The organism is Frankia sp. ACN1ag (assembly GCF_001414035.1).
GTDB lineage: Bacteria > Actinomycetota > Actinomycetes > Frankiales > Frankiaceae > Frankia > Frankia torreyi.
The window spans coordinates 1-57,671 of sequence record NZ_LJPA01000023.1; the positions used below are offsets into that span (position 1 = coordinate 1).

48 protein-coding genes and 14 pseudogenes (1 of these 62 running past the window's edge) are annotated in these 57,671 nt (G+C 69.1%); 35 read left to right on the forward strand and 27 right to left on the reverse strand.

The window, feature by feature from the left end; translation table 11 throughout:
- The coding region (locus UK82_RS38885; RefSeq protein WP_236706177.1) for an IS66 family transposase at positions 1 to 187 on the forward strand (187 nt) is incomplete at both ends.
- Positions 188 to 446: 259 nt separating this feature from the next.
- On the opposite strand, the gene UK82_RS38895 is transcribed toward UK82_RS38885, so the two are convergent.
- Both UK82_RS38895 and UK82_RS34400 read right to left on the reverse strand, forming a co-directional pair.
- Positions 447 to 632, reverse strand: a complete 186-nt coding sequence (locus tag UK82_RS38895; protein WP_236706178.1) for a hypothetical protein — start codon at positions 630 to 632, stop codon at positions 447 to 449.
- 677 nt (positions 633 to 1,309) lie between these two features.
- A complete protein-coding gene (locus UK82_RS34400) occupies positions 1,310 to 1,639 on the reverse strand; it encodes a TetR/AcrR family transcriptional regulator (RefSeq protein ID WP_052681223.1) in 330 nt (109 codons plus the stop codon).
- Between the two features lie 43 nt (positions 1,640 to 1,682).
- On the opposite strand from UK82_RS34400, the gene UK82_RS20020 reads away from it, so the two are divergent.
- The gene (locus UK82_RS20020) at positions 1,683 to 1,928 is read left to right on the forward strand and encodes a DUF86 domain-containing protein (RefSeq protein WP_044886494.1); all 246 of its coding nucleotides are present in this window, start codon (positions 1,683 to 1,685) and stop codon (positions 1,926 to 1,928) included.
- 164 nt (positions 1,929 to 2,092) lie between these two features.
- Here UK82_RS20020 and UK82_RS20025 read toward each other — a convergent pair whose 3' ends face one another.
- Entirely contained in the window at positions 2,093 to 2,971 is an 879-nt protein-coding gene (locus UK82_RS20025; protein WP_044886495.1) for a ZIP family metal transporter, read from the reverse strand.
- A 181-nt stretch (positions 2,972 to 3,152) separates the two neighbouring features.
- Positions 3,153 to 3,423 (reverse strand): annotated as a pseudogene (locus UK82_RS38900) (IS6 family transposase); the annotation flags it as partial.
- Positions 3,424 to 3,710: 287 nt separating this feature from the next.
- On the opposite strand from UK82_RS38900, the pseudogene UK82_RS42965 reads away from it, so the two are divergent.
- Both UK82_RS42965 and UK82_RS42970 read left to right on the forward strand, forming a co-directional pair.
- Positions 3,711 to 4,053: pseudogene (locus UK82_RS42965) on the forward strand (hypothetical protein); the annotation flags it as partial.
- Between the two features lies 1 nt (position 4,054).
- Positions 4,055 to 4,556, forward strand: a pseudogene (locus tag UK82_RS42970) (hypothetical protein); the annotation flags it as partial.
- Between the two features lie 179 nt (positions 4,557 to 4,735).
- Here the strand turns inward: UK82_RS42970 and UK82_RS20035 are convergent.
- Both UK82_RS20035 and UK82_RS20040 read right to left on the reverse strand, forming a co-directional pair.
- Positions 4,736 to 5,068, reverse strand: a complete 333-nt coding sequence (locus UK82_RS20035; RefSeq protein ID WP_152989956.1) for a hypothetical protein — start codon at positions 5,066 to 5,068, stop codon at positions 4,736 to 4,738.
- Between the two features lie 64 nt (positions 5,069 to 5,132).
- Positions 5,133 to 5,327, reverse strand: coding sequence for a helix-turn-helix domain-containing protein (locus UK82_RS20040; protein WP_044886498.1), 195 nt, complete (start codon positions 5,325 to 5,327; stop codon positions 5,133 to 5,135).
- 681 nt (positions 5,328 to 6,008) lie between these two features.
- Here UK82_RS20040 and UK82_RS20050 point away from each other — a divergent pair.
- Positions 6,009 to 6,605 (forward strand): TetR/AcrR family transcriptional regulator, encoded by a 597-nt coding sequence (locus UK82_RS20050; RefSeq protein ID WP_052681224.1) that lies wholly within the window; start codon positions 6,009 to 6,011, stop codon positions 6,603 to 6,605.
- 10 nt (positions 6,606 to 6,615) lie between these two features.
- Here UK82_RS20050 and UK82_RS38910 read toward each other — a convergent pair whose 3' ends face one another.
- From UK82_RS38910 to UK82_RS38920, 5 genes and pseudogenes are all read right to left on the reverse strand, one after another.
- Positions 6,616 to 6,738 (reverse strand): hypothetical protein, encoded by a 123-nt coding sequence (locus tag UK82_RS38910; protein WP_236706203.1) that lies wholly within the window; start codon positions 6,736 to 6,738, stop codon positions 6,616 to 6,618.
- 1 nt (position 6,739) lies between these two features.
- Positions 6,740 to 7,386: pseudogene (locus tag UK82_RS20055) on the reverse strand (enoyl-CoA hydratase/isomerase family protein); the annotation flags it as partial.
- A 48-nt stretch (positions 7,387 to 7,434) separates the two neighbouring features.
- Positions 7,435 to 7,914, reverse strand: a complete 480-nt coding sequence (locus tag UK82_RS20060; RefSeq protein WP_044886501.1) for a nuclear transport factor 2 family protein — start codon at positions 7,912 to 7,914, stop codon at positions 7,435 to 7,437.
- Positions 7,911 to 8,437 (reverse strand): annotated as a pseudogene (locus tag UK82_RS38915) (NADH:flavin oxidoreductase/NADH oxidase); the annotation flags it as partial. The gene UK82_RS20060 and the pseudogene UK82_RS38915, both read right to left, overlap by 4 nt.
- A 1-nt stretch (position 8,438) precedes the next feature.
- Positions 8,439 to 9,062: pseudogene (locus UK82_RS38920) on the reverse strand (NADH:flavin oxidoreductase/NADH oxidase); the annotation flags it as partial.
- A gap of 256 nt (positions 9,063 to 9,318) precedes the next feature.
- Between UK82_RS38920 and UK82_RS42975 the strand changes: the two are divergent.
- On the forward strand, positions 9,319 to 9,855 hold the full coding sequence (locus UK82_RS42975) for a hotdog domain-containing protein (RefSeq protein WP_044886539.1): 537 nt from the start codon (positions 9,319 to 9,321) through the stop codon (positions 9,853 to 9,855).
- 6 nt (positions 9,856 to 9,861) lie between these two features.
- Here UK82_RS42975 and UK82_RS20075 read toward each other — a convergent pair.
- The 11 genes and pseudogenes from UK82_RS20075 to UK82_RS20120 all read right to left on the reverse strand — a co-directional run.
- Positions 9,862 to 10,836 (reverse strand): acyl-CoA dehydrogenase family protein (locus UK82_RS20075; protein ID WP_236706179.1); only part of this gene is annotated, 975 nt, incomplete at its 5' end.
- 1 nt (position 10,837) lies between these two features.
- Positions 10,838 to 11,052, reverse strand: a pseudogene (locus tag UK82_RS41590) (acyl-CoA dehydrogenase family protein); the annotation flags it as partial.
- Positions 11,049 to 12,230 carry an acyl-CoA dehydrogenase family protein gene (locus UK82_RS20080; RefSeq protein ID WP_044886503.1) on the reverse strand — a complete coding sequence of 394 codons (1,182 nt, stop codon included), beginning with the start codon at positions 12,228 to 12,230 and terminating at the stop codon, positions 11,049 to 11,051. The pseudogene UK82_RS41590 and the gene UK82_RS20080, both read right to left, overlap by 4 nt.
- Before the next feature lie 82 nt (positions 12,231 to 12,312).
- A complete protein-coding gene (locus UK82_RS20085) occupies positions 12,313 to 13,092 on the reverse strand; it encodes an aspartate/glutamate racemase family protein (protein WP_044886504.1) in 780 nt (259 codons plus the stop codon).
- 73 nt (positions 13,093 to 13,165) lie between these two features.
- Entirely contained in the window at positions 13,166 to 13,984 is an 819-nt protein-coding gene (locus UK82_RS20090) for an SDR family NAD(P)-dependent oxidoreductase (RefSeq protein WP_236706180.1), read from the reverse strand.
- A complete protein-coding gene (locus UK82_RS20095) occupies positions 13,981 to 14,742 on the reverse strand; it encodes an enoyl-CoA hydratase/isomerase family protein (protein ID WP_236706181.1) in 762 nt (253 codons plus the stop codon). Before UK82_RS20095 ends, UK82_RS20090 begins: the two co-directional genes overlap by 4 nt.
- A 140-nt stretch (positions 14,743 to 14,882) precedes the next feature.
- Positions 14,883 to 15,638 carry an SDR family oxidoreductase gene (locus tag UK82_RS20100; protein ID WP_044886540.1) on the reverse strand — a complete coding sequence of 252 codons (756 nt, stop codon included), beginning with the start codon at positions 15,636 to 15,638 and terminating at the stop codon, positions 14,883 to 14,885.
- 11 nt (positions 15,639 to 15,649) lie between these two features.
- On the reverse strand, positions 15,650 to 16,036 hold the full coding sequence (locus tag UK82_RS20105; protein WP_236706182.1) for a Zn-ribbon domain-containing OB-fold protein: 387 nt from the start codon (positions 16,034 to 16,036) through the stop codon (positions 15,650 to 15,652).
- A 17-nt stretch (positions 16,037 to 16,053) separates the two neighbouring features.
- The gene (locus UK82_RS20110) at positions 16,054 to 17,223 is read right to left on the reverse strand and encodes a thiolase family protein (protein ID WP_236706183.1); all 1,170 of its coding nucleotides are present in this window, start codon (positions 17,221 to 17,223) and stop codon (positions 16,054 to 16,056) included.
- Positions 17,213 to 18,148: a TIGR03620 family F420-dependent LLM class oxidoreductase gene (locus UK82_RS20115; protein WP_044886509.1), complete on the reverse strand. Its 936-nt coding sequence runs from the start codon at positions 18,146 to 18,148 to the stop codon at positions 17,213 to 17,215. The genes UK82_RS20110 and UK82_RS20115 overlap by 11 nt, the downstream gene beginning before the upstream one ends.
- On the reverse strand, positions 18,145 to 19,863 hold the full coding sequence (locus UK82_RS20120; RefSeq protein WP_055408709.1) for an AMP-binding protein: 1,719 nt from the start codon (positions 19,861 to 19,863) through the stop codon (positions 18,145 to 18,147). The genes UK82_RS20115 and UK82_RS20120 overlap by 4 nt, the downstream gene beginning before the upstream one ends.
- Positions 19,864 to 20,530: 667 nt before the next feature.
- On the opposite strand from UK82_RS20120, the gene UK82_RS20125 reads away from it, so the two are divergent.
- On the forward strand, positions 20,531 to 22,864 hold the full coding sequence (locus UK82_RS20125; RefSeq protein ID WP_055408711.1) for a LuxR C-terminal-related transcriptional regulator: 2,334 nt from the start codon (positions 20,531 to 20,533) through the stop codon (positions 22,862 to 22,864).
- A gap of 144 nt (positions 22,865 to 23,008) precedes the next feature.
- Here the strand turns inward: UK82_RS20125 and UK82_RS20130 are convergent, their stop codons facing one another.
- From UK82_RS20130 to UK82_RS20140, 3 genes are read right to left on the reverse strand one after another with little or no spacing between them, the layout of a single operon-like run.
- Complete coding sequence (locus tag UK82_RS20130) at positions 23,009 to 24,121, reverse strand: Zn-dependent alcohol dehydrogenase (RefSeq protein WP_055408713.1); 1,113 nt, start codon at positions 24,119 to 24,121, stop codon at positions 23,009 to 23,011.
- 46 nt (positions 24,122 to 24,167) lie between these two features.
- Positions 24,168 to 25,727 carry an aldehyde dehydrogenase gene (locus UK82_RS20135; RefSeq protein ID WP_055408715.1) on the reverse strand — a complete coding sequence of 520 codons (1,560 nt, stop codon included), beginning with the start codon at positions 25,725 to 25,727 and terminating at the stop codon, positions 24,168 to 24,170.
- Positions 25,728 to 25,780: 53 nt separating this feature from the next.
- Positions 25,781 to 26,926, reverse strand: a complete 1,146-nt coding sequence (locus UK82_RS20140) for a cytochrome P450 (RefSeq protein WP_083507282.1) — start codon at positions 26,924 to 26,926, stop codon at positions 25,781 to 25,783.
- Between the two features lie 590 nt (positions 26,927 to 27,516).
- Here UK82_RS20140 and UK82_RS42980 point away from each other — a divergent pair.
- The 4 genes and pseudogenes from UK82_RS42980 to UK82_RS20150 all read left to right on the forward strand — a co-directional run.
- Positions 27,517 to 27,997: porin PorA family protein (locus tag UK82_RS42980; RefSeq protein WP_396230603.1), on the forward strand; the 481-nt coding region annotated here is incomplete at its 3' end.
- Positions 27,998 to 28,017: 20 nt separating this feature from the next.
- Positions 28,018 to 28,332, forward strand: a pseudogene (locus UK82_RS42985) (hypothetical protein); the annotation flags it as partial.
- 1 nt (position 28,333) lies between these two features.
- Positions 28,334 to 28,695: pseudogene (locus UK82_RS42990) on the forward strand (hypothetical protein); the annotation flags it as partial.
- A gap of 56 nt (positions 28,696 to 28,751) precedes the next feature.
- On the forward strand, positions 28,752 to 29,576 hold the full coding sequence (locus UK82_RS20150) for an enoyl-CoA hydratase/isomerase family protein (RefSeq protein ID WP_055408721.1): 825 nt from the start codon (positions 28,752 to 28,754) through the stop codon (positions 29,574 to 29,576).
- Positions 29,577 to 29,661: 85 nt separating this feature from the next.
- Here UK82_RS20150 and UK82_RS20155 read toward each other — a convergent pair whose 3' ends face one another.
- Positions 29,662 to 30,696 (reverse strand): TIGR03617 family F420-dependent LLM class oxidoreductase, encoded by a 1,035-nt coding sequence (locus UK82_RS20155; RefSeq protein ID WP_044886514.1) that lies wholly within the window; start codon positions 30,694 to 30,696, stop codon positions 29,662 to 29,664.
- A 155-nt stretch (positions 30,697 to 30,851) separates the two neighbouring features.
- On the opposite strand from UK82_RS20155, the gene UK82_RS20160 reads away from it, so the two are divergent.
- From UK82_RS20160 to UK82_RS20170, 3 genes are all read left to right on the forward strand, one after another.
- On the forward strand, positions 30,852 to 32,042 hold the full coding sequence (locus tag UK82_RS20160; protein ID WP_044886515.1) for a TetR/AcrR family transcriptional regulator: 1,191 nt from the start codon (positions 30,852 to 30,854) through the stop codon (positions 32,040 to 32,042).
- 227 nt (positions 32,043 to 32,269) lie between these two features.
- Positions 32,270 to 33,427: a LuxR C-terminal-related transcriptional regulator gene (locus tag UK82_RS38935; protein WP_236706187.1), complete on the forward strand. Its 1,158-nt coding sequence runs from the start codon at positions 32,270 to 32,272 to the stop codon at positions 33,425 to 33,427.
- Positions 33,424 to 34,632 carry a LuxR C-terminal-related transcriptional regulator gene (locus UK82_RS20170; protein ID WP_055408725.1) on the forward strand — a complete coding sequence of 403 codons (1,209 nt, stop codon included), beginning with the start codon at positions 33,424 to 33,426 and terminating at the stop codon, positions 34,630 to 34,632. Before UK82_RS38935 ends, UK82_RS20170 begins: the two co-directional genes overlap by 4 nt.
- Before the next feature lie 90 nt (positions 34,633 to 34,722).
- Here UK82_RS20170 and UK82_RS20175 read toward each other — a convergent pair whose 3' ends face one another.
- Positions 34,723 to 35,940, reverse strand: coding sequence for an acyl-CoA dehydrogenase family protein (locus UK82_RS20175; protein WP_044886518.1), 1,218 nt, complete (start codon positions 35,938 to 35,940; stop codon positions 34,723 to 34,725).
- Between the two features lie 399 nt (positions 35,941 to 36,339).
- Between UK82_RS20175 and UK82_RS20180 the strand changes: the two genes are divergently transcribed.
- The 21 genes and pseudogenes from UK82_RS20180 to UK82_RS20260 all read left to right on the forward strand — a co-directional run.
- Positions 36,340 to 36,843, forward strand: coding sequence for a ketosteroid isomerase-related protein (locus tag UK82_RS20180; RefSeq protein WP_044886519.1), 504 nt, complete (start codon positions 36,340 to 36,342; stop codon positions 36,841 to 36,843).
- Positions 36,844 to 36,877: 34 nt separating this feature from the next.
- Positions 36,878 to 37,371: ketosteroid isomerase-related protein (locus UK82_RS20185; protein ID WP_236706188.1), on the forward strand; the 494-nt coding region annotated here is incomplete at its 3' end.
- Between the two features lie 52 nt (positions 37,372 to 37,423).
- Positions 37,424 to 37,637: AMP-binding protein (locus tag UK82_RS38940; protein WP_236706189.1), on the forward strand; the 214-nt coding region annotated here is incomplete at its 3' end.
- 1 nt (position 37,638) lies between these two features.
- Positions 37,639 to 39,037: pseudogene (locus UK82_RS20190) on the forward strand (AMP-binding protein); the annotation flags it as partial.
- Entirely contained in the window at positions 39,034 to 39,621 is a 588-nt protein-coding gene (locus UK82_RS20195; RefSeq protein WP_083507277.1) for a flavin reductase family protein, read from the forward strand. The pseudogene UK82_RS20190 and the gene UK82_RS20195, both read left to right, overlap by 4 nt.
- A 31-nt stretch (positions 39,622 to 39,652) precedes the next feature.
- A complete protein-coding gene (locus UK82_RS20200; RefSeq protein ID WP_055408732.1) occupies positions 39,653 to 41,167 on the forward strand; it encodes an aldehyde dehydrogenase in 1,515 nt (504 codons plus the stop codon).
- 53 nt (positions 41,168 to 41,220) lie between these two features.
- Positions 41,221 to 42,600 (forward strand): annotated as a pseudogene (locus UK82_RS20205) (3-hydroxyacyl-CoA dehydrogenase family protein); the annotation flags it as partial.
- Positions 42,601 to 42,669: 69 nt separating this feature from the next.
- A complete protein-coding gene (locus UK82_RS20210; protein ID WP_044886523.1) occupies positions 42,670 to 43,824 on the forward strand; it encodes an acyl-CoA dehydrogenase family protein in 1,155 nt (384 codons plus the stop codon).
- Between the two features lie 105 nt (positions 43,825 to 43,929).
- A partial coding sequence (locus tag UK82_RS38945; protein WP_304438064.1) for a carboxyl transferase domain-containing protein occupies positions 43,930 to 44,327 on the forward strand: 398 nt, incomplete at its 3' end.
- Position 44,328: 1 nt separating this feature from the next.
- A pseudogene (locus UK82_RS38950) lies at positions 44,329 to 45,233 on the forward strand (acyl-CoA carboxylase subunit beta); the annotation flags it as partial.
- A 1-nt stretch (position 45,234) separates the two neighbouring features.
- Positions 45,235 to 45,597 (forward strand): annotated as a pseudogene (locus tag UK82_RS38955) (carboxyl transferase domain-containing protein); the annotation flags it as partial.
- Between the two features lie 86 nt (positions 45,598 to 45,683).
- Complete coding sequence (locus UK82_RS20220; RefSeq protein WP_055408734.1) at positions 45,684 to 47,699, forward strand: biotin carboxylase N-terminal domain-containing protein; 2,016 nt, start codon at positions 45,684 to 45,686, stop codon at positions 47,697 to 47,699.
- On the forward strand, positions 47,696 to 48,463 hold the full coding sequence (locus UK82_RS20225) for an enoyl-CoA hydratase/isomerase family protein (protein WP_044886525.1): 768 nt from the start codon (positions 47,696 to 47,698) through the stop codon (positions 48,461 to 48,463). Before UK82_RS20220 ends, UK82_RS20225 begins: the two co-directional genes overlap by 4 nt.
- A complete protein-coding gene (locus UK82_RS20230; protein WP_236706191.1) occupies positions 48,463 to 50,451 on the forward strand; it encodes an acyclic terpene utilization AtuA family protein in 1,989 nt (662 codons plus the stop codon). Before UK82_RS20225 ends, UK82_RS20230 begins: the two co-directional genes overlap by 1 nt.
- Position 50,452: 1 nt before the next feature.
- Complete coding sequence (locus UK82_RS20235) at positions 50,453 to 51,952, forward strand: CoA-acylating methylmalonate-semialdehyde dehydrogenase (RefSeq protein WP_044886548.1); 1,500 nt, start codon at positions 50,453 to 50,455, stop codon at positions 51,950 to 51,952.
- An 11-nt stretch (positions 51,953 to 51,963) separates the two neighbouring features.
- Positions 51,964 to 53,103, forward strand: a complete 1,140-nt coding sequence (locus tag UK82_RS20240) for an acyl-CoA dehydrogenase family protein (protein WP_044886526.1) — start codon at positions 51,964 to 51,966, stop codon at positions 53,101 to 53,103.
- Positions 53,100 to 53,229 (forward strand): enoyl-CoA hydratase/isomerase family protein (locus UK82_RS38960; protein WP_236706204.1); only part of this gene is annotated, 130 nt, incomplete at its 3' end. The genes UK82_RS20240 and UK82_RS38960, both read left to right, overlap by 4 nt.
- Before the next feature lies 1 nt (position 53,230).
- A pseudogene (locus UK82_RS20245) lies at positions 53,231 to 54,182 on the forward strand (enoyl-CoA hydratase/isomerase family protein); the annotation flags it as partial.
- Positions 54,179 to 55,144 (forward strand): 3-hydroxyisobutyrate dehydrogenase, encoded by a 966-nt coding sequence (mmsB, locus tag UK82_RS20250; protein ID WP_161849146.1) that lies wholly within the window; start codon positions 54,179 to 54,181, stop codon positions 55,142 to 55,144. The pseudogene UK82_RS20245 and the gene mmsB, both read left to right, overlap by 4 nt.
- Positions 55,137 to 56,033 carry an enoyl-CoA hydratase gene (locus UK82_RS20255; protein ID WP_236706193.1) on the forward strand — a complete coding sequence of 299 codons (897 nt, stop codon included), beginning with the start codon at positions 55,137 to 55,139 and terminating at the stop codon, positions 56,031 to 56,033. The genes mmsB and UK82_RS20255 overlap by 8 nt, the downstream gene beginning before the upstream one ends.
- An 844-nt stretch (positions 56,034 to 56,877) precedes the next feature.
- Positions 56,878 to 57,671, forward strand: partial view of a polysaccharide deacetylase family protein gene (locus UK82_RS20260; protein ID WP_236706194.1) — the 5' portion only. Its footprint extends 85 nt past the window's final position; 794 of the gene's 879 nt are visible here — the first part of the coding sequence; the start codon lies at positions 56,878 to 56,880; its stop codon lies beyond the right edge, outside the window.

Sequence of the window (57,671 nt, forward strand, 5' to 3'; positions counted from 1 at the left end):
CACCCAGACCTCACCGCGCGGCACGAAACTCATGGCCGCCCGCCACGCACTCGCCTGCCGGCTCGTCGACCGCGAAGCCGACTACCTGCGTTTCACCCGCGACCTGAGGGTTCCCGCAGATAACAACGGCTGCGAACGCGACATCCGCATGATCAAACTGCGGCAGAAAGTCTCCGGCTGCCTACGTNCCCTCNCCGGCGCCCGCCAGTTCTGCGCGATCCGCAGCTACCTGTCCACCGCCACCAAACACGGCATCCCCCAGTTCCCCGCCCTCGTCCAACTCGCCGAGGGCCGCCCCTGGATGCCCACAACCACCTAACCAAAGATCAAAGCGGTACCTGACCAGTTACAGCAGCCGTAGCCAAGGCCATGGCCTGGATCGTGGCGACACTGCGCGCCGCGTGACGCTCGGAGGTCACACGACAAGCTGCGGGGGTGGGTGAACGTCAGCCATAGCTGGGATCGAGCGGGGTGGTGGGGTGCGCGGCCACGGCGTCGAGCGTGGGATCGGCGAGGACCGCGTCGATCGCGGCGTGGCTGGCACCGAGGTAGGTGGCGTAGCCGTCGATCTCGGTGGCGACGAGCCAGGTCCGATCGTAGGGCCACCACAGACTCGCGCACCTCCACTCCACCGGTAGCCGGCAGCACCGGGGCGGCGCTCACCGGCCCGGTGAGCAGGTGGTACGCCCGGTGCGTGGTCCGCACGCGCACCGGCCGGTCCTCCCAGGCTCGCGTCTCAGGGAGGCCGAAACCCTCCCAGAGGCAGAAGTACGCCTGGTCCGGCGTATGGGTGAAGCTGGACAGGACCCTCGCGAGAGTCTCCGTCTCCCGCGCGTCCAGGCCTCCATCGGAGGGCCGCCCCCAGCGGTCGGANCCGGCGACGAGGTCGTCGAACCGGGTCTCGGCGGTCAGCGCCACGCCTCGGCATGCGGCGATCTCGGACCATCGGTGTCGCCGTCCCTCATCCTCACGGTCGTACGTCGGCGGCAGCACCCTGGCATAGGCCGAGAAGACGGGCGGCACCATCGCCGCTACCGTCGCGGCTGACGTGGTGGCGGTCAGAGCAGCCGCTGCCCACGCCGCCGGACTGACGTCGGACAGCAGCGACATCCCCGGCGCCCAGGCGACCGGCTCCCCTATGTCCATCACTCCACTCTGTCAGGCAATCCCCACTCCGCGCTGCGGGTCGCCGAGCTCGCGTACACCCTGCGCCTGCCCCTGCGCGATCAGGTCGTGCATCAGCCCGAAGGGCGCGGCGGCGGCCGCGGTGAGCCGGTCGGCGCCCTCGCGGTGCTTGCCGGTGTGAACATCAGTTCCAGCAGCGCGGCGTCCTCGGTGGCGAACCGCGGTCGGCCGCAGCTATGGCGTGCAGGCGCGGCCGGAACTCCTGCCCCGCGGCGGCGGATGCTGCGCATAGTTCGTCGTCCAGCCGGGCGAACCCGGCCTCGGCGAGGGCGTCCAGCAGGGCCTGACGGTCCGGGAAGTGCCGGCGGGGCGTGGAATGGCTGGGTCCGCCTCGGCTCGCTTTTACACCCTTGCGCCGGGTCGGCGTCTGGGCTGGGACATCGAGCAGCTCGCCGATGACCTCGCCGATCTGTTTGGCCGGCCCGTCGATCTGGTCTCCGTCCGCGGGCTCCACCCGTTGCTACGCTCGTCGGTCCTGGCTGAAGCACGGCCCGTGGATGCGGCGTGACGTCCTCCTGCTCGGCGAGATGATCGAGGCAGCCGATCAGGCGCAGAGACTCACCGAGGGGATCACCATCGGCGATCTGGAGGCGGACCGCCAGCGCCGCGACGCACTCCTGTGGAACTTCACCGTGCTCGGCGAGGCCGCCAGCCAGCTCTCCGACGAGGGCTGGAGCGCAGCGGCCTGGACATCTGTGATGACCGGCGCGCGGTCGCGGCCAAGGATGCCGGAATCACAGTGATCGACCCGCGCGACTGATCACGCCGCCGGTCGTCGGAACGCGCGGCCGTCGGCGTTGGTGGTACAGACATCCGCCCTCGGTTCACACCGCGTGACCTGAGCGGCCACACGCCACGCCGCATCCGCGACGAGAGACCACGCGGCGATCGCTGGGGCTGTAGTGCTCTAGGCGCCGCCGGCGGTGACGACGGCGTCGGTGATGAATCCGGCGGCGAGGCCGGCCAGGACTCCGAGATAGAGCAGCTCACGGCGGCCAGCGCGGGACGCGATGCCGATGAGCTGGATGACGACGTAGAGGATGGAACCGGCGGCGAGGGACAGGAAGATCACGCTGAGCGGGTCGCTGGTGAACTGCCGGCCGATCGCGGTGCCGATGAGAGTGGGTCCGCCGCCGATGAGCCCGGTAAGCAGGAGGAATCCCCAACTTGGCCGGTCGGCGTCGGCGGCGAGCGGGGCGACGATCCCGAATCCTTCGGTGGCGTTGTGCAACGCGAAGCCGATCACGAGGAGGGTCGCCAACGTGATCTCGCCGCGGCCGGCACTGCCTCCGATGGCCAGTCCTTCGCCGAAGTTGTGCAGGCCGATCCCGACCGCGATGGTCAGCGCGAGCCGCCGGGCGGCTGACAGGCCCGTGGTAGTGGGTGGCTGAAGTGCGGCGAGTTCGTCGGCGGCCATTGCCCCGGGCCCGAAGCGCGCCCCGGCGCCCGGCTCCGGCTGTGGCGGGGTGGGCCGGCGCATGAGGACGCGTTCGTAGCCGAGGAGGCTGAGCAGCCCGACGGACAGGCCGCCGAGGAACAGCGCGCCGTAGCCGAAGACGGGGCCGAGTCCGCCACTGTGGTCATGGACCTTGCTCAACGCGGCGTCGAGAGGTTCCCAGGCATGCGCGAGCACATCCCACACGAGGAAGATCAGGATGCCGATGGCGGTCGCGTTCAGGAACTGCCGCACTCCTGGCATCGGGCGACGTAGCCGCCCCACGGGAAGCCCGATCAGGATCGTGACCCCCGCGATGAACCCCAGTACCAGCGTCCGTGTCTCGCTCACGTTGCCTCCCCGTCAAACCAGCCGAATCCGGTTGAGCTTAGGTAAGGCTTAGCTATGAAGCAAGGAGAAGGTTGGGAGTGTTTCGGCCGTCCTGGGTCGAGTGATGATGTGACCACGCTGCCGAGGTTGGCGGGAGGACGGTGCGAAGGCTGGGCCGCCGCGACGGCGAACGCCTCGTCGTCCTGTCCCCGGGATGATGCCTGCACGGCCCGGGCCGCCTCGGCCAGCAGGGGGGTGCAGCGCTGCACCCGCCGGTACCTGGTCACCTGATCGCCCTCGGGGCCACGCTCGGCGAGCAGACCTTCGATGTCCCGGTACGACAATGGGTACCGGAGGCATCAGCGAACCGCCAGAATGATCACCTCTGCCGGGAGCCGGGAGCCGGGAGCCGGGAGCCGGGACTCGGCGAACTCCGATACCAGCACCGGCGGCGTGACCGCACCTCGACCCATCACCTGATCAGGTCCCACCGTCGGCACGAAAGTCCGGCCCCGACCGGATGCAACAGAGCCGGCCTGGTTAACCGCCCTGATGCCGACGCGGAGAGGATCGCGGTGAGCGGCAGGTCGTTTCCTCGCGGAGGGGCCTTGGATGTCCGTCGGTGGTGCTCCCGCCCCTTCCTCCCTCGCCCGGAGGAGGGATATTCCCCCTGCGGGGGAGGTTTCGCTCCTGTGACGCCACCTAACCTCCGGAGTGACGGTCGTCATAGGTGCGATGACTCCGGCCAAGGAGGCTCTCGTTGGGACGCATGCCGCAGGACGTGATGTCGCACGAGCTCAATCTGCTCTGGCAGTCGATCTTCACCTGGGTGAGCTGGGCCATCGCGCTCGCGATGATCCTGATCGCGATCTACTTATGGCGCAAGGAGCGGACGCCGTTCTATCTCTGCGCGGTGCTCGCGGCGGGCGTCGCGGCGTTCGCCGAGCCACTGTACGATGTTGCCTTCGACCTGTGGTTCTTCAACGCGGACAGTTCCGGTACCCCTGGTGCGATGTGGTCGCACTTCAGTGCCTTCGGTGTTGTGCAGCCCAACTGGACGCACAGTGGCTACATCATCCTGTACGCCGCCGTCGCACTATATGNGGGGCGGAAGATGTACGAAGGCCGTCTGACCCGCAAGGGACTGTTCGCAATCTGGGGTCTGGAGATTCTCACCTCGTGCGCCTTCGAGGCGATCGGTACCGGCGTCGACGTCTACACCTATTACGGCCCCTACGAGTTGCGGATCTGGCACTACCCAGCCGTGATCGGCGTGCTCGAGGGCACCCAGACAGTCCTGTTCACGGTTCTGGCCGTGCAGATCTGGCAGCGCGTCTCCCGTCCTTGGGGCCTGACCTCGCTGTTCGCTGCCTTCCCAATGACGATGTTCGGAGCGAATTTCGGCATCGGCAGCCCCATCATCATCGCGTTGCACCTGGACGGTGCGGACTTCTCCCGCGGGCTCGTGTGGGCAGCGACCTTTCTCACGATGGCCCTCTGTGTCCTGGCCATCCACGGCGCATCGAAGTTCCTTCCTCGGCCCCGCACGGTCGTCGAGCCCGCTGGCCTGCCCGTCCCGTCGAGCGACGACGCACTACTGGTGTGACTGCGCCCCCCCGGTTGGTCGAGTCGCCCGAGTGGACTGGTTCGCCGGCCAGGTTCCTGCCTCACGCGGCGGACCCCGGCCGGGAACTCCTGCGAGATGGCCCCTTTGGTAGAAGCCTGCCGGTCGCCGCGCCATCCACGAAGAAACGCAGGTCACCCACAAGCTTCCGCATGACTTCTTCATGGCCGGCACCGAAGAGCAGATCCATGGTAGGCGCGTAGCAGACGAAGAATCCTGGCGGGAACGCCGATACCAAGGCGGTCCGGCAGTCCCGCGCCACCCTCGCGCCCGACGAAGAAGACCTCGATGCCCGTGTCGGCGGTCAGCCGGGCGTGCCGGGCCATTTCCTTGCCGCGCTCCCAGGTGAGGGTCCGGCGTAGGCGGCCGGGCAGCGTGGCCGGCGACAGCGTGATCGCGTCCCGGACGGTTTCGGCACCGCGGCCGGCCGGCGGCGGGCCGTTGGGCACCCGGGACCCACGGCCGTAGCCGCCCAGGCACGGCAGATGCGGCAAGATCGTGATCCGGGTGGAGCGCCAAACCAGGGTGCCGATCGCGGGGGCCTGGTCCACCCGATGATCAGATCTCCTTCCCGGTCCCGCCACGAGCGCCAGCGTTACGTCGCAGCTCCCGGGAGACCGTCGACGGCGACCCCTCCAGACGCCGCGCGATCTCCCTGACGCTGTCCCCGCCGGCGTGGCCGAGGGCGACCTCATCCCGCTCGGCGAACGACAGATACCGAGGCGAGTACGCGGAGAAGCCCGGAGGAGGCATTCCGCCACCATGCCGGAATCACCGGGTCCCGACCGTCGGCGACACACCGGCATCGACGCCGGTGTCCTCGCTGGCCAGCCCACGAGCGATCGCGTCCCGGAATCGGTGGCGATGCTTTCGTCCCGCCACCGGCGGCCGTCCCGGCGCCCGCATACCCCGCCGGACCTGTCGCCGCCGCCGTCCAACCCGGCCGTCGCCCCACTCCCACACCTCCAGATCGAGGTGTTGCGACGACCAGTTGAACGCGCCCAACACGCATCCGGCACTTACCATCGAACCCCAAAAAGCGCAGCGTACGACCCTTCGTCGGCGCCACCGGAGTGTGCTGGGATAATGTCGCCGCCGAGTCCTTTTCCGGCACATTCAAAAAGTAATTCGCCCACCGGGAAACTTACCCTATCCGCCGCGCCGCCCGTAGCGTGACCGTCGAGTACATCGTAGCCGTCTTCCGCTGGCGGCGACTCCACTCCACCCTCGACTACCACACCCCGGAACACATCGAGAGCCTCTATCGGGCGGGCGAGGCATCAATGTTCAGGGGTGGCGCGGGGCTGATATAGTCCACTGAAGTCATGTCCGTGAAACGGGTGACAGTGCACGTTCACATCGCGGTCCCGGGTGCCCCGGGCAAGATCTCGGAATGCAGCATTATCGGGCTGTGGCACGGTAGTGAGGAGAAGCGTGAGAGTCGCAGGTTCCAACAAGGCCGATACCTGGAGCCGCCTCAAGGCGGCGGGGATCGATCTTCTGTTCAAGCATGGGTACGAGGCCATGAACACCCGCCAGCTCGCGGAGGCGGCCGGCCTGAAGCCCGGCTCGATCTACTACTACTTCAAGAGCAAGGAAGAGTTTCTCCATCGGCTGTTGATCGATCTGCTCCAGGAGGTGGTCGCCGACCTGGAGGGCGGGCTGGAAGACGTGGGCGACGTCGAACAGCGTCTGGAGACGTACGTACGCATCCTCGTCAGGTGGCACGTCGATCGCCGTGAGGAGACGTTCATCGCCTCGATTGAGATTCGCTCGCTTTCTGGGCAGCGCCACGAGAGATACATGCTGCTCAGGCGTCGTTTCGACGCCCTTCTCGCCGAGATCCTGCAGCAGGGAATCGACGAGGAACGCTTCGCCGTGCCCAACGAGCCGGTCCTGAGGAACGCCATCCTGTCGATGATCACTGGGATCTGCGGGTGGTACGATCCGGCCGGCCCGCTTGGGCTTTCCTCCATTTCCGATGAGTTTGTGAGACTGACGCGTAACATGGTCGGGCTGCCGAGCAGGTGACCCGCTCGATTCACTCGGTGTAACGAGCCGCGCGCTGTTCGAGCGTGGCACGACGGGCTTCGAGTGAGTCGGGGTGCCTGGACAGCTCTCGTGTCAGACCTTGCTCGAAAATGTATCCCTCCTGCAGGTCCATNGTCTCGATGCCGGTCAACGAGCGCTTCGCCATGCGGATCGAGGCGCTGCTGTGGCGTACGATGCGACGTGCCTGCTCATGGGCCCTTTTGATTAGTTCTGTCGGTGGGACCACGGCGACGATGCCACCGAGTTCCGCCAGGCGACCGGCCTCGATCGGGTCGCCGGTGAGGTACATCCAGCGGACGATCGGCTCAGGCACCAGGCGGGCGAGATGGCGTGCTCCTCCCATGATTCCAACGCCTACTTCCGGCGTCCCGAATCTGGCGTTCTCCGCGGCGATGACGAAGTCACAGGACGCGGCTATCGCCAGCCCGGTCCCCAGCGCTACGCCGTGGACCGCGCCGATCACCGGAACGGGGCACTCCTGGATCGCGAAGAACGCCGCGCGCACCTCTGCCATCCGTTCGTCCGAGTTATCCGGCGTGAGAGTGCCGAACTCGTGCAGATCGTTGCCCGCGCAGAAGTGCCTACCTTCGCCGGCCAGCACAATGGCCTTCACCCCCGGAAGATGCCGGTCCGGTCGTGAGAAGAGGTCCTCGAGTTCGCGGTACATCGCCTGGGAGACGGAATTGACTGGCGGGCGGGCCAGCCACACGGTGCTGAGCGGGCCTTCGGACTCGAGACGGAGAAACTCGAATGTGCTCATGCAGGACTGCTCCTTACTTCCCGGCACGTGGCTGTGGGGGAGATTGACCTATTCCGCCCGAATCCGGGCGGGCCTGAGCAGGGCGAGATTCATCGGCTCGGAGACGAACCAACGCCTGACGATGCGCGTGCGGATCCGCCACTCGCCGTCGAGACGCAGGTACAGATCGTCGTACGAGGCCGCGACCAGGCTCGGAAGGCCGTCGTGCCCCACGCAGATGGCGAAGGAATCACTGGAGCCCTCGGCGCGCTCCCCGTCCAGTAGTCGGACGATGTGGTTTGTCGCCCAGTGGTGGGTACTCTGGTAGCTCTGCTGGACGAACGTGATCGCCTGGGGCAGCTCCGCGAGACCGCGGAACCGGCCTGTCCTGGTTCCGATGATGTACTCGCCGTCGGGATGCCAGATGGACAGGAACGTCGTCTGGTCCCCCCGGTCGATGCCGACGCAGTACTTCGCGCCGAGCTCGATGATCTGAGCCCTGCTCAGCAGCTCCTCGACACCGACGGTCACGTCCCGGTCCGCGCTCATGCTCGCCGTTCCCGCTGGGTGGCCATCCTGTCCAGTTGCCGCCTTCGTTTCGCGATCCACGACCGGCTCTGCACGGGCAGGAGGGCGAAACGGTCCCGGTCGCTGTACTGGCCCAGGTCCTCCCGCGCGCGGATCGGCCACGCGGGATCCACCAGCGCCTCGCGGCCGATCGCGACGAGGTCGGCCGCGCCGGCCCGAATGACCTTGTCGGCCTGCCCGGCGTCGACGATGTGGCCCACGGCCATCGTGCGGATCTCGGCGCGGCGACGGACCTCGGCCGCCCAGTCGACCTGGTAGCCCGGACCAATGCTGTGGACATAGACGCCGCCGATGCCGCCGGACGAACAGTCGATCACGTCGACGCCGACGGCCTTCAGCCGACCCGCGAACTCGATGGTCTGCTCCAGGTCGATGCCGTCGTGACCGTTGTCGACGACGGACAGTCGGACGAACAGTGGCCGGTCCTCTGGCCACTGCCTCCGGACCGCCTCGGCGACCAGCAGCGGGAATCGCATGCGGGCGTNGCGGTCGCCGCCGAACTCGTCGTCGCGCGTGTTGCTGATCGGGGACAGGAAGCTGTGCAACAGGTATCCGTGCGCCATGTGCAGCTCCAGGACGTCCGCCCCCGCCTCGGCCGCCCGGCACGCCGCCGTGCGCCAGTCCCGCAGCTGCTCCGCCAGCTCCGTGGTGGTCAGAGCCCTGGGGCGTTGCCAGCCCGGCGCGTAGGGCTGATCGGTGACCGAAAAGATCTCCCACCGTCCGTCCGCGGGCCGATCGGCCTCGGTCACCCACGGCGGCAACGTGGCGGCCTTGGAGCCGGCGTGGCCGAGTTGAATGCCGAATCGTGCCCCCTGACCATGCGCGAAGTCGGCGATGCGCCGTAGCGCGTCGCCCTGGTCATCTCGCCACAGGCCGACGTCGCCGTAGGTGAGCCGACCCTCGGGAGAGATCGACGTCGCCTCCGTCATGACCAGCCCGAAACCACCCATCGCGAATCGTCCGAGATGCACCAGGTGATAGTCGCTCGCGAGGCCGTCGACGGCCGAGTACTGACACATGGGGGATACCGCGATGCGATTACGGAAAGTTACTTCCCCCACCGTCAGTTCCTCGAAGAGCCCACGAGATTGCTGCTGGGTGTTCACCACGATACCGTCCTTGCCGGTGTGCTCGCCGTGATATCGGCCGTGATATGGGCCGGGCGTTTGTCAATCAACGTGGGTCATGCGTGTGGATGCGGCTCTTCTCGCGAGCGATGACAACTGTCGGGCGTACGTTTGATACGATTCTCTTCTCTCGCGAAGGAAGGACTTCGACGTGATCCCTGACGCCCCGAGCGAATTCGGCCGGCAAAGCTATACGGGCCTCGCCGCGGAGATCATCCGTCTGCTCGACGCTCTCTCGATGGCGCAGCCGGATCCGGTCGTTCTCGACGACGGCCGCCGGGTCGTGCGCGATCTGGCCACCCGGGTCGAGGCTCTGCCCATCATCCCCGAGGATCCCCGGGTTCCCGCGCACTCGCCCGAGAACCCGCGATTCCAGCCGGCCGAGCGGGGCCTGGTGCCGCCGGTTTCCATCGATCTGGAGGATGGCAAGCAGCTCGTCGGTCGCGTGCGCTTCAGCCCTCATTTCGCGGGGACAGCCGCCGTACATGGGGGCTCCCTTGGACTGCTCTTCGACGACCTCCTGGGTAGGCTCGCCAACTCGGGACTGGTCGGGAGAGTCGCCCGCACGGCCTATCTTCACATCGACTACCGCCGGCTGGTCCCGGTGGCGACCGAGCTTTCCTGTCGAGCCTGGATCGCGGCGGTCGACGGTCGGAAGCGGACCGTCCGGGGCGTGCTCTCCTACGCCGGGGAGGTCGTCACGGAGGCCGAAGGACTGTGGATCGAGCCGCGGCCGGACAATACTGGCGATCATCGGTTTCATGATTCCGCCTGACTCGCGCTAGCGTGGCCGTGACCATTTGTGAATGTTGTTCCGCTGAATTGCGGAGGATCCGCCGATGATTGGCATCAACAATACGTCGCGCACATATCTCTCCATGTCGAAGTCCTTGACGTAGCCATAGGCACCCAGGACCGTCTGCGCGTCGAGCACGATCTGCTTGCACGTCTCCGTCACGAACAGCTTGGCCATCGAGGTCTCGACGCCGCAGCGGACGCCGCGGTTCGCCAGCTCCGCGGCATCGTCGAGCACGAGGCGGGATGCATACAGCTTGACTCGCATGTCCGCGAGTGAGTGCGCTATGGACTGGTGCCTGACGATCGGGACGCCGAACTGCCGGCGTTCCTGAGCATAGGCATGCGCATCCGCGCAGGCGGCCGCGCCGAGGCCCAGGGCCATGGCGGCCACCTCGAGTTTCTCGATGTCGAGGCCGGCGCCGGTGATGAGCGACCAGCCACGGTTCCAGGCTTCCTCACCCCCCATCAGGTTGGCGAGGGGCACCCGGACGTCGTCGAAGACGACGTCGGTCGTCCCGCTGCCCTTGAGCCCCATCGCGTCGATCGTCGTGATCGTCACGCCCTCGGCCCGGCTGGGCACGAGGACCGTGCTGAGGTTGTGGTAGCGCGGAGCGTCGGGATCGGAGGTGGCCAGCGTGTAGATGTAGTCACTGATCTCAGCCCCGGTGCAGAACCGTTTGGACCCGTTGACGATCAGCTCGTTCCCGTCCCGACGTACGGTGGTCCGCACATCCGCCAGGTCCGCGCCCACGTCCGGTTCGGTCCAGCCGTAGGCGAACAGCAGGCGACCCTGGGCGATCTCGGGAAGCCAGCGCTTCTTCTGCTCCTCGCTGGCGCACTCCACCACGGTCATTCCCGCGTAACAGCTCGCCATGATGTACGGGATCGCGACCGCCGAGCTGCGTCGGGAGAGCTCTTCGATCACCATGAGTGTGGCGTGTATGTCGCGACCCAGGCCNCCGTACTCCTCGGGGATGGCCAGCCCGGCCACTCCGATCCCCACGAGCTGGTCGAAGACGTCGCGAGGGAACTCGTTCGCCTTGTCCCACTCGGCGGCGGCGCTGCGCGGCATCTGCTCGTCGATGAAACGGCGCAGAACCGCACGGAGCTCGAGCGCCTCGTCGGACAGGTACCGGTTGGTGGTTTCCAGCGACATGGTTCCCGACAACGTCATCCCCTGCCCCTGCCCGCGGCCTTGTAGGTCTCCCGCGCGATGATCAGCTTTTGGATCTCGCTGGTTCCGGCACCGATCTCGTGGTGCTTCGCGTCGCGGTAGAGCCGTGCCGCGGGGTATTCCTCCATCAGGCCATAGCCCCCCAGGATCTGGACGACCTCGCGCGAGGCCTCGACCGCCACCTCCGAGCTGTAGAGCTTGAGGACCGCCGCTGCCCGCGTCACTTCCTCGCCGCGTTCGATGGCACGGATGAGGTGATAGAACATCACCCGCGACATCTCCACACCGGTCGCCATCCGAGCGATCTTGTCCTGCGTCAGCTGGAAGGTCGACAGCGGCTGACCGAAGACCTCTCGCTCGCTGGAGTACTCGACAGCGAGGTCAAGACAGGCCTGGGTGATACCCGTGTTGGACGCCCCCTCGAAGACCCTTTCCAGGTCCAGCCCCTCGAGCATGTAGTAGAAACCGTTGTCGACCTCCCCGAGGACCTGGTCCGCCGAGACCCTGACGGAGTCGAAGAACACCTCCGCGGTCGGTGAGCTCCGCAGGGACAGCTTGTCGAAAGGCTTGCCGACGGTGAGGCCCGGCGTATCCCGATCGACGAGAAAGCAGGTACCGCCGCGGGCGCGCCGATCCTCGCCGCTGGTCCTGGCGAAGACCATGAACATCGTCGCGATGGGTGCGTTCGTGATGAAGGTCTTCGAGCCGTCGATGACCCACTCGTCGCCCACCCTGCGTGCGGTCGTCCGAGGGCTCAGGGCGTTGGAGCCGCCATGGGACTCGGTCAGGCAGATCGACATGGACGCCTCGCCGGCGATCAGCGGGGCAAGGTACTTCTTCTTCTGCTCCTCCGTGCCACGCTTGATGAGGTGACGGGCGACCAGACTGAGATTCACGAACAGAGTCGCGTCGAGGCCGGCGTCGACGCGAGCGGTCTCCTCGGCCACGATCGCGCGAGTCATGAGGCTGCCCCCGCCGCCGCCGTACTCCTCCGGGGCGAAGCAGCCGAGGATTCCCTGCTCACCCATGAGCCTGAGCAGCTCCTGCGGTGGCTGACCGGCACGCTCCATCTCCGCGACGATGGGACGCACGTGGCTGTTCATGAACTGCTGCACGACCTGTTGGAACTCGCGCTCCTCCTCGGTGAGGATGGACAGCGCCACGGAGCTGGTGGACATCGGGGATCCCTTCGACGATGGTGACCGCGGGTTGACGACCGGACGGGCTCAGAAATCGGCTGCACCCGGAACCCTGACGGGCTCAGAGCCCGAACAGTCCTCGAACCCGGTCGGTGTCCGCGTCGGCAAGACGCTGGGTGTAGCCGGTACGACTGGTGGGCGGCAGGCCGCCCTTGACGGTGAGGTCGACGCGCATCTCGAGGGTCTTGAGCCCCACGCTCAAGGTCTCGAACACCGGGATGTCACCCTTGAGCCTGGTCAGTCCCGCGGCGGCGGTCATGGTGCTGAGCCCGGCGCTGCCGATCACGATCGCGCCGGCGCCGCGGTCGACAAGCCTGCGCGCCTGGCGCTCGACGTCGGCGACGACGAAGTCGGGATTCGCGAAGCCCTCGGTGAAGGCCCGCGCAGACGGGGTCTCGATGCGCTCGACTCCTACGCAGCGATCGAGAAGCCCGTTCTTGGCGATCAGACTGTGGCACGTCTCGGCCCAGGCGAGGTCCTCGACCGTCACGACACCGAAGCGGTAGGCATAGGAGCTGGCGAGATGCAGCGTGGCCTCCCAGGGTCCGACGACCGGGATGTCGACCAGGGTCCGGGCCTCGGTGATACCGGGATCACCGCTGCACGCGACCATCGCGCCGTGCGCCCCTTGCCGACTCGCGTCCAGGATGTTGTGGATCACGTCCACCGAGTTCAGCAGGTACGGGTATCCGAACACCGTGTCCGACGCGCGCTTCAACTTCGCCCAGCGGTGCCTGATCTCCGTGTCGTCCCGCTTCACCTTGTCGAACACCGCCGTGACCATCTCCGTGTAGGGCTCGGATCCACGCTGGGCGTTGATGTGCACGACAGCCAGTTCCACTGCGTCTCCTATTGAATCGAGCGTACGATTGATATTAGGACACCGTAGATCCACCGTCAACGAATCTGTCGGCTTACCTGAGTGCGCCGACGGACAGCCCGCCGCACACGGTCAGCGTCTGGCCAGTCACATAACTGGCGTCACGTGAGGCCAGGAACGCGATGCAGGCGGCGATCTCCTCCGGTCTGCCCGGCCGCCCGGCCGGGATCTGAGCTATCTGGCTGCGTTGGAACTCGCCCGGCGTGCTCAGGAACATGCCGGTGGCGACCACGCCCGGCTCGACGCAGTTGACCGTGACTCCGTGCTTCGCGAGCTCGATCGCGGCCGACCGGGTCAGTGCCTCGATACCTCCCTTGGCAGCGCCGTAGCTGATCCCGGCGACCACGCCCCTGGCGGCGACGGAGCTGGTGTTGACGATCCGTCCGTAGCCGCGCTCCTTCATCGCGGGCGCGAAGGCGCGCACCGTGTGCAGCGTCGCCACCAGATGCGTGCCGAGAACCAGCTCGAAGTCCGCATCGGTGATCTTCGCCAGCACCGCGTTGCGGACCGCGCCCGCGAGGTTGACCAGGACACGCGGTGCCCCGAACCGCTCGGCCACGCCGGCGGCCAGCAGGTCGACGGCGGCGGAGGAGGTCACGTCGCAGACATGGCTCGATGCGCTGAACCCGTCCGCCACCAGTCCGGCCGCCACCCGCTGCGCGGGATCCGCGGCGATGTCCACGACGCACACGTGCGTGCCTGCCTGCGCGAGCCGGTGCGACGTGGCGGCGCCCAGGCCGCCCCCGCCCCCGATGACGACCGCTACCTCGCGTTGCTCCTCCACGGCTGTCCTCTCGCCGTCGCCGGTCACCATCGCCGGTCCGCACCATCGCCGGTCCGCAACGTCACTCACCGTCGCCGGTAGTGCGGCGCGCGACCCTCCAGGAAGGCCGTGATGCCCTCACGGTGGTCCTCGGTGTCGAACAGGGCGGCGAAGATCTCCACCTCGCGCCGATGCCCTTCGTCGAGCGAGTGCCGCAGTCGGTAGTTGGCCGAGCGCTTCGCGGCCTCCACGGCGAGCGGTCCAGCCCGGTTGATCCGCTCGGCGATGGCCAGGGCGGCCTCCAACGAGCCCCCCGGGGGGCAGACCTGATCGACGAGACCGATCGCGTGCGCCTCCCCGGCCGGCAGCCGGTCGCCGGTGAACAGCAGCCGTTTGGCGGTGCCGACCGGAAGCGCGGAGAACAGCATCTGCGTCCCACCGGCCCCCGGAATCAGACCGAGCTGCACCTCGGTGACGCCGATCCTCGCCTGTTCCTCGGCGATCGCGATGTCGCAGGAGAGCAGCAGCTCAAGACCACCGCCGAGCGCATGTCCGTTGATGGCCGCGATGACCGGAACCCGAAGGTCGAACAGCGCCTGCTGCATCCTCTGGACCCGCAGCGCCATGGCGGCGGCGCCCTCGCGGTCGATCTCGGTGAAGTACCGGATGTCACCACCGGCGACGAAGCATCGGCCGGTGCCGATCAGGATCATGCTTCGCAGGTCGAGGTCCTTCTCGATCGCCCGAGCCGCGTGTTCGATCTCAACCGCCACATCAGGATGCAGGGCGTTCACCGGCGGGTTGTCGATGGACACGACACCCGTCGCACCGATGTGTCTGACAGTCACGAAGTCGTAGGACATACCGCGGCAGATCCCCTTCCTTGTTCTCGACCGGTCCTTGTTCTCGCTGTGGCGTCGGTTCTCGCTGTGGCGCCGCCGCACGCGGCATGGCGATCAGACGGCATGGCGATCAGACGGCATGGCGGTCAGACGATCCGGCGGGTGACGGCCAGGGGCGCGTGGCGCAGGCCCCAGGCGAACGCGGTCCACGGCCACCGCGGCACATACACGTTGCTGCCTCCGCGCTCGATGGCATCGACCAACGCACGGTGGCCCACCTCGGCGTCGACCATGAGCGGATGGCGACGGCCGGTGTGGGCGTGCATGTCCGAGTCGATGTAGCCCGGCCGGATGGTGGTCACGGAGATGGGCATCCCCTTCGCCTCGACATCGCTACGGATGCCCTCGGCCAGATGCGCCAGGGCGACTTTGGACGCGGCGTACACGTTCATCGGGCCGGGCATACCGCGGGCCGCGACGACCGAGGAGACGACCACGAGGTGGCCGTGTCCCTGCGCGTAGAACACGCGCATGGCCGCTTCGCACTGCGCGATTCCACCGACGAAGTTCGTCAGGGCGGTGTCCCGGTTTCCGTCGAAACGGCCCGCCCCGATCCGTGCTCCCTTGCCCAGCCCGGCGTTCACGACAACCCGGTCCAGGCGTCCGGTCGCCGCGACCGCCTGCTCGAACGCCTCGAAGACGCGGTCGTGGTCCGTGACGTCCATCCGCAGCGGGACCACCCGGCGACCGGGATGGCGGACCTCGATCTCGGCCTGAAGCGCCTCGAGCCGCTCCAGGCGGCGGGCGGTGACCACCAGATCCGCGCCGCGTGAGGCGAAGACCCGCGCCATACCCTCGCCTATGCCCGCACTCGCGCCGGTGATCATTACTGTCTCGTTCATCACCGGCCCCGTCATACCTTTCGGAACACGGGCAGTACGCGATCACCACGGCGGGCGAAGTCGAGCTGGACCTCAAGGCCGATCTCGACCTTGTCAGGATCGACGTCGACGATGTTCGTCATCATCGTCGGCCCCTCGGCGAGCCTGACGAGAGCAACCGTGTACGGCGTCAGATCGGCGAAGGCGCCGCTGCCACGGTGGACGACGCTGAAGGTCTCGACGACGGCCAGACCGGACGGTCGCCTCCACGTGAGCTTTCGGGACCAGCAATGTGAACAGAGATGACGCGGGTAGTACTGCCACTTCGCGCACCCGTCGCAGTGCTGTAACCAGAAGACGCCGTGACCGCACTCGCGCCAGAAGAACGCGGCCGGGTCCTCCAGCGGATCGACGTCCACTTCCGCGGGGGTCGTTGTCATCGGGCACTTCCCAGGACCAGGAAACCGTTGTTGGCCAACCAGCTGCCTTGACCGTGCACGAGGCCGAGCTCGGCGCCCTCGACCTGCCTGGCGCCCGCCTCTCCGCGTAGCTGGACGACCGCCTCGACGACGGAGTCCAGGGCCGCGCCCATGCCGGGATGGCGAAATGCCAGCGTGCCGCCGTGCGTGTTCACGGGCAGTCGCCCGCCAAGGTCGACGGCACCGCTCTCGACGAACGCCCCGCCCTCACCCTTCTCGCAGAAACCGATCTCCTCGAGGAGGATCAGGGGGACGATGGTGGCCGGATCGTAGAGCTCGACGAAGTCGAGGTCGTCGAGCGTGATACCGGCCTGGGCGACGGCCAGGTCCGCGGCGACGCGGATGTGGGCGAACCGCGCCAGGCTCGGCGCCTGCGTCAGGCTCATGAAACCGCAGGACTCGCCGTAGCCCCTGACGGCGACGGCGCGGTTGCCCGTGGGCCTGTTGGTGACGACGAAGCCCTGTGCCCCGCCGGTCGAGATCAGGGCGACCATCGACCGGGTCAGCGGGCTGCTGATGACGACATCGTCCAGAACCGCCTGGATGGTCAGCTCGCCGGCGACCTCCGTATCGGGATTCAGCAGGCCATGCCGGCGGATGGTGACCGCGAGCGAGGCCAGTTGTTCCATGGTGGTGCCGTAGTCGTGGAGGTGCCGTGCGGCCATCAGGGCGAACGCGGTAGGGATGAGGGGACCGAACGGCCGCTCATAGGTCTGATCGAAACTTTTCATGTAGAGCTCGATCGCTCCCTCGAGCCCGAGGGTCGTCGCGAAGTTGTCGGCTGACAGCACCAGCACGTTGCTGGCCAGGCCGGCGTTCACGGCCGATCGAGCCATGCCGATCACGTCTGTCGCGGGACGACCGCCGTAGGGCGCCATCGCGACGTAGGCCGGTCCGATGCCGAGGTACTCGGCAAGCTCGGCGGGGTTGCACGCGAACGGCTGCGGGATGGACGAGGACAGGACCAGCCCGTCGATGGCGTGCGGATCCAGTCCCGCGTCGGTCACGGCGTCCGCGGCGGCGTCCGCCAGGAGCTTCAGGTAGGGCGGAGCAGGCTTTCCGCGGCCCACGATCCGCTGGGAGACGCCGGAGATGTAGACGGGGTTCATCGTTGGCTCAGCCGACACGACCTGGCCTTTCGTCTATGTGCAACCAGTCGCTCAGGACAGTGGTCAAAGATCGCCATCCCTCGAGCGGCGGGTGATCGCGGTCCGCGGCGAGCACATTGAGCGCCACATGGTCGGCGCCGCGGGCCAGATGCGCCCGGACACGCTCGTAGATCGCGTCCGCACGCCACACGAACAGCTCGTCGATCAGCCGGTCACCGCCACGACCCGAGAAGTCGTCGGCGGTGAACCCCAGCCGCTCGAAGTGCCGCACGTAGTTGGGCAGTCTCAGGTAGAAATCAAGGTAGCGGCGGCCGATCTCGCGCGCCTCGGCGTCGTTGTCGGCCCAGATCACCACCTGCGTCACCCCCAGGAAGGCGTCCGGGCCCACGTCGCGGCGGGCCGCCTCGGTGTGCGCGAGCGTCGCGTTGTAGGTGAGTGCACCGCCGGTGCAGCGGCCGGCCAGCTGGAGCATCTTCGGACCGAGCGCACCGATGAGGGTGAGCGCGGAATCTGGCGTCCGCTGACGAACGGATGCGTCGCGCATCTGCTGCAGGTACTCGGTCATCGCCGCGAGCGGGGCGCGGAACTCGTGCCCCCGCCTGTCGGCGAAGGACGCATGGCTGACGCCCAGGCCCAATGCGTAGCGGTCACCGTGGACCTCCCAGAGCACTCGCCGCCCGCTCACCAGTGCCTGGGCGTCGCGGGCATACATGCTCGCGACGCCCGTGCCGATACGGAGTCGGGTGGTGGCGGCGAGATACTGGGCGGCTGTGGTCAGGGCCTCGCGTCCCGCGTCCCCCGGCGTCCACAAGGTACCGAACCCCAGGCCCTCCACCTCGCGGGCCAGCTCGACGGCCCGGGGTATGGGCAGCGGATCCAGCGTGGCGGTCCAGATCCCGACGGGACCGGCGTCGAAGCCGTGACCGCGGCTGCGTGTCCTCACCCTGACTGCTCGGATCCGACGGTGCCGGACTTGGCAAGAGACTCGCGCAGCACGAACTTCTGCACCTTTCCGGAGGGGGTACGCGGCAGGGACTTCACAACGGCCACCTTCTGCGGCCAGAACGGCTTCGCCATGCCGCCCTTGTCGAGGTAGGTCACCACTTCCGCCAGCGTGGGCTCCCTGCCGTCGGCCACGATGACCGCACAGACCCGTTCACCAAGCCGCTCGTCGGGATAGGAGACCACCGCGACGTCCTGGATGTTCGGATGCGTGTAAAGGGCGTTCTCGATCTCGACGGCGGAGATGTTCTGACCGCCGCGAATAATGATGTCCTTGCTACGCCCCTCGATACGGATGGCGCCGTCGTCGGTCACCCGACCAAGATCTCCCGTGTCGTACCAGCCGTCCGCGGTGAAGGCATCGGCGGTCAGGTCGTTGCGGCCGAAGTATCCCGCGAAGAGGCCCGGGCCACGGACCTGTAAGTTCCCGATCACGCCCGGTGGAACGGGCTTCTGGCCAGCGTCGACCACGCGGATCGTCTGCCACGGAACCGGGAACCCGTCGCTGGAGTTGAGGGTTTCGACGCTGGCGCCGAGCTGGTGGATGCTGGCGATCCCCGTCTCCGAACAACCCCACAGCGGAACGAGGCTGGTCGAGAACTCCTCATGCATGGCGACGGCCACGCCGGGAGGAATCGAGGCGCCGCCGCAGGCGAAGGCGCGCATCGTGTCGCTCGGGGCCTGCGCGCGGTTCTTCCGGGCCTCGATCATGTCGAGCGCGAAGGCCGTGGCGGACAGCGTCCAGGTGATGCCCTCGGTCCCCATCATGTCGAGCAGTCCGTCGACGTCCCACCGATCCTGGTAGACCACCTTCTGGCCCATGGACAGCGGAACCAGCATGCCATGAATGAACCCGGTCAGGTGGCCCAGCGTCGACGCCATGAACGCCACGTCGTCCGCGGTGAGGGACAGCGCGTCGGCGATGACGTTCCGGTATCCCGACCACGCGGTGTTGTAGGTGTGCAGTGCGCCCTTCGGCGTACCCGTGGTGCCGGAGGTGTACACCAGCATCGCGATGTCATCGGCACCGGGACGCAGCGGTTCGAGCGTCTCCGCGAGGCCGGGGGCGAGCTCTCGCCTGACGTCGACCAACGAGCGCATGAAGTTCGTCTCGGGATCGATCGTGTCGTCCGCGTCGAAGAAGTAGAGCTGCTGGAGGGTGTCGATCTCGGACTGGAGCCGCTGCGCCGCCGCCGCGAAGTCATAGCCGCGGAACCGCTGCGGCGCGAGATACACTTTGCTCCCGGAATCTTCCAGCATGAACCGCAGTTCACGCTCGCGGTAGATAATCGGAATCGGGTTCGGTACGGCACCTATGCGCATGGTCGCCAGGGCGATGGCCGGACCTTCCCAACCATTGGCAGCCTGGATCGAGACCACGTCTGCGGGCTTGACGCCGATGGCGAGCAGTCCACCGGCGAGCCGATCGACAAGAGCGCCGAGCTGACCATAGGTCACCGTCTCGGGTAAGGGGACCCCGCTGCGGTACGAGACGATGGCCGCCTTCTGCGATAACCGCCGGACGTTGTCCAGGAAGTCGTCCAGGAACGTGCGGTCACGCCACTGTCCGCTGTCGCGGAATCGCTCCACGTCGGCCGGATCGAACGCGCGGATCCAGGACGCCAGCCGTGTCCCCTGATGCTTGCGTACATTCATCCCGCTGACTCCTTGTTCGCACGTCACGGCCCCACGGCGCGTTCTTCGTCGTTGCGAGGGTCGTGCTGTTCGTGGACATGACGCATAAGCCGGCTGGTGCGTGTGGCCGGCCTCGTCGGTGGGGGAGTATCGGCCCCGGGTGAGGCTGTGCTTCCACCGCCACTGCCACCGCCACCGCTACCGCCGCCGCGATCGCGGGCTCCCCGGTCCCGGGTGGCCTGGGTCAAGATTCGAGCAAGCGACCGGTTCTTGTCAATCGTTCGACCGCTTGATTCTTTGGGTTGTGGTGCGACCCGCCTGACCGGCGCCTGTCGTGGGGCGGGCGCCGCCGTCGCGGGCTGCTCGGCCCGCGGGGCCGAGCGGGCTGTCGGGGCTGGACAGGCTCCGAATGTCGCGGGCACCATGCCTTGACGGCGTGGTTGACGTGACGTACGCTACAAATCGAGCGTACGATTGATTATCGATGAGGTGACTGTCGACCATGGATCCCTGAGTCTGCGGCGTGTCCGGCGGATCTCGGTNGCCGGGTCTGCCATCGGGGCCGCGACCATGGGTTCGCCGAGCACGACCCGGCCCGGGCCGGTTCACGTCGCGTACGTTCCGTGCACAGCTGATCGCACTCGGGGAGAGCCCTCTTGCGCGAACCTCACGCGAACCATCTCCTGAGATGAAGCTCAACACCCTGCCTCCGGACCTGACGAACTTCGTCGGCCGCCGCCGCGAAGTCATGCACGTCAAGGACGCCATACGGACGTCGCGCCTGGTCACTCTGACGGGCCCAGGAGGAGTCGGCAAGACCCGGCTGGGAACCGAGGCCGCTCGTCGGCTCGCCGGCGAGTTCAGCGGGGGAGTCGCCTTCGTCGAGTTGGCCGAGGTGACCAATCCGGATCACATCGCACTGGCCATTGCGGAGACGATGCGACTACGCATCGAATCGGGTATCTCGCCGCTCGATGCGCTCTGCGGGTATCTCAGTACCCATCGGCTGCTCCTCCTGCTGGACAACTGCGAGCATCTGGCGCCCGCCTGCGGGCGGCTGGTCCGCCTCATCATGCGTCGTGCGCCGCATGTGGGCGTCCTGGCGACCAGTCGCGAACCACTGGGCATCCTTGGCGAACTCACCTGGAACGTGCCACCGCTCAAGCTGCCGCGGGATTCGGCCGAGACGCTTCCGGAGGGCGACGCGGTCGACCTCTTCCTGGCCAGAGCAAGATCGGCCATGTCCGACTTCACTCCCGGCGCCGACGAACTCCACTCGATAGGCCGGCTCTGTCGCCATCTGGATGGAATGCCGTTGGCCATCGAACTGGCTGCCGTCCGTATCAGGTCCTTCTCGGTCGATCAGATCCTTTCGCAGAAGATGGCACTGTTCGACGTGCTGAAGGTCGGAAACCGAGCCGGCCCGGCGCGGCACCAGACGCTGTGGGCCGCGATCCACTGGAGCTACGAGCTCTCCTCGCCGGACGAGCGCGCGTTGTGGGAACGACTCGCGGTCTTCTCGGGCTCCTTCGATCTTCAGGCCGTTGAGCAGGTCTGTGCGGGCGACGGCATCACCGCCAGCGACGTGGTCAGCTTGCTGGGCGACCTGGTCGAGAAGTCGGTGGTGACCCGGACCGAGGGCCGGGCCGGCGGGCGACGGTACCGGCTGTTGGAGAGCATCCGCATGTTCGGCCTGGAGCTGTGCGGATCGGTGGAGGTGTGGCGTCGCCGGCATCGCGACTACTACCTTCAACTCGCGGAACAAAGCGAGCGGAGCTCTCTCTGGGACCGTCAGTTGGAGACGGTGCAGAGGCTGGAAGGCTCGCTGGGCAACATCCGCGCGGCCCTCGAGTACTCGTTCACTCATCCCGCCGAACGGCTCCTCGGTCTGCGGATGACCGCGGCCCTGTGGTTCTACTGGAATGCCTGTGGGCATTTACAGGACGGGTGTCACTGGCTGCGTCGAGCCCTCGTGGAGAATCCCGATCCGTCCGCTGACCGGGCGAAGGCGCTGTGGGTGCTGGGGTGGTTTGAGATGCTGCGGGGCAACAACGCTGCGGCCAGGGAGAACCTCGACGAGTGTCGATCGGTCGCCGACGAGATCGAAGATGAGACCGCCAGCATCTGCGCCATCCAGTTTCGCGGAACCGTCGAGCAGATCGACGGCGACTTCGCGCACGCGCTCGATCTGCTCGAAGCCGCCAGGAAGGGTCACGAGAGGTCGGGGCAGCCCAGCGCGCTCAGTATCCTGTGCGGAGCGCAGCTTGCGTTCGTGCACTGCCTCACCGGCGAGGTTGACAAGGCACGGCAGGCCTGTGATCTGGCGCTGGCTCAGGGGGCGCTGCACGCCGAGCGGTGGGCCACCTCATGGGTGCTGTGGGCACGTGGCCTGACCGAGCATCTCCGCGGCGACCTGGCGAGTTCCGCGAGTCTGTTACGGGACTCGATCGACCTGAAGCGATCGCTCGGCGACTGGCTCGGCGTCACCATGTGCGTGGAGATCCTGGCCTGGAACGCCGTCGATACCGGTTGGTCCGCTCGGGCCGCTCGATTACTCGGCATCGGACGCATGCTGCACGGCTCGATGGGCGGGATGACCCCGTTGTTCGGCGCTTCGGCGCTGGTGGAGAAACGCGACGTCTGCGAGGCACGGGCCCGACTCGAGCTCGGCGACGAGATCTTCGACGCCGAGTACGCTGCCGGGCACCACCTGGAACTCCCCGCCGCGCTCCACTTCGCGCTGGAGGAACCCTCCGGTGAGCCCGAGCCCACGGAGCCCGAGCCCACGCGGCCCGCGCCGACGGCGGACCGGGAGGAGGTTCTCACCGCCCGGGAACTCCAGATCAGCCGGCTGATCGCCGCGGGGCTACGCAACAGCGATATCGCGGAATCCCTTACCATCTCCCGGCGCACGGTCGAGGGCCACGTCAACCGGATCCTGGCGAAGCTGAACTTCCGTTCACGCGCACAGGTGGCGGCGTGGATGACCCGTCGCCAGTTCGACCTCCAAAGAACCCGATAACTGGTCGACGACGCGGCCGCTCGGTCCACCGCGCTCGGCTTGCTTTCTCACTCATCCCTCGTCGCGCCGAGGTCGCGCCCTTCCCGGACGGCCCGGGTGCTGGGCCGTCCGGGCGTCGACGCGGGCGTCGCTACCTCCTGGTTCTCAGTGCTCGTGAGCGATCACACCACGGATGTTCTTGTGTGCCATGAGATCGTCATAGCCCTGGTTCACCCGGTCGAGGGTGTACACGTTGGTGATCAGTTCGTCCAGCTTCACATGACCGGTGCGGTACAGGGACAGGATCTTGGGAATGTCGTACATCGGATTGCAGCCGCCGTACAGGGAGCCCTGGATCCGCTTGCCCCACAGGGCCAGCTGCACTCCGGACAGGCTGATCGTGTCGGTCTCGTACTGACCCATCGACGTCACCACGATCGTGCCGCCCTTGGACGTGGCCGCGGCCGCGTCGGAGACCACCTGGGCCGTCAGCTCATCAACCGTGATGATGGTGCTGTCGGCCCCGACCCCCCGGGTGAGCTCGATGACCAGGTCCTGGGCTTCCGCTGCGGAACCGGCGGTGTGGGTGGCACCGAACTTCTTCGCGGCCTCCAGTTTGGCTGGTTCCGGGTCGACGGCGATCAGGTGCTGAGCTCCGGCGTAGGCAGCGCCCTGGACCGCATTCACGCCGATGCCGCCGATGCCGTAGATGACGACGGTGTCCCCGGGGCGAACGCCGGCGGAGTTCACGGCGGACCCCCATCCCGTCGGGACGCCACAGCCGACCAGGGCAGCCTTGTCCAACGGCAGATCGTCGTCGATCCTGACGACGGAGTTCTCGTGCACGGTGGCGTACTGGCTGAACGTGCCCAGGGTCATCATCGAACCGTAGTCACCGTTCTTTCCCTGGAACGGGAACCGGCCCCCGGGCAGAAAACCGTCGAGCCCGTTCGCACCCATGTCGCACAGCCGGGAGTTGCCGGTAACGCACCAGCGGCAACGACCACAGACGGGGAAGAACGAGGCCACGAAATGGTCCCCCGGCGCTAATCGGGAGACTTTCGACCCGACCTCGAGGATCTCGCCGGCCGCCTCGTGCCCAAAGACCATCGGCGGCCTGAACGGTAGGTGGCCCTTCACCATGTGCAGGTCGGAGTGGCACAGGCCCGAGTAGTCGTATCGTACCAGAACCTCGTTCGCGTCGGGCTTGACGACCTCAAGCTCTTCGATCTCGAAGGGCTTTCCGGCCTCGTAGAGAACCGCGGCTATCGTCTTCATCTGCTCTCCCTCGATTCGCTGAATGTGGTCTCGGCTGCTCGCGGCATCAGTCCTCCCAGCTGGGCGCCGGTGTCGAAAGCACGAGTCCGAAGGCATGGTTGGAAATGTTGGGCTCGAGGCTGATCTGGACGGACTTCACCTCGGTGTACTCATCGAGGGCGTGAGCGCCGAGCTCCCGCCCGAGACCGCTCTGCTTGTAGCCGCCGAACGGGTACTCCTCGTGGACCATGTGCCAGTCGTTGATCCACACCGAGCCGGCCTCCAGCCGGCGCGCGACCTCCAGCGCCTTGTTCGGGTCGGCACTCCAGACGCCGGCGGACAGGCCGTACTCGGTGTCGTTCGCCAGGGAGATCGCTTCGTCCACACTGTCGTACTTCAGGACGCACAGCACCGGCCCGAAGATCTCTTCGCGCGCGACCTTCATCTCGTTGGTGACACCTGTCAGGACTGTCGGTTCCACCCAGTAGCCCCGGTCGAAGCCAGCCGGCACTCCTCCGCCATGGGCGATGGTCGCGCCCTCCTGCTTCGCGGACTCGATGTAACCCAGCACCCGGTCGCGCTGCCGAGCGCTGATCAGAGGCCCGATGTTGGTGGCGGGGTCCAGCGGATCGCCTATCCTGATGGTCCTGAGGCGATCGATCAGCCGGTCCACGAACTGGTCGTGAACCGCGGCAGGCAGCAGCAGGCGGGTTCCTGCCTCGCACGCCTGGCCGGCATGCATGAGGAACGCCCAGATCGAGCCGTCGACCGCCAGTCGCATATCGGCGTCTTCCAGCACGATGTTCGGGCCCTTGCCGCCGAGTTCGAGGGTGACCCGCTTCAGGTTGCTGGTGCTCGCGGACTGGGAGACGAGCTTGCCGACCTCGGTGGAGCCGGTGAACGCGATCTTCCGGACGTCCGGGTGTTTCGCCAGATGCGCGCCGACTTTCTCGCCGTTCCCGGTGACGACGTTGAAGACCCCGTCGGGAAGACCGGCTGCCCGCAGTTCGCGCGCAAACTCCAGGGCTCCGATCGGCGTCTTCTCGTCGGTCTTCAGGACCACCGAGTTGCCGGCGGCGAGTGCTGGTACGACCTTCCAGACGGCCAGCGAGAGGGGAAAGTTCCAGGGCACGATCGCGACGCAGACGCCAAGAGGTTCACGGCGGATCAGTCCACCCATGAGAATCGGGCCGACGAGTGGTCCCGGGGTTTCGAACTCGTATCCACGCAGCAGCCTGGCGAAATAGCCCAGGTTGGAGATCGGCTGACCCGCGTTGAAGCCCATGGACAGCAGGTACGGGGATCCGCCCTCGCGGGTACCCAGCACGGCGAGTTCTTCGGCACGGGCCGTCAGGGCGGAGGCGACCGCATCGAAGATCTCGGCTCTCCGCGCCGGCGACACCCCGCGCCACACACCCTCGTCGAAGGTGCGCTTGGCCGCGGCCACCGCCGCGTCCGCGTGTTCGATCCCGCCCTTCGCGGCGGTCGCGACGATCTCCTCGGTGGCCGGGTTGATGATCTCATAGTGTTCTTCTGTGTCGACCCACCGACCGTCGATGAACATCCGGTAGTGCGGAACCGAGGTAGTGGCGGAAAGGACTGCGGGAAGCTCCTGGACAACTGTCATGACAGATACCTCTGCTTGATGGTCGGCGGGCGGCCTGGTTCGCGCACCGCCGACTACTGCGTGACGGGGGTGAACTCCACATCGAGGCGCTCGGGCCCTCGGGTGAACATGCCCGTGTCGACGGGCTCCTTGCCGTCGGCGAAGCGGATGTCCGGCATGGCCTGAAGTAGCTGGTTGATGGCGGTCTCCGCCTCCCGCTTCGCGAGCAGCGAGCCGACACAGAAGTGACGACCAAGAGCGAACGCTATGTGGTCGGCTGAACCGACGAAGGCTTGGTTCATGTTGACGTCTTCGCGGAAGATGTCAAACTTGTCCGGGTCGTTGAAACGGCGCTCGTCGCGGTTGGCGGCGCCGTTGACGCACGCGACCACGCTTCCCTTCGGGATCACCGTGCCGGAGACGTCGATGTCCTCGGTTGCGGTGCGGAGAATGATCTGGACCGGAGGGTGATAGCGGAGCGTCTCCACCAGGGCCTGGGTGGCCAGGGCTGGGTTGGCCCGAACGGCCGCCAACTGCTCAGGGTGCTGAATCAGGTACTTGAGGGTACTGGCGATCGCCTTGTCGGTGGTCTCGCCGCCGGCGATGAGCAGCAGGCCGATGAGAGCCTTGATCTGCTCGTCGGAGAACTGCTCGCCCTCGATCTCGGCCTGCGTCAGGCGCGAGATCAGATCCGTGCCGGGATTCTTTCGCCGCTCGGCGATGATCGGCAGAATGTAGGCGGGATAATCCCGTTGCGTACGCATGCCCCACGCGTGGACTTCCGGGTCGTTGGTGAGATTGGCGAGAAAGGCCATCAGCGACGAGTACCAGTCGTGGAACTTGGGAAGGTCCTCGTGAGGCAGGTCGAGCATCTTCACGATCACATTGATCGGAAACCACTTCGTGAAGTTCTCGATCAGGTCGGTCCGGCCGGAGTGACGGAACTCGTCGATCATCTCCCTGGCCAGCTCGTCCACCTGGGGCAGCAGTTCCTGTAGATAGTTTCCGCGCAGGGCGGGAGTGACCAGGTGGCGGTTGACGGCATGTTCCCGACCGCTCATCTGAATCAGGGTCTTGCCGATCACCGGCTCCATCTGGAACGCGTAGTTCTCATTGGAGAACGCGACCGAGTCCTTGTAGATCCTGGCTACGTCGTTGTAGCGGGCGACGAAGTAGTAGCCGCTCGCCTCGTCATGTAAAACCGGGTAGTGGTCGCGCATGATCTTGTAGTACTTGTGCGGATCCTGCGCGAACTCCGCGGACAGAACATCGGGCTTCTCTGGGGGGTTCGTGGGCACAGTTTCTCCACTTTCATCTCGATGCCGGGATTCGCGGTGGCCTGTCGGCGAGTGATCGTCGCACCTGGCCGAGAGGTGTGTCACAGGTAAAAACACCTGATCCGACACCTGTCTTGGCTGGGCCGGTGCCTCCCGCCCCTGGCCGGCGACCCGACCCGCCGTCACGCGGTAGGAACTCCGGTGGTGCCCGACCAGAAGTGGCAGGGCGGCCTCGGCCGTTTGCATGTCGACATCCCCCGGACGAAGGTCGGACAGCCTTCGCTCGGGGGATGTCGATAACCTGTCCGCCCGGCATCCTCGGGAGGCGACGCGGTGGGGTGATCTCGCCCCGCGTCGGGAGACGCCCGGTGCCAGGCGAACGTGCTGCCGCGGAGCCGTAACCCGACTGCCGCCATGACCTTCGAGGCGTCCCGGCGTTCCGTGATCCGGTGCAGGACACGGCGCGTGACTGTGACGCCGGCCGGCCTGAGGAGGCTGCTGTGCCCTTTCGACGTTGGTCCATTGCCTGGGCGGTGGTGGGGATCCTGGTGGTGGTAGCGGCGGTGATCCTGCGGTTCGTCCTCGTTCCGATCGCCACCCGACTGCCTGGCGACACCGATCTGACCGTTCATTACCAGGGCACCGCGAACCTGCTCGACAGCAAGGCCTTACAGGCCGGAAAGGCGAGTTCCGCATTACGCTCGCACCTGCCCATCACGGTGGACCGCCGGGTGCAGGTGCTGTCCACCGCCGGGGACACCGCCGTGGTCAGCGACGCGCTCACCGTGCACGCCCCCGGTCAGGATCTACCCAGCAGCTACCGCTACGCCGTCGACAGGTCGACGCTGAAGGGTGTGACGCCACCCGCCGGGAGCAAGACCGAGCCCGCGACGGGCGCGTTGACCTCGGCCTTTCCGCTTCACCCCAAGAGTGACAGCTCGTACACCTACTATGACCCGGCCACCCGGACCATCGTCCCGATGACCTACGCCGGGCGTGACACCCGCGGTGGCCNGTCCGTCAACGTCTACCGGATCTCGCCCTCGGGCGCGGTCCGCAATCCCGACCTGCTCGCCTCCCTGCCGCCGGCCCTGCCCAAGAGCCTCGTCGTCGGTCTGGCGCCCCTGCTGCCCGCCGGCGTCCGTGCGGCCCTGACCCCGGCGACGGTCGCCGCGCTGCCCGACCCGATCCCGCTGACCTACACCGGCAGGTCCGCCATCGTCGCCTACGTGGATCGCCAGACCGGCGTCGCGATCGACGAGACCATCTCCCAGCAGGTCATCGTCAACGTGACGGTCGGCGGCAGGACCGTGAGCCTGCTGCCCGTCGTCGCCCTCGACTTCCACATCNCCCCCGCCAGCATCGCCGATCTCGCCGACAAGGCGAAGTCCGCGGGACTCCTGCTGATCCTCGTCGGCCTCGTGGCGCCGCTCGTCCTGCTGGTGCTCGGCGTGGCGCTGATCGTGCTGGCCATGCTGCGTGAGCGACGTGTGCTGCGTGCACTCCTGGGTGTCCTGCTGCGCAGGCAGGGGCCGGGCGGCCCGGCGCGCGGCGGCGCGGGGTCGGCGGACGGCGTGCGACCGGCGGACGGCACCGGGTCGGCGGGCGGCGGTGAGCCGGTGGACGGCGGTGAGCCGGTGGCCAACATCGGCGACGACGGTTCCGGTGACGCCCGGCGCCCCACGCCGCAGTCCGCACGATCTCTCGACTGATCCGCACAGCGGGCCCCCCGACGTCCCGGCGAAAGGAACTCATGGGAACGACGCAGATGGAGACGCTTAACGTTCGACGGCCGCGGACCGGGGTCGCCCTGGTGACCTTGGAACGCCCCGAACGGCTCAACGCGTTGAATCGGCCGATGCTTCGTGAGCTCCGGGAAGTCGCCGAGGAGCTGGCCACCGACGCGTCGGTGCGGGCCGTCGTCCTCACCGGAGCCGGTCGCGGCTTCTGTTCCGGGTATGACCTCGACGGCGCGGCCGAGTTCGCGACTCTCGGCCCGACGGGCGGGCTGGCGCTGCAGGACATGGCCAACCGGACGCTGCACGCCCTGCACACGCTGCCCCAGCCGCTGATCGCCGCCGTCGGCGGCCCGGCCATCGGCGGCGGCGTCAGCCTCGCCCTGGTCGCCGACATCCGCATCGCGGCCGTCGACGCGCTGTTCCAGGTCGCGTTCGTCCGGATCGGCATGTCGGGCGGCGATCTGGGTGCCTCCTGGCTGCTGCCGCGGATCGTGGGGCGAGGACTCGCCGCCGAGCTGATGTACACGGCGCGACCGGTCGGCGCCGAGGAGGCGGTGCGCATCGGCCTGGCCAACCGGGCCGTGCCCACCGCCTCGCTGCTCGACACCGCGTTCGACCTCGCGGGCCAGATCGCCGTCCACCCCCCGCTGGGTGTGCAGCTGTCCAAGCGTGCGTTGCAGGCCAGCACGGACTCGCCGTCACTGTGGTCGGCCCTGGAGACGGAGGCCCGCGGTCAGGCGCTGCTGATGGGGCATCCGGACACGGCGCAGGCGATCGCCGCCCTGCGGGAGAGCCTGGCCGCAGGCCGTGCGTCGAACGGCCGTGCGTCGCAGGACCGTGCGTCGCAGGGCTGAGTTCCGGGGGACATGAGCGAGGGGGCCGGATCGGCGTCGATCCGGCCCCCTGCCCTGCCCTGCCGGGCAGGGCGAACCTGGCGGGTCAGCTCGCTCGCAGCTGGGACACGAGGTCGTAGCGCACCTCGTCGGCCAGGTCGTAGGGCAGATACAGGGTGAAGCGGTCGATCAGCCCGGTGAAACGGCGGCGGATCTCCCGGGCGACCGAGGCCGGTTCACCCACCGTGGCGAAGGTGTGGAGCACGGTGTCGTCGACGAGCGCGGTCATGGCGGCCCAGTCCTTGCGCCGGGACAGCAGGTGGAGCTCCGTGTGCAGATCACCCCAGCCGTGCAGTTCGAGCACGCCGCGGTAGGCGGGCGTCGCGCCGTAGAAGGCGATGCGCTCACGGACCGCCCGCACCGCCTTCTCGACGTCCTCGTCATCGGTCCCGGTTGCCACCAGGCCGGGGTAGGACAGCGTGAACCGTTCGCGGGTCTTTCCGTTCGCGTCGAGCACGGAGGCGAGCTGGGGGAGCGTGACCTCCCGCAGGTAGCGCTCGCTGGTGAAGGAGTGCACCAGCATGCCGTCGGCGACCTCGGCCGCGACCGACGTCATCTTCGGCCCGACCGCGGCGATCAGCACTGGCGGTGGCCCGAACGGGTTGGGCCCAGGATTGAACATCGGCGTCATCAGGGTGTTCCGGTAGATCTCACCGTGGAAATCGAGTGGCTCGTCGTCGTGCCAGCTCCGCCAGATTGCGCGGAGGGCCAGCACGAACTCCCGCATCCGTTCGGCGGGTGCGGACCAGGGCATGTCGAAACGCCGTTCGATGTGCGGCCGGATCTGCGAACCGAGGCCCAGAGCGAAGCGGCCGGCGCTGAAGGTCTGCAGGTCGTTGGCGACGGTGGCGGTCGTCATCGGGTTGCGGGCGAACGCCACGGCGATGGCCGTCCCGATGTGCAGCCGGGGTGAACGGTCCGCGGCCAGCAGCAGGGGGAGGAACGGGTCCCGGTTGATCTCGGTGCTCCACACGCCGTCGTAGCCGATGTGATCGGCGTGCGCGACCTGCGCCGTGAGATCGGCGATGTCCGCGCCGCGGGTGCCGTCGGTGGATCCGCCGATATGGCCGTCGACCAGCACGTGCCGACTCCTTCTGATCGTGGCAGATGTGGTTCCCGACCTGTCGGGACGGGCCGGGGAACGGGCGAAGTAAATCAGGGGTAACCTTGCGAGGTCAACAGATCCGACTGTTCCCCGATGGGAGGCGGTAGGCCCGTGACCGGCGGAAGTACCTGGTGAGCGCGCGGGTCGGCCGGGCGCCGATCACGCGGACCCCACGGCCGCGCGACCGTCGAGCGCAGATCCTGGCGGCGGCCAGCGACCTGTTCTATCGCTTCGGTTATCACAACGTCGGCACCGAGGACATCGCCAAGGCGGTCGGCATCACTCCCGGTGCGCTCTACCGCCATGTCCGCAGCAAGGAGGAGCTCCTGGCCAGCGCGCTGTCGGACAGTTTCGAGCGGGCCACGATCGTCATCGATCGTCAGCTGCCCGGCGGCTTCGCCGCCGTGGTCGGGGACCTGGCCGAGACCGCCGCGCACCGGCGCGAGCTCGGGGTGCTGTGGACGCGGGAGACCCGGCATCTGCACGCCGAGTACCGCACGCCGATGCTGGAACGGTTCTTCGCGTTCCTGGGAAACCTGACCGCCGCGCTGCGGGAGGCCCGCGGCGAGCTGAGCCGCGACGACGCGCAGCTGTTGTCGTGGTGCCTGCTCGCCGTGCTCACCAGCGCCTCCTACCACCGGGTCGCCGCCTCCCCGGAGGTGACGACCACGCTGCTGCGCGACATGGCCCTGCGGGTGTGCGAGGCGCGGATCGATGGCTGCGGGGTTCACGAGGAGCCGGTCGCGGGCCGCGGGGAGACCGGACTGCCGCCCCGGGCGCGCCGGGAGGCGCTGCTGGCCGTCGCGGCCCGGTTGTTCGGGGACCGTGGCTACCAGTCGGTGACGATGGAGGAGGTCGGCGCGGAGGTCGGAATGACCGGCACCGGCGTCTACCGGCACTTCGCCACCAAGGGCGACCTGCTGAGCGCGATCGTCGCGCGCGCCACCGAGTCGTTGCAGCTGGGTCTGTCCCGGGCCCTGTCCGCGGCCACGACCCCGGCGGCCGGCCTGGACAACGTGGTGGCTGCCTACATCGACTTCGCGATGGCGCACACCGACCTCGTGAACGTCCTGCTCGCCGAGGTGATGAACGTGCCGCAGCCGTACCGCCACCGCATCCGGCGGGCCGAGCACGACTACGTCGCCGAGTGGGTCTGCCTGCTGGCGGCGACACATCCGGAGCTGGACCGCACCACGGTTCTCTTTCGGGTCCACGCGGTTCTCACCGTCATCAACGACGTCGCGCGCACCCCGCACCTGCGTGGGCAGCCGGGCCTGGTGGACAAGGTGCGGCTGGTCGCAGCCGCTGTCCTGCACGGCTGACGCCGGACCGCCCCGACCGGGGCGACGAAGTTCGCTCCGGTCTTGACGGAGTGAACTGGGTCACTTATGGTCCGACAAGTAAATCCCGTGACACACGCCGACGGTTCTGTCGGCCTTCGCGTCGGCGGCCCGGTGGGACGCCGTGGCGCCTGCGGTGGTCGCGGGCGGCAGCTCTCGGAGCGGGAGGGTGCACAGCCTTGATAGCGCCGGGCTCTTCGATCGTGTCGATGCAGGTGGAGGTTCGGGATCGACAACGGGAACTGGTCTCGGCGCTGCGCGCGGTGGCGGGGGCATCGGTGCCCGCCTGCGCCGATGGTCCGGCGGCGGCTCTGGTGGCCCGGCTCGATCGGCTCGCGGCCGAGTCCGCCGACGCCGAGCTGCGTGCCGCCCTCGGCGCGGGCCGCTTCGACCGGATCGGCGATCTGTTCGCCGAGCTCGGCGCGGTGCGGTCGGAGTTGTGCGCGTGGGCGGTGGAAGGGCCGTTCCAGGCGCTGACCCGGATCCGTGACCAGCTCGCTCTGCTGCGCCGGGAGACGAGCTCCGGGCGGATCACCCGGGCCGCCCCCGCCGCGCTGTGCGCGGCCGGCGGCTTCGACCGGGCGATGATCTCCAGCCTGCGTGGTTCGACCTGGCTGCCGGTCGCGCTGCACGTCGAGACGAAAGTCGACGGCCCCGCCAACGAGGCCCTGCGCCGTTTCCTCACGGACGCGGAAATACCGCTGGCGTCGTCGATGCCCGAGACCGAGCTGGTCCGCCGGCGGGCGCCCGCGTTGATCCGGCAGGCTCAGTCGGACGGTCGCGTCTTCCGGCCACTGATCGAGATCTCCGGGACGCGGGAGTACGTCGCCGCGCCGATCGTCGCGGGCGGCTGCGTCCTCGGTTTCCTGCATGCCGACACCTACGCCTCGGGTCGCCGCCTGACCGACGCCGACCGGGATCACCTCCAGACGTTCGCGGACGGTCTCGGACTCATCCTCGAACGAACGGTCCTGCTGGAACGCTCGAGGCTGCAGCACGATCGGATCGCGGACGCGCTCAGGGCCGTCCGCGCCACGAGCGAGGTGCTCGGTACCGCGCCGGTCCAACTGGCACGCACGATCACGCAGCGCCGCGCGGTGGTGGCCGGGCGGTCCTCGCCCTCGCCGTCAGCCATGATCGCCGCGGCACCCCCGCTCCCCGACGGTCTCACTCCGCGGGAGCGTGAGGTGCTCCGCCTCCTGGCCGCGGGCGCGACCAACGCCCAGATCGCCAACGCCCTCACAGTGTCCGAGACGACGGTGAAGTCCCACGTGAAGCACATCCTGCGCAAACTGCGCGCCTCGAACCGAGCCGAGGCGATCGCCCGCTATCTGTACCTCGCCCGCACCGCGGACCGAGCATTATGACGGTGCCGGCCGGCGAGCGCCGGCACAGCATGTTTCCGATACCCGCCGGCGACCGGGGCTGGCGGCGGCGCGAACGCGAACTCGGCGATCGGGTGGCCTTCCTGCACGGCGAGGTCCGTGACGCTCTCGGTATCGAACCGTTGCGCGGCACCGTCCTCACCTCCTCGGCGTCGTGGACCGAGGTTGTCTCGGACCTTGCCCAGCTCTGCGTCGACCGGCTGCGCGCGATGGCCGGGCACGCCGACGAGACCGGCCTGCGGACCTGCCTGCTCCTGCTGGACCTGCACGAACTCGCCTTCGACCTCGGCCGGCACGAACGAGACCGGCGCACGCGTCGACTGGCCGCCTGCTCCGAGGGACTTGCGCGCATGCGGGTGCTGCCGCACTCGACGGATCTGCTGGACCACGCGTGCGAGGAACTGGTCCGGCGCTGCGGATTCGGCCGGGCGGTGCTGTCCCGGGTCGACGACGGCGTCTGGCGGCCGTGGATGGCGTACTTCAGCAACGGCGACGAGTTCGAGTCGTGGTTCACGGGCTGGGTCGACCAGCCGATTCGGCTCGAGGGGCGCACCCCCGAGACGAGGCTGCTCACCGAGTGCCGGCCCGTCGCCGTCTACGACACGGCGAACGCCGTCGTACACCGGTCGATCATCGTGGACTCGGGTCGCTCGGACTCCTACGTCGTCGCCCCGTTGATGCACGGCACCTCGGTGGTGGGATTCCTCCACGCGGACCACCATCCGGCTTCGCGGCGCGTGGACGACTTCGACCGGGACGTCCTCTGGGCCTTCGCGGAGGGTTTCAGCCACCTGTACGAGCGGATCGTTCTGGCCGAGCGCCTTCGAACCCAGCGCGACCAGGCTCGGGAGATCCTGTCGTCGGCGGTCGAATCGGTGAGTGACTTCTGCGACGCGAGCATCGACTTCTCGCCGCACGCGGCCGTCGGAGCCATGCCGCGGACTCCCGTTGCGCCCCATCCGTTCGCCACCGGGCATCCTGGTGGGGAGCTCACCGCGCGCGAGTCGGAGGTCCTCGAGCTGATGGTGGCGGGAGCGACGAACGGTGCCATCGCCGAGACGCTGGTCATCTCCGAGGACACCGTGAAATCACATGTGAAACACATACTGCGCAAGCTCGGTGCGGCGAACCGGTCGCAGGCGATCGCGCGGTCGCTGGGAATCGCCGTGCACGGCGACGGTGTCTGAGGTCGCCGATATCTCTGGAGGTCGCCGGTCAGCGTGGCCGTCCCGGGGCGGCCGGGCGCTGCTCGCCGCCCCGGCCGCACCCGGCGTTGCTCACGGTGCGCCGAGCAGCCCCAGTTCGGCACGTCCGAGCAGGTCGTAGGCCTGGTCGGTGGTGAGCGGATGGAAGGGGCCGCCGCGGGCGTCACGGTAGAGGCGTTCGAGCACGTGTCCCCGCCGGAAGGAGGACCCGCCAACCAGCCGGAGGGCGGCGTCCGTCACCCTGATCGCGGTCTCCGTCGCGGTGACCTTGGTGACGTCGATGAACCCCGTGCGCGCGATCGGATCCCATTCGGCGTCGCGGCCCTCGATGAGGATCCGGCCGGTGGTTTCCAACGCCCGCGCCGCGGTCTCCACGTCCACCAGCATCCGGCCGAGTCCGTACTGGACGAAGCCGATCCCCTTCAGTGCGACGTCCTTGCCCTCCATCGTCGCGCCGAGGCTCTTCTTCTTCAGGATCTCCCGCGTCTCGGTGTAGGCCTTCTCCGCCAGGCCCAGGTACACGGCCGCGAAGCTCATCGACGCCCACTCGAACTCGCCGAACAGGCCGTTGCGGAAGTTCCCGCCGTAGGAGTCGGCGGGTGCCGGCACGTCGTCGAAGACGACCGTGTGGGTGCCGGTCGCCCGCATCCCCATGGTGTCCCAGGTCTCGACGATGCTGATCCCGGGGCTGTCCATCGGCAGCACGAAGACGGCCTCCCGGGCCGCGTGCTCGGTGAAGTCCTCGGGTAGCTGCCCGTTCTCGTCCGTGATCGTCGCATTGAAGGCGACGATGTCGGCTCCCAGGCAGAGGGTGGCCCATGTCTTCTTGCCGTGGATCCGCCAGCCGCCGTTCCCGTCGGGAATCGCCTTCGTGTCGGCGAGGCCGCTCAGACCGGCCCGGTCCTCACTGAACGGTCCGCAGATGATCTTTCGTTCCCGAACGACCTCGGTGAAGACGCGCTCCCTGGTGGCCTCGTCGAGCAGACCGCGGAAGATACCGATCATCGTCTGGTGCATGTTGAACGCCAGCGCGATCGCCGGGTCGCCCTTCGCGAGCTCCCTGGAGACGAGCGCGGTGGTGGCGATGTCGGCGCCGAGGCCGCCGTACTTCTTGGGCACCGCGATCCCGGGCAGGCCGCTGTCCTTGTAGAGCGGCACGAGTTCGGTGGGAAAGCGGTTCTCCGCGTCGGCGGACGGACCGGCCACCGCGAACTCCTTCGCCAGCGCACGGGCCGCCTCGAGCACCTCGGCCCGTTCGGCTGGCGTTATCTCCACATCGTGTTTTCCCATGCCGCAGCTCACTCCTCGTTGTTGATGACCGCGTACTGGCGAACACCGCGTACTGGCGAACGTAGACCGGATATGCGCGTGTTGAAATCTCCCCTCGGGAGAGCTTCTGCCCTTCGATGGGGTGACACGTCGCCGGGGTTCGGCGGCCCGCCGGACGCCGGCCCCACACTGTCCCTGTCCCGTTCTGCGGGGCCCTTGCCCAGTTCCGCGCGGTCCTTGTCCCGCTCCGGCGATCGCCGGAGCGCGCCCCGGCCGTTCGGGGCTCACCCGAAGGGGCAAGGTGTTTAACCCCGGGGGATGACGCGTCCGGTCTCGTCCGGCCCTACCGTTGGGCCATCCCCGCCGGCCGTCCGCCGGCCATCGGCGGTCTTTTCCCATCGGCGCAAAGGAGCGTGGCAGATGTCGTCCTACCGGTTCGCCGTGTTATGGCTGAAGGCGTTTCGTGAAAGCGCGGAGAAGGTCTGCGCCCTGTACGCCGACGACTTCCTCTTCGAGGATCTGATCCTGGACCAGTCGATCACCGACAAGGAGGATCTGCACCGAGTCTTCGCGCCGTACGCGAACAAGGATCTGAACAACGGCATCGGGATCAACCTGTTCCGGATCGACGAGTACATCGGTGATGCCCGCAGCGGGATCATCCGCTGGACCTGGGAGCCCGCGGGCTCGGCCGCCTTCCTCGGCGTCCCCACGGGCGGGAAGACGTTCAGCACGTCCGGTCAGACCTTCCACATCTACGACGCCGACGGCCGCATCAAGCGTGAGTCGACCTACTGGGACGCCGTCTCACCGCTGCACACGCTGGGCCTGCCGGTGTCGATCCACGGTGGCGTCGCCGCCCCGGTCCCCGCGTCCGCCCCGGTCCCCGCGTCCGCCCCGGTCCCCGCGTCCGCCGCGGTCTGAGGCCCCCGAGACCCGAAGCGAAGGGAACACGTCGATGAGCAAGGCCACCGACCACGCGCAGCGCTGGGCGCAGGTACTCACCACGGACACCGATGCCGCCGTGGCCCTGTACGCGGACGAGGTGCTGTACGACGACCGCCGATCGGTCGACCACGTCTATGACACGGCCACCGACAAGGCCGAGCTGCGGGAACGCCTCGCCCCGTATGCGAACGGCGACGCCGGCAACGGCGTCGGGATCCATCGCTTCGAGGTCCTTGAGGCCATCGAGACCACCGGGGGCAACGGGGCGCCCGCCGTCACGATCCTCTGGCGTTGGACCGGTGAACACCTCGCGGGCTTTCGGGGAGTGCCGACCGGCGGCCGGGCGCTGTCCACCCGCGGCCAGACCTGGCACCAGTTCGATGCCGACGGCCGGATCGACCGTGAGCTGACCAACTGGAACGACACCCCGGTACTCCAGGAGCTCGGCCTGCCGGTGCTCACCCCGCACTACTGGGACGCCGACTTCGACCCCGCCTCGCTTCTNGGGTGAAGCACCGGTCGGTGGACGGCAGTTCGATCTGGAGGTCAAGCAGTCATGTGGGGCACCCTGCCAGAGGTGTTCGATCGGGTGTGTCTGTACTACGCGGACTCGACGGCGATCATCGACGATGATCGTCGGCTCACCTACCGGCAGATGCAGAGCTGGGCCAACCGAGTGGCGAACGGACTCGGGGCGCTGGGGGTGGAGAAGGGCGACCGGGTAGGCCTGCTGCTGCCCAACAACCTGGAGTTCATACCGACCCAGCACGNCATCTGGAAGGCCGGGGCGGTGCTGGTGCAGATGCCGACGCGGTCCGCGGTCGGTGGCCATCGCACCATCCTGGGGCAGGCCGGCGCCACCACCCTCATCTATCACGCCCAGTTCGACGCGGTCGTCGCCGAGCTGCTCAACGGTCTGCCCGCCGTCAAGCGGGTCATCCGTCTGGCCGGCGGCCACGGGGCCGCTGCCGCCGCCGCTGTCAGTGCCGCCGCGGGGCCGACGACGGTCCTCGACGCCCTGGACGTTCTCGACTACCGGACGTTCTTCGACTCGCAACCGGATTCGCCGCCGTCGGTGTCCCTGGCCGAGGACGACGACGCGTACGTGCTGTTCACCTCCGGGAGCACGGGCGAGCCGAAAGGGGTGGTCAATTCCCACTTCACCTGGGCGCACTACAGCATCACGGCGGGACTCGAGATCGCCGACATCCGGCCGGGTGAGATCTTCGCGCACGGGGCTCCCCTCACCCACTTCACGCAGATCTTCGTGATGCCGACGTTCCTGCGTGGCGGGGTGAACGTGATGCTGCCGGGCCTCGACGTCGACGTTCTCCTCAGGACGATCGAGAAGGAGCGGGTGACCGCCACGGCCGTGGTCCCCACGATCGTCTACCTCCTGCTCGACCATCCCGGCCGGACGTCGTTCGACCTCTCCTCGCTGAACACGATGGTCTATGCGGGCTCCCCGATCGCCCCGGAACGCCTCCGTGAGGCACTCGACGCCTTTGGTCCGATCTTCGTCCAGACCTACGCCGGGACCGAGCCGGGCTACGTGTCGTGTCTGCGCAAGGAGGACCACCGGGTGGACACCGAGCAGGGTGTCCGACGGCTGGCGTCGGCCGGGCGACCGATCCCGTACGTGAAGGTCACCATCCAGGACGAGAGGGACCGGCCGCTCCTGGTCGGCGAACCGGGAGAGATCTGCTCGCGGCAGCTCGGGCAGATGCTGACCTACGTCGACCCCACCCGCAACGCCGAGGCGTTACGGGACGGCTGGGTGCACACCGGCGACATCGGTTTCCTGGACTCCGACGGTTTCCTCTACATCGTCGATCGCAAGAAGGACATGGTGGTCAGCGGCGGATTCAACGTCTTCCCACGTCAGGTCGAGGACGTGCTGTTGACCCACCCGGCGGTGGCCCAGGCCGCGGTGGTCGGCGTACCGCATGAGAAATGGGGCGAGGCCGTGCTCGCGGTCGTGGTCGCCAAGCCGTCCGAGACGGTGCGGGAAGGCGATCTGATCGCGTACGTCAAACGCGAGCTGGGAAGCGTGCCGGCGCCGAAGTCGATCGTGTTCTGCGACAGCCTCCCGGTGAACCCCGCGGGCAAGGTCGACAAGAAGGCGATTCGCGCGCCGTACTGGGCCGGACGCAGCCGGGAGATCGGATGACTGCGCAGCGCGCCGCCGACCGGGCCGACCGGGCCGACCGGGCCGACCGGGCCGACCGGACCGACCGGGCCGGACCGGGGCCGCGGCCCGAGCCGCCGGCGACGCTCGTCGACGCGGCCACCTTCCGCGAGGTCCTGTCGCATTTCGCCACCGGTGTCGTCATCGTGACGGCGCTGGCCGGGGACCGACCGGTGGGCCTGACCTGCCAGTCGTTCACCGCCCTGTCCCTCGATCCGCCGATGATCCTGTTCTGTCCCGCTCGGACGTCCACGTCCTGGCCGGTGCTGGCGGGCTGCGGGCGGTTGTGCGTCAACATCCTCAGCGCCGACCAGCACGAGATCAGCAATGGCTTCGCGCGCAGCGGCGCGGACAAGTTCGCCGGCGTCGCGTGGACGCCGCTGTCGAACGGCGCACCCGCGCTGGAGCGCGCCGCCGCGCACATCGGCGTGCGCATCGCCGAGGTCTACGACGGCGGCGACCATCACATCGTTACCTGCCACGTGGAATCCCTGCGAGCCGGCGAGGGCGGCGCTCCGCTGCTGTACTACCGCAGCGAGTACCGCCACCTCCGGCATCAGGACTGACATCCCACCGCCTTTCGAGAAGGAGGAGAACGTGTCCGCACCGCATTACCCGTTATTCATCGGCGGGGAATGGCTCGATTCCACCGAGCGGTACGAGATCAGAAGCCCCGCGACGGACGAACTCGTGGCGACCGTCGCGAAGGGCGGGGCCGAGCACGTCGACCGTGCGGTCGACGCGGCCAGGGCCGCGCACGAGGCGGGCGTGTGGCGGCACACCGCGCCGCAGGAGCGCTCGGCGTTGCTGCACGCGGTCGCCGGTCGTCTCGAGCAGCGCCTGCCCGAGCTTGCGGCCCTGCAGAGCCGGGAGAACGGCGCGACGATCCGCGTCACCGGTGCCCTGCATCTCGGCCTGTCGATCGGTCAGCTCCATTACCTCGCCGATCTCGCGAAGTCCTACGAGTTCGAGAAGGCCGGACCCGAGATCGGTCCGATTCCGGCCGCGGGAGTACTGCGCCGGGAGCCGCTGGGCGTGGTGGCCGCGATCGTGCCCTGGAACATCCCCCTTCTCGTGATCATCTGGAAGGTCGCCCCGGCGCTCGCCGCCGGGAACACCGTCGTGCTCAAGCCCGACGAGCACGCGCCGCTGCTGGCCCTCGAACTCGCCAGGGAGTTCGAGGCGGCCGGTCTGCCTCCGGGGGTGCTCAACGTCGTCACGGGTGACGGCGATCCGGTCGGCGCCCACCTCAGCGGCCATCCCGACGTCCGCAAGGTGGCCTTCACCGGCTCGACCGAGGTCGGCAAGGCGATCCTGTGCGCGTCCGCCGACACGGTGAAGCGGGTGACGCTGGAGCTGGGTGGCAAGGGGCCGAACATCATCCTCGAGGACGCGGACCTGCCGCTGGCCGTCGACGGGGCGCTGTTCGCGGCCCTGGCCAACAACGGGCAGGCCTGCGAGGCGGGCACCAGGCTGCTCGTTCCGGGCGTGCTGAAGGACGAGGTCGTCTCCCGGCTGGTGGAGCGGGCGAAGACCCTCAAGCTCGGTGATCCGCTGGATCCGGCGACCGACGTCGGCCCGGTGATCAGCGCCGGACAGCGGGACCGGATCCTGGGCTACCTGGAGTCGGCCCGCGCCGACGGCGCCACCATCGCCCTGGGCGGTGGCGCCCCACAGGGGCCGGGGTTCGAGACGGGGAACTGGGTCGAACCCACCGTCGTCACCGACGTCACGAACGATGCCCGGATCGCCCGCGAAGAGGTCTTCGGCCCGGTTCTCACCGTGCTGACGTACGACTCCGTCGACGAGGCGGTCGCCATCGCCAACGACACCGACTACGGACTTTCGGCCGGCGTGTGGGGCCGGGATGAGCAACGCGCTCTGGCCGTGGCCCGCCGGCTCGACGCCGGCATGGTGTACGTCAACGACTGGCACGTCATCCACCCGGCCTACCCGTTCGGCGGATTCAAGCAGAGCGGACTGGGACGCGAGGGCGGCCCCGACGCGCTCGACGCCTACACCGAGCAGAAGTTCATCTCGCTCGCCCGGTCCGGCGGGCTGGCGGACCGGGCGGCCTTCGCCCTGGTGCTGGGAACGCCGCCGACCCGCTGACCCTCGGTAGACCTGCTGACCCTCGGCAGACCTGCTGACCCTCGACAGACAGGGACGGATCAACGATGGAGCACGTCAGCACCGCCGGCGTCGTCGATCCGACGACCGTTCCGGTCGTGCGCAACCAGATCCGGTCGTTCCTCGACCTGCGACACGTCCGGGCCGGCGGCAGCCGCCCGCCCGGGTTCGACCGGTTCCAGGCCACCAGGCTCGGTGTTCTCGGGGCCGGGATGATGGGCGCGGGCATCGCCTACGTGGCCGCGCAGGCCGGCATCGAGGTGGTGCTCAAGGACATCAGCCTCGCCGCGGCGCGGCGGGGCAAGGCCCACGCCGAGCGGCTGGAGGCGAAGGCGCTGGCCCGGGGCCGCACCTCGCCGGGGGCGTCGGCGGCGTTGCTCGACCGGATCCACCCGACCGCCGACCCCGCCGACTTCGCCGGGGTGGACGTCGTCGTCGAGGCCGTCTTCGAAAGCGTCGAGCTGAAGCACAAGGTCTTCGGGGAGATCGAGGAGATCGTCGACCCGGCCGCGGTGCTCGGTTCGAACACCTCGACGCTGCCCATCGCCCTGCTGGCCGAGGGGGTCCGGCGGTCCGAGGACTTCCTCGGCCTCCACTTCTTCTCTCCGGTCGACCGGATGCCACTCGTCGAGATCATCCGGGGCCGGAGCACGTCGGACGCCACGCTCGCGAAGGCGTTCGACGTCGTCCGGCAGCTCGGCAAGACGCCGATCGTCGTGAACGACGGCCGCGGGTTCTTCACGAGCCGCGTCATCATCGCCTTCCTCAACGAGGCGATCGCGGCGGTCGGGGACGGCATCGACCCGGCCGCTGTCGAGGCGGCGGCGTTGCGGGCCGGCTACCCGGCCGGACCGCTCGCGCTTCTCGACGAGCTGACGCTGACCCTGCCGCGAAAGATCCGGCAGGAGGCGCAGGCGGCGGCGGAGGCCGTCGGTGATGTCTGGCGGGGCCATCCCGCGGACGCGGTCGTCGACCGGATGATCGACGAGTTCGGCCGGCCGGGGCGGTCCGGCGGCGCTGGCTTCTACGAGTACGACGACACCGGCCGGCGCGGCGGCCTGTGGCCGGGCCTGCGGGCGGCGTTCGGCACGCCGGGCCGCGGCAGCTCGCCCGCCGACCCCGCCGACCTTGCCGACCGGCTGCTGTTCGCCGAGTCGATCGAGGCCGTTCACGCGATGGACGAGGGCGTCGTCGGGTCGGTGCCCGACGCGAACGTGGGCTCGTTGCTCGGCATCGGCTTCCCACCCTGGACGGGCGGGGTGTTCCAGTACATCAACCAGTACGCCGACGAGCACGGCAGGGGCCCGGCGGGCTTCGTGGCCCGGGCCCGCGAGCTGGCCGACCGCTACGGCGCCCGCTTCGCTCCGCCCGGCTCGCTGGTGAGCCGGGCGGTCACCGGCTCGCTGTATGCGTAGCGGCGCGGCCCGGATCCGGTTCGACAGACGATCAATCGCTGGGAGGCGTTGTGGACTTCGGTGAGCGTTGTGGACTTCGGTGAGGACGCGGAGCTCGCGGCTCTGCGGGAGACGGTCGCCGCGATCGCGAAGCCGTTCGGCGGTGCCTACTACACCGAGCGGTCGCACGCGCGCAGGCCGACCAGCGAGGTGTGGGCGGCGCTCGCGCAGGCCGGTTTCCTCGGGGTGAACCTCCCCGAGGCCTACGGCGGCGGTGGCGGCGGCATCGTGGAGCTCGCGGCGGTCTGCGAGGAGACCGCCGCGGCGGGCTGCCCGCTGCTGCTCCTGGTGGTCTCCGCCGCGATCTCCGGCGAGGTCATCTCCCGTTTCGGCAGCGCAGAGCAGAAGCTGCGGTGGCTGCCCGGCCTCGCCGACGGCAGCCACAAGGTGGTGTTCGCGATCACCGAGCCGGGCGCCGGGTCGAACACCCACCGGCTGGCGACGAAGGCGGTCCGCGACGGCGACGACTGGGTGCTGACCGGGCAGAAGTACTACATCTCCGGCTTCGACGAGGCCGCGGCCGTCCTCGTCGTCGCCCGGACCGGCGTGGACGAGGCCACCGGGCGGGCGCGGCTGTCGCTGTTCGTCGTGCCGACCGACACGCCGGGCCTGGTCGCCCACCCGCTGCCGGTCGCCGCACAGATGCCCGAACAGCAGTTCACGCTGTTCTTCGACGACGTCCGGGTGCCGGCGGACGCGCTGATCGGCGTCGAGGGCGACGGCTTCCGGCAGGTGTTCCACGGCCTGAACCCCGAACGGATCACCGGCGCCGCGATCTGCGTCGGCATCGCCCGGTACGCGCTGGGAAAGGCCGCCGACTACGCGCGTCACCGGCAGGTGTGGGATGTCCCGATCGGCGCCCATCAGGGCGTCTCCCACCCGCTGGCGAAGGCGAGGATCGAGACGTCGCTCGCCGCGCTGATGACGCAGAAGGCCGCGTGGTCGCATGACCACGGACTGCCCGCCGGGGAGCCGTCGAACATGGCGAAGTACGCCGCCGCGGAGGCCGCCCTCGCGGCGGTGGACCAGGCGATCCAGACCCACGGCGGCAACGGGATGGCCGTCGAGTACGGCCTGGTGCCGCTGTGGGGGATGGTGCGCACGCTGCGGATCGCCCCGGTCAACCGGGAGATGATCCTCAACTACGTCGCGCAGCACACCCTCGGCCTTCCCCGGTCCTATTGAGGAGCTCCGGCCCCAACGAGGAGTTCCGGCCCCAACGAGGAGCTCCGGCCCCAACGAGGAGTTCCGGCCCCAACGAGGAGTTCCGGCCCCACTGAGGAGACAGCGATGACGTATTCCGCCACGAGATGGGCGCCCGCGCCGGGCGGGCCGGCGGCGCGGGCGCGGGCGGCCGAGGGCACCGTCCTGCGGTCCCGCCTGGACACCGCCTCCGAGTTGTATTGCACGAACCGTGCCGCCCAGCTCGCGAACCTCGCGCAGCTCGAAGAGCAGCTCGAGATCGCGCGGGCCGGCGGCGGCGAGCACTACCGCGACCGTCACCGCCGACGCGGCCGGTTGCTGGTGCGCGAACGCGTCGAGCTGCTGCTCGACCGGGACTCGGCGTTCCTCGAACTGTCCCCGCTCGCGGCCTGGGGAACGGAGTTCGCTGTCGGCGCGAGCGTCGTCACCGGCATCGGGGTGGTGTCCGGGGTCGAGGTCGTCGTCATCGGGCACGACCCGACGGTNCGCGGCGGCACGATGAACCCGTACTCGCTGCGCAAGACGCTGCGTGCCCTCGACATCGCCAGGCGCAACCGGCTGCCGGTCGTGAACCTCGTCGAGTCCGGCGGTGCCGACCTGCCCAACCAGTCCGACCTGTTCGTCCAGGCCGGGAAGATCTTCCACGACCTGTCCGCCCTGTCGGCCGACGGCATCCCCACCATCGCCCTGGTCTTCGGCAACTCCACCGCGGGCGGGGCGTACGTGCCGGGCATGTGCGACCACGCGGTGCTGGTGGACCGGCAGGCGAAGGTGTTCCTCGGCGGGCCACCGCTGGTCAAGATGGCGACCGGCGAGGAGTCCGACGACGAGGATCTCGGCGGCGCGGCGATGCACGCGCGGGTCTCCGGAGTCGCGGACTACTTCGCGGTCGACGAGCCCGACGCGATCCGAATCGGCCGGCGGATCCTGTCCGAGATCAACTGGCGTAAGCGCGGACCCGGGCCGAGCCTGCCCGCCGACCCGCCCGTGTACGACGCCGACGAGCTGCTGGGGATCGCGCCGGCGGACATCCGGGTGCCGTTCGACCCGCGCGAGGTGCTCGCCCGGGTCGTCGACGGCTCGCGGTTCGGTGAGTACAAGCCCGACTACGGCACCAGCCTGGTCACCGGCTGGGCATCGATCCACGGCTTTCCGGTCGGGGTCCTCGCCAACGCCAACGGCGTGCTGTTCAGCGCGGAGGCGAAGAAGGGCGCCGAGTTCATCCAGCTCGCCAACCAGGTGGACACGCCGCTGATCTTCCTGCAGAACACCACGGGCTTCATGGTGGGTGCGGCCTACGAGCAGGGCGGCATCATCAAGGACGGCGCCAAGATGATCAACGCGGTGACGAACAGCGCCGTGCCGCACCTGACCGTCAACATGGCGGCGTCNTTCGGCGCGGGCAACTACGGCATGTCGGGGCGCGCCTACGACCCACGGCTGATGTTCGCCTGGGTGGGCGCCAAGCTCGCCGTCATGGGCGCCGCCCAGCTCGCCGGGGTGCTGTCGATCGTGGGCCGGGCCGCCGCCGAGGCCGCCGGCCGACCGTTCGACACCGCGGCCGACGACCAGCGCCGCGGGGAGATCGAACGCCAGATCGGCGAGGAGTCGCATGCCTTCTTCCTGAGCGGAAAGCTCTACGACGACGGCGTCCTCGACCCGCGCGACACCCGCACCGTGCTCGGCATCGCCCTGTCCGCCGCGCACTCGGGCCCGATCGAGGGACGCCGTGGCTACGGCGTCTTCCGGATGTGAGCCCCGTGCGCCCGGTGACAGCCCAGAGCCCGGTGACAGCGCAGAGCCCGGTGACAGCACAGAGCCGAGCGACCCCAGGGGGGCGAGTGATCACAAAACTGCTGGTCGCGAACCGGGGCGAGATCGCGGTCCGGATCATCCGGACCGCGCACGAGATGGACATCGCCACGGTCGCGGTCTTCTCCGACCCCGACGCGGGCGCCCCGTTCGTCGCCGCGGCCGACGAGGCCGTCCGGCTGCCCGGGGCGACGCCGGCCGAGACGTATCTGCGTGCCGATCTGGTGATCGACGCCGCGCTGCGGGTGGGGGCCGACGCCGTCCATCCCGGCTACGGCTTCCTGTCCGAGAACGCCGACTTCGCGCGGGCGTGCGCCCAGGCGGGGATCGTGTTCGTCGGACCGCCCCCGGAGGCCATCGAGGCCATGGGGTCGAAGACCCGGGCGAAGGAACTGATGGGCGCGGCCGGCGTGCCGGTCCTACCCGGTCTGATCGTCGACGACGAGCTGCTCGCCGAGCCCGACCGGCTGCTGAAGGCCGCGGCTGAGCTGGACTTCCCCGTGCTGGTCAAGGCCGTCTACGGCGGGGGTGGGCGCGGGATGCGCATCGTGCACGACCTCGGGGCGCTCGCGGACGCCGTGGCGGGTGCACGGCGCGAGGCGGCCTCGGCGTTCGGCGACGGCACGGTGTTCCTGGAGCACTACGTCTGGCGTCCCCGCCACGTCGAGGTGCAGGTCTTCGCCGACACTCACGGCGACGTCGTGCACCTGTTCGAACGGGAGTGCTCGATCCAGCGGCGCTACCAGAAGATCATCGAGGAGGCGCCGTCCGTCGCGGTCGACGAGCACCTGCGGGAACGCCTCGGCTCCGCCGCCGTCGCGGCCGCCGCGGCGATCGGCTACGTCGGCGCCGGGACCGTCGAGTTCGTGCTCGACCGCACCGGCCGGTTCTTCTTCCTCGAGGTGAACACCCGGCTGCAGGTCGAGCACCCGGTGACCGAGCAGGTGACCGGGCTCGACCTCGTCCGGGCGCAGCTGCTGGTGGCGCAGGGCGCGCCGCTGCCGGCCGAGCTGCGCCACGCCCGCATCACCGGCCATGCCGTCGAGGCCCGCCTGTACGCCGAGGACGTGCCCGCCGGGTTCCTCCCCGCGACCGGGACGATCCACCGTTTCGACGTGCCCACGTTCGACGGCGTTCGCGTCGACAGCGGAGTCGCGGACGGGTCGGTCGTCGGCGTCCACTACGACCCGATGCTCGCCAAGGTCATCGCGCACGGCGCGACGCGTGACGAGGCGATCCGTCGACTCGCCCGCGCGCTGGCCGGCACCCGCGTGCACGGGGTGACCACCAACCGGGAGCTGCTGGTCGCCGTTCTGCGCGACGAGGAGTTCCGCTCCGGCGACATCGACACCGGTTATCTCGACCGGCACGACGCGGTCGCGATGGGCTCGCCCGCGACGTCCGCCGACGTCCTCGCGACGCACCTGGTGGCGGCCGCGCTCACCGCCGCGGCCGAGCGCCGGGCGACCGGGATCCTCCCGACCGCGCCGCCCGGCTGGCGCAACGTCCCGACCTCCCCGCAGCGTGCCGTCTTCGCGCTGTCCGGTTCGGGATCGTCCGGGCTCGGTGCCTCCGGGCGCGAGGTGGAGGTGACGTACCGCTGGCGCGCGGACCGCGTCGACGTCACCGTCGACGGCCGGGACCGGGACGTGGTGGTGCACCGCCTCGACGGCGAACAGGCCGATCTGACCGTGGACGACGTTCGTTCGACGGTCCGGGTCCACCGCGTCGGGCCGGAGGTCTACCTGGACGGTCGCGGCGGGTCGACGGTGGCCCGGGAGACGCCCCGGTTCGTCGAGCCGGGCGCGAGCGCCGCGGCGGGATCGCTGACCGCTCCGATGCCGGGAACGGTGGTCCGGGTCGCCGTCGAGCGGGGTGCGGCCGTGACCGCCGGAGAGGTCGTGCTCGTTCTGGAGGCGATGAAGATGGAACACGCGGTGACCGCGCCGCACGACGGCGTCCTGCACGAGCTGGACGTGCGTCCCGGCCAGACCGTCGACGGCGGGCACGTCCTCGCCGTCATCACACCGGGGCCGGCGCGATGACCTCGCCCGCGGTCACCTACCGGCGGGACGACCGGGTCGCGTGGCTGACCATCGACCGGCCGGAGGCCCGCAACACGCTGTCCGCCGAGGTCCGCCGGGGCCTGTGGGACGGTTTCGCCAGGTTCAACGCGGACGGGGACGCGTCCGTTCTCGTGCTCACCGCCGTGGGCGATCGGGCCTTCTGCGCCGGGGGCGATCTGAAGGAGATGGCGACCCAGGCGCTTGGGGTGCCGCCACTGGACTACGTGCCCCAACCCGGCCGGAACATCGAGGTCGACAAGCCCGTCGTCGCCGCCGTCAACGGCGTCGCCTATGCCGGCGGATTCCTCCTGACGCAGTGCTGCGACCTGGTCGTCGCCGCCGAGCACGCCAGATTCGCGATCACCGAGGTCAAGGTCGGCCGCGGGGCGCCCTGGGCCGCGCCGCTGCCCTACCTGCTGCCGCCCCGGATCGCGATGCAGATGCTGCTCACCGGCGAGCCGATGGCCGCCCGGCGCGCCTACGAGCTCGGCCTCGTCAACGAGGTCGTCCCGGGAACCGACCTCGCCGGTCGGGCGCGGGAACTCGCCGCGACGATCGCGGCCAACGCGCCGCTGTCGGTGCGGGCCGCGAAGCGCACCGTCGGTCTGCTCGCCCAGCTTCCCCTGTCCGAGGCGTACCGCGAGGCGGAGCGGATCTGGGAGCCGGTGTACCTCAGCGCCGACGCCCAGGAGGGGCCGCGGGCGTTCAGCGAGAAGCGCCGACCGGTCTGGAGCGGGCGCTGATGGCCGCCGACCAGCACCCTGGCGCCGACCAGCACCCTGGCGCCGACCAGCACCCTGTCGTGGACGGACCGGACGCCCGTCCGGTCCGGCGTCCGGTCCGCATCGCGAACTGCTCGGGTTTCTACGGCGACCGGATCGACGCCGCGCGGCTCATGGTCGACGGCGGCCCGATCGACGTGCTCACCGGCGACTATCTCGCCGAGCTGACGATGCTGATCCTGTGGAAGGCCCGCCGACGGGATCCCGGTGCGGGCTACGCGCGGACGTTCCTCGTCCAGCTCGAACAGGTGCTCGGCACGTGCCTGGACCGGGGGATCCGCATCGTCGTCAACGCGGGCGGCCTCAACCCCGCGGGCCTGGCCGAACAGGTCACCAAGGTCGCCGCCGGGCTCGGCCTGTCGCCTCGGGTCGCCCATGTCACCGGAGACGACCTGACGGACCGGATCGGGCCGTTACGGGCGGCCGGCGAGTCCTTCACGCACCTGGACACCGGGCGCCCGTTCGCCGAGCTGGCCGCGAGCGGGGTCGAACCGGTGACCGCGAACGCCTACCTCGGCGGCTGGGGCATCGCCGCCGCGCTGGCGGCGGGAGCGGACGTCGTCGTCACTCCGCGGGTGACCGACGCGTCCCTCGTCGTCGGCCCGGCGGCCTGGTGGCACGGCTGGGCGCGCACCGACTGGGACTGGCTCGCCGGCGCGGTGGCGGCCGGCCACGTCATCGAGTGCGGGCCGCAGGCCTGCGGCGGGAACTACGCGTTCGGCTCGGAGGTCACCGATCGGCGGTATCCGGGGTTCCCGATCGCCGAGGTCGCCGCCGACGGCTCGAGCGTCATCACCAAGCACGCCGACACCGGCGGACTGGTGTCCGTCGGAACGGTCACCGCGCAACTGCTCTACGAGATCGCCGAGCCTGCCTACCCGAACCCTGACGTGGTCGCGCACTTCGACACGGTGGGCCTGACCCAGGAGGGGCCGCACCGGGTGCGGATCTCCGGCACCCGGGGAAGCCCGCCGCCGGGCACGTTGAAGGTCGCGATGAACTACCTGGGCGGCTACCGCAACACGATGACGCTGGTCCTGACCGGTCTCGACATCGAGGCGAAGGCCGCCTGGGCCCGCCGGGAGCTGTTCGACCTGCTCGGCGGCGAGAACGCGTTCGACGCCGTCGACGTGCGCCTGCTGCGGTTCGACCATCCCGACGCCGACGACAACGCCCTGGCGACGGCGCACCTGCGGATCACGGTGAAGGATCGTGATCCGAAGCGGGTGGGCCGAGCGTTTTCGGACGCGACGATGGCACTGGCCCTGGGCGGGTACGCCGGCTTCCACACGACGACCCCACCGACCGCCGAGAGCGCGTACGGCGTGTACTGGCCGACGCTCGTCGGGCGGGACGCGGTGGAGCATCGCGTCGTCCTCGACGATGGCCGCGGGATCGCCATCCCGCACAGCCCGCTGGCCCCGGCCACCGCGGCGCCTTCTGCGCGGACATCGCCGGCGACGCCGTCCCCGAGTGCTCCGCCGTCCCCGAGTGCTCCGCCGGTCCCGAACGCTCCGCCGGTCCCGAGTGCTCCGGGTGGCACGGTACGGATCCCGCTGGGTCTGCTGGTGGGCGCCCGCTCCGGGGACAAGGGCGGCAACGCCAACGTCGGCGTCTGGGCCCGCGACGCCGCGACCTACGCCTGGCTCGCCGCCGAGCTGACCGTGCGGCGCTTCGCCGAGCTGGTGCCGGAGGCCCGGGGGCTGGACGTCCGCCGCTACGAGCTCGCGAACCTGCGGGCGGTGAACTTCGTCGTCGTCGGCCTGCTCGGCGAGGGGGTCGCCTCGGCGACCCGTCCCGACCCGCAGGCGAAGGGGCTTGCCGAGTACGTGCGTTCGCGCCATGTCGAGGTACCCGTCGAGCTCGTGGATCCCATCCATGTCCCGTCTCGCGCACGTGACGGGGCTCTGTTCGTCAAGCGGTCCTCCCGTAGGGAATCAGGTGGCTGACATCGTGAACGAGTTGCATCATTTTGTGGCCGGCAAGCTGCTGCCCGGAACATCCGGCCGGTTCGGCGACGTGTTCGATCCGAACACCGGCCGGGTCCAGGCCCGCGTCCCACTGGCGTCGCAGGCCGAGGTCGACGCCGTCATCACCGATGCAGCCGCGGCACAGCTCGAGTGGGCGCGGTGGAATCCGCAGCGCCGGGCGCGGGTGCTGATGCGTTTTGTGGAACTGGTCCGCGCCGAGCGCGAGAGCCTGGCCCGGCTGCTGTCGTCCGAACACGGTAAGACGATCGCCGACGCGGTCGGCGACATCGAGCGGGGGCTGGAGGTGGTCGAGTTCGCGATCGGCATTCCGCACCTGCTGAAGGGCGATTTCTCCGCGAGCGCGGGCACCGGGATCGACGTCTACTCGATGCGCCAACCGCTCGGCGTGGTCGCCGGGATCACCCCGTTCAACTTCCCGGCGATGATCCCGTTGTGGAAGGCCGCCCCGGCCATCGCCTGCGGCAATGCGTTCGTGCTCAAGCCGTCCGAGCGTGACCCGTCGGTGCCGCTGCGGCTGGCGGAGCTCTTTGTCGACGCCGGCCTGCCCCCGGGGGTGCTCAACGTGGTGAACGGCGACAAGGTGGCCGTGGACGCGCTGCTGACCGACCCGCGGATCCAGGCGATCGGGTTCGTCGGTTCGTCGGCGATCGCCGAGTACATCTACGCCACGGCGGCGGCGCACGGCAAGCGCGCGCAGTGCTTCGGCGGCGCGAAGAACCACATGATCGTGATGCCGGACGCCGACCTCGACCAGGTCGTCGACGCCCTCGTCGGAGCCGGTTACGGGTCCGCGGGGGAGCGGTGCATGGCCATCTCGGTGGCGGTCCCGGTCGGGGCGGCCACGGCGGACGCGCTCGTCGAACGGCTCGCCGCGCGGGTGCGCGCCCTGAAGGTCGGCGCCTCGGACGACGCAGGAGTCGACTTCGGCCCCCTGATCACCGCGGCCGCCGTCCAGCGGGTGCGCGACTATGTCCGCAGCGGCGTCGAGGAGGGCGCGGACCTGGTCGTCGACGGTCGCGAACACGTCGTTGCCGGCCATGAGGGCGGCTTCTTCCTCGGTGGCACGCTGTTCGACCATGTCACCCCGGACATGCGGATCTATCGGGAGGAGATCTTCGGCCCGGTGCTCACGGTGGTCCGTGCCCGGGACTACGCCGAGGCGTTGCGGCTGCCGAGCGAACACGAGTACGGCAACGGGGTCGCCATCTTCACCCGGGACGGTGACACCGCCCGCGATTTCACCAGCCGCGTCAACACCGGGATGGTCGGGGTGAACGTGCCGATCCCGGTCCCGATCGCCTATCACACCTTTGGCGGCTGGAAGCGGTCCGGTTTCGGGGATCTCAATCAGCACGGTCCCGATTCGATTCGTTTCTACACGCGAACCAAGACCGTCACCTCGCGCTGGCCCGGTGGGACCAAAGAGGGCGCCAGCTTCGTCATCCCGACGATGAACTGACGGCTCACCCGATGATTCTCACCGCCGAACAGCACGCGCTGCGCGACACCGCGGCCGCGTTCGCCGCCGAACATCTCGAACCGAACGCGCTGCGCTGGGACCAGACCAAGCACTTTCCCGTCGACGTGCTCCGCAAGGCCGCGCAGCTTGGCATGGGCGGGATCTGTGTCGCCGAGGACGTGGGCGGCAGCGGACTCGGTCGGCTCGACTCCGCGGTGATCTTCGAGGCGCTGGCGACGGGGTGCCCGTCGATCGCCGCCTATCTCTCCATCCACAACATGGTCACCGCGATGATCGACCGGTACGGCGACGCGGGGCAGCGAGCCCGTTTCGTCCCGGCACTGTGTTCCATGGAGCACCTGGCCAGCTACTGCCTGACCGAACCGGGAGCGGGCTCCGACGCCGCCGCCCTGTCGACGCGGGCCCGGCGCGAGGGCGACTCCTACATCCTCGACGGGGTCAAGCAGTTCATCTCCGGCGCCGGAGCTGCCGACATCTACGTGGTGCTCGCCCGCACGGGCGGTCCCGGTCCGAAAGGGATATCGGCGTTCGTCGTCGACCGGGCGAACCCAGGAATGTCCTTCGGCCCCAACGAGACGAAGATGGGCTGGAATGCCCAGCCGACCCGCCAGGTCATCCTCGACGGCGCGCGGGTCCCGGCCGGCGACCGGCTCGGTCCCGAGGGCGGCGGGTTCGCCGTCGCGATGTCCGCGCTGGACGGGGGGCGGCTGAACATCTCGGCGTGTTCGCTCGGCGGGGCGCAGGCCGCGTTGGGCAAGGCGGTGCGGCACCTGCTGGAGCGGGAGGCGTTCGGCGCGAAGCTCGCCGACGCCCAGGCGTTGCGCTTCCGGCTGGCGGACATGCGCACCGGCTTGGAGGCCGCGCGCACCCTGCTGTGGCGCGCCGCGGCCGCGCTGGACGCCGGTGAGCGTGACGCCACCCCGCTGTGCGCGATGGCGAAACGCTTCGCGACCGACACCGGATTCGAGGTCGCGAACCAGGCCCTGCAACTGCACGGCGGCTACGGCTATCTGAGCGAGTACGGCCTGGAGAAGATCGTCCGCGATCTGCGGGTCCACCAGATCCTGGAAGGAACGAACGAGATCATGCGGGTCATCGTGTCCCGTTCGATGCTGGCGGCGGCGCCATGACCGATGTGCTGGTCGCGGTTCAGGGTGGCCTGGGCCGGATAACGCTGAACCGGCCGCGCGCCATCAACGCGCTGACTCATGGCATGGTGCGGACCATCGCGGACGTGCTCGACCGCTGGGAGCATGNCGAGCGGATCCGCGCTGTGTTGATCGAGGGCGCCGGGGACCGGGGACTGTGCGCCGGAGGCGACATTCGCGCGATCTACGGTGATGCCCGTTCCGGGGGCACCGGTTCGCTGGACTTCTGGGCCGAGGAATACCGGCTCAACGCGCGTATCCACCGGTATCCGAAACCGTATGTGGCGTTCATGGACGGGCTGGTGATGGGCGGCGGGGTCGGAATTTCCGCGCATGGCGCGCTGCGCGTCGTGACGGAACGTTCCCGCATCGCCATGCCCGAGGTCGGTATCGGGTTCGTCCCGGACGTCGGCGGCACCTACCTGCTGTCCCGGGCGCCGGGTGAACTGGGCACCCACGCCGCGCTCACGACCACCCAGCTCACCGGCGCCGACGTGATCCACTGCGGGCTCGCCGACCATTTCGTGCCCAGCCACCGGCTCGACGCCCTGGCCGAGGCGCTGGGCCGCAGCGGGCGGGATGGCGACGGGCGGGCTGGCGAGCATCCGGCGGATGTGGTGGCGGCGTTCGCCGAACCCGCCCCAGCGAGCGATCTTGCCGCCCAGGCGGGGTGGATCGACGCCTGCTACGGCGCGTCGACGGTCGAGGAGATCCTGGCTCGGCTCGGTGAGCAGGGGCAGGAGGCCAGGTCCGCGGCCAAGGAGATCGGGAGCAAGTCCCCGACCGCGCTCAAGGTGACCCTGCGCGCGCTGCGGCTCGCCGCCCGGCTGCCGACCCTCGAGGCGGCGCTCGACCAGGAGTTCCGGGTTTCCAGCGCCTGCCTGCATTCGCCCGACCTGGCGGAGGGCATCCGGGCGCAGATCATCGACAAGGACCGCAACCCGCACTGGACCCCGCAGCGGCTGGCGGACGTCGGCGACGACCTCGTCGCCGACTTCTTCGCGCCGCCTGCTGGACCCGAGCTCGGGCTTGGCCGCACCGAGGGGGGAACGCACCGGTGAACATTGGTGAGATCGACGAGGAGGCCACAGTCATGGAACTCGCCGATCGGCGAATCGCCTTTCTCGGCCTGGGCAACATGGGCCGGCCGATGGCGGTGAACCTCGTGCGGGCCGGTGCGTCGGTGACCGGGTTCGACCCGGTGCCGGCGGCGGTCGCGCGGGCCGCGAGCGCCTCCGTCGGCACCGCCGCGAGTGCGGCCGACGCCGCCCGGGGCGCCGACATCGTCATCACCATGCTGCCCAGCGGCCGCCACGTCCTGGACTGCTACCGGGACATCCTCCCCGCGGTCGGGCCGGGAACCCTGTTCATCGACTGCTCCACCATCGACGTCGCCGCCGCGCGGGCCGCCGCCGCCCTGGTGATCGAGGCGGACTGCCGCGCCATCGACGCGCCGGTCTCCGGCGGCGTGGTCGGCGCCGAGGCGGCGACCCTGACGTTCATGGTCGGGGGGGACCCGGCGTCCGTCGCCTCGGCCGAGCCGCTGCTGCGCGCGCTGGGTGCACGGGCGATCCACTGCGGAGCGTCCGGGGCCGGTCAGGCCGCCAAGATCTGCAACAACATGATTCTCGGCATTTCGATGATCGCGGTGAGCGAGGCGTTCGCGCTCGGCCAACGTCTCGGCCTCACCGACCAGGCCCTGTTCGACGTCGCGTCCACCGCGTCCGGGCAGTGCTGGGCCCTGACGACCAACTGTCCCGTCCCCGGGCCGGTGCCGACCAGCCCCGCCAACCGGGCCTACCGCGGCGGCTTCGCCTCCGGTCTGATGCTCAAGGATCTCCGGCTCGCCCGGTCGGCCGCCGATGCCGAAGGGGTGCGGACGGTGCTGGGGCGCACCGCCGCCGAGATCTACGCGGACTTCGTCCGCGTGGACGGTCCGGGCCGGGACTTTTCGGCCGTCATCACCGCCATCCGCGACGGCGCCGTGGGCGCCCGCCACGACGAGGAAACCGCGCATGAATGACGCGAACGGCACCGCTGGACCCGTCGACGTTGCCACCACCGGCGTGGCTGCTGCGACCACCGGGGTGGCTGCGACCACCGGCGTGGCTGTAACGACCGGCGTGCCCGAGAGCACCGGTTACGAGACCATCCTCGTCGATCGACCACGTCCCGGCGTCGCCCGGATCACTCTGAACCGGCCGAAGGCGCTGAACGCCCTCAACCTCCAGGTGATGGGGGAGGTCACCGCGGCCGCGGCGGAGCTGGACCGTGACCCGTCGGTCGGGGCGATCGTCCTCACCGGCTCGGCGAAGGCGTTCGCCGCCGGGGCGGACATCAAGGAGATGCAGCCGAAGAGCTTCAGCGACGTCTACGCGGCGGACTGGTTCGCGGGCTGGGACGCGCTGACTCGGGTGCGTACTCCGCTGATCGCCGCGGTCGCCGGGTACGCGCTGGGCGGCGGCTGCGAACTGGCGATGATGTGCGACGTGCTGCTCGCCGCGGACACCGCGAAGTTCGGCCAGCCGGAAATCACGCTCGGGGTGATTCCCGGCATGGGCGGCTCGCAGCGGCTGACCCGCGCGGTGGGCAAGGCGAAGGCGATGGACCTGTGTCTGACCGGCCGCACGATGGGCGCCGACGAGGCCGAGCGCGCCGGGCTCGTCTCGCGGATAGTTCCTGCCGCGGACCTGGTGGACGAGGCCCTGGGGGTGGCCGAGAAGATCGCCGGAATGTCGACGCCGGCGGCGGTGATGGTCACGGAGGCGGTCGACCGCGCCTTCGAGACGACGCTCACCGAGGGCGTTCTGTTCGAGCGCCGCCTGTTCCATTCCACCTTCGCGACCGCCGACCAGAAGGAGGGTATGGCCGCGTTCGTCGAGAAGCGACCACCGATCTTCCGTGACGTCTGACACNTTCCCGTTTCCGATGGGCTTGGCTGTGTGCTGGCACACGCCCTCGCCACGGCATTCGACCATCCGGACCTGCCGCGGTCGATACGAACCCGGCTTCTCTATATCCTGAACTCGGTAGCCAACGAGTGTTGGTCTTCACCGGCGGTGGTCCTGGCGCCGTCGGCGGCAGCGGAGGTGGATGGAATGAGTGGTGGCCCGCGGTTTCCCCCCCACGCACCGGTTGCGCCGGCGCATCGGCACGGGCACGTGCGGCTCGCGCAGTACGAACTCGGCGGCCATCTCGTCTGGGCCGCAACCGATGATGCCGGTGTCGTCGCCCTCGCCGGCAGTCGGGACGAACTCGAACGCGTGCTCGCGGAGTGAACGTGTGGAAGCGGCGCACCACCGTACCGACGGCTGTCACGCGACTACGGAGGCGGACACCTCGCGATTGATGTCCGCGCCCCCTCGCTCGCGAACGGCCGGTGGGTAGAGCCCGGCCAGGATATCGGCCACGAATGCGCGCCAGCGACGGGGGCGACCGGCCCGGCGCCAGCCCGCCAGCCCGCCCGCCAGGCAGGCAGGTCAGCGTCTTGTTCCGGTCCCGCGGGGCGAGCAGCCCGGTCAGGTACTCCCGGAACCCCCGCCGCTGCGCCATGCCGGTCGACGCCGGTCCCGGCGACCCGGCGAAGCCGCCCCCGGGTCGCCGGAGCTTTTTCGGTCCAAGCGGATTCTGGTCTGTGACTACCCGGGCAGATGGCGGTTTTGGCGAAGATTCATCACTCTCGCCGGTCGATGGTGCGGTATGTCGTGAGCCTCGCCACGATCATGATTCGTAGAATGTCGGGCTATGGACCGAAGAGTGCTTCTGTCGCTCCTGAGCATCGGTGCGGCGCAGGCCCTCCTCGGATGCTCGGCCGATAGCGCGCCCCAGGGCGCTGCGACCCATGATCCCGGCACCGCGTCCACCACGCCCACGGCGCCCACCACGCCCACGGCGTCCACCACGTCCACGGCGCCCGCCACGTCCACGGCGCCCACCGCGGCGGTCCCCGGAGCCGACGAAGGCCCCCTGCCGTTGTCCGCGCCGATTCCCTCTCCGCATCCGGGCCCTCCGGTCGTCGTCTCCCATGCGCCCGGCCGGACCCGGAGAATCGCCCTGACGATCGACGACGGCTATGACGCCACGACGGTCGCCGGTTACGTGGCGTTCGCCCAGCGCTCGAAGATCCCCATCACGTTCTCGCCGAACGGCGCCTACCGGGCGATCTGGGATCGTCACGCCGAGGCCCTGCGCCCGTTGGTCGAGACCGGCCAGCTGCAGATCGGCAATCACACCTGGACCCACAAGAACCTGCTGCACGAGACGGACGCCGCGATCCGCGCCGACATCGAGAAGAACGAACAGTGGATCCAGCAGACCTTCGGGATCACCAGCCGGCCCTGGTTCCGCCCGCCCTACGGCGCCCACAACCACCACGTCGACGGGCTCGCCGGCGAACTGGGGTACACCCGGATCCTGCTGTGGGACGGCAGCTTCGGCGACTCGACCCTGCTCACCCCACAACAGCTCATCGGGCTCGCCCAGCAGTACCTCCAGCCAGGAACGATCATGCTCGGTCACGCCAACCACCAGACCATCCTCGGCCTGTTCGA

Bases quoted from the DNA above. Each gene is read 5' to 3' on its own strand.
- UK82_RS20020 (WP_044886494.1), top strand. From the start codon at position 1,683: ATGCGGCGTGACGTCCTCCTGCTCGGCGAGATGATCGAGGCAGCCGAT.
- UK82_RS20040 (WP_044886498.1), bottom strand. From the start codon at position 5,327: ATGCCTCCTCCGGGCTTCTCCGCGTACTCGCCTCGGTATCTGTCGTTC.
- UK82_RS38910 (WP_236706203.1), bottom strand. From the start codon at position 6,738: ATGGACCTGCAGGAGGGATACATTTTCGAGCAAGGTCTGACACGAGAG.
- UK82_RS20060 (WP_044886501.1), bottom strand. From the start codon at position 7,914: ATGAGCGCGGACCGGGACGTGACCGTCGGTGTCGAGGAGCTGCTGAGC.
- UK82_RS42975 (WP_044886539.1), top strand. From the start codon at position 9,319: ATGGCGCAGCCGGATCCGGTCGTTCTCGACGACGGCCGCCGGGTCGTG.
- UK82_RS20080 (WP_044886503.1), bottom strand. From the start codon at position 12,230: ATGTCCACCAGCTCCGTGGCGCTGTCCATCCTCACCGAGGAGGAGCGC.
- UK82_RS20100 (WP_044886540.1), bottom strand. From the start codon at position 15,638: ATGAACGAGACAGTAATGATCACCGGCGCGAGTGCGGGCATAGGCGAG.
- UK82_RS20120 (WP_055408709.1), bottom strand. From the start codon at position 19,863: ATGAATGTACGCAAGCATCAGGGGACACGGCTGGCGTCCTGGATCCGC.
- UK82_RS20125 (WP_055408711.1), top strand. From the start codon at position 20,531: ATGAAGCTCAACACCCTGCCTCCGGACCTGACGAACTTCGTCGGCCGC.
- UK82_RS20130 (WP_055408713.1), bottom strand. From the start codon at position 24,121: ATGAAGACGATAGCCGCGGTTCTCTACGAGGCCGGAAAGCCCTTCGAG.
- UK82_RS20135 (WP_055408715.1), bottom strand. From the start codon at position 25,727: ATGACAGTTGTCCAGGAGCTTCCCGCAGTCCTTTCCGCCACTACCTCG.
- UK82_RS20140 (WP_083507282.1), bottom strand. From the start codon at position 26,926: ATGCGCGACCACTACCCGGTTTTACATGACGAGGCGAGCGGCTACTAC.
- UK82_RS20150 (WP_055408721.1), top strand. From the start codon at position 28,752: ATGGAGACGCTTAACGTTCGACGGCCGCGGACCGGGGTCGCCCTGGTG.
- UK82_RS38935 (WP_236706187.1), top strand. From the start codon at position 32,270: ATGCAGGTGGAGGTTCGGGATCGACAACGGGAACTGGTCTCGGCGCTG.
- UK82_RS20170 (WP_055408725.1), top strand. From the start codon at position 33,424: ATGACGGTGCCGGCCGGCGAGCGCCGGCACAGCATGTTTCCGATACCC.
- UK82_RS20175 (WP_044886518.1), bottom strand. From the start codon at position 35,940: ATGGGAAAACACGATGTGGAGATAACGCCAGCCGAACGGGCCGAGGTG.
- UK82_RS20180 (WP_044886519.1), top strand. From the start codon at position 36,340: ATGTCGTCCTACCGGTTCGCCGTGTTATGGCTGAAGGCGTTTCGTGAA.
- UK82_RS20195 (WP_083507277.1), top strand. From the start codon at position 39,034: ATGACTGCGCAGCGCGCCGCCGACCGGGCCGACCGGGCCGACCGGGCC.
- UK82_RS20225 (WP_044886525.1), top strand. From the start codon at position 47,696: ATGACCTCGCCCGCGGTCACCTACCGGCGGGACGACCGGGTCGCGTGG.
- UK82_RS20230 (WP_236706191.1), top strand. From the start codon at position 48,463: ATGGCCGCCGACCAGCACCCTGGCGCCGACCAGCACCCTGGCGCCGAC.
- UK82_RS20240 (WP_044886526.1), top strand. From the start codon at position 51,964: ATGATTCTCACCGCCGAACAGCACGCGCTGCGCGACACCGCGGCCGCG.
- UK82_RS20255 (WP_236706193.1), top strand. From the start codon at position 55,137: ATGAATGACGCGAACGGCACCGCTGGACCCGTCGACGTTGCCACCACC.